Annotated in this window: 57 protein-coding genes (1 of these 57 cut by a window edge); 23 read left to right on the top strand and 34 right to left on the bottom strand. The window is 70.7% G+C overall.

Translation table 11 applies throughout. The features are described 5' to 3' along the window. The 9 genes in view from OTB20_RS30655 to OTB20_RS30615 are tightly spaced (at most 38 nt apart) and all read right to left on the bottom strand, a layout consistent with a single transcriptional unit that may run on beyond the window. On the bottom strand, positions 1-526 hold the 5' end (the start) of the coding sequence (locus OTB20_RS30655) for a complex I subunit 4 family protein (protein WP_267822530.1). Its footprint begins 1,043 nt before the window's first position; 526 of the gene's 1,569 nt are visible here — the first part of the coding sequence; it begins with the start codon at positions 524-526; its stop codon lies off the left edge, out of view. Between the two features lie 38 nt (positions 527-564). Then, positions 565-2,622: an NADH-quinone oxidoreductase subunit L gene (locus tag OTB20_RS30650; RefSeq protein WP_267822465.1), complete on the bottom strand. Its 2,058-nt coding sequence runs from the start codon at positions 2,620-2,622 to the stop codon at positions 565-567. Then, positions 2,619-2,969 (bottom strand): NADH-quinone oxidoreductase subunit NuoK, encoded by a 351-nt coding sequence (gene nuoK / locus OTB20_RS30645; RefSeq protein ID WP_267758592.1) that lies wholly within the window; start codon positions 2,967-2,969, stop codon positions 2,619-2,621. Before nuoK (OTB20_RS30645) ends, OTB20_RS30650 begins: the two co-directional genes overlap by 4 nt. Beyond that, the gene (locus OTB20_RS30640) at positions 2,969-3,586 is read right to left on the bottom strand and encodes an NADH-quinone oxidoreductase subunit J (protein WP_267822463.1); all 618 of its coding nucleotides are present in this window, start codon (positions 3,584-3,586) and stop codon (positions 2,969-2,971) included. Before OTB20_RS30640 ends, nuoK (OTB20_RS30645) begins: the two co-directional genes overlap by 1 nt. Further along, complete coding sequence (locus tag OTB20_RS30635) at positions 3,583-4,170, bottom strand: NuoI/complex I 23 kDa subunit family protein (protein ID WP_267822461.1); 588 nt, start codon at positions 4,168-4,170, stop codon at positions 3,583-3,585. Before OTB20_RS30635 ends, OTB20_RS30640 begins: the two co-directional genes overlap by 4 nt. After that, positions 4,171-5,139 carry a complex I subunit 1/NuoH family protein gene (locus OTB20_RS30630; protein WP_267822459.1) on the bottom strand — a complete coding sequence of 323 codons (969 nt, stop codon included), beginning with the start codon at positions 5,137-5,139 and terminating at the stop codon, positions 4,171-4,173. It abuts the gene before it with no gap. Beyond that, on the bottom strand, positions 5,136-6,809 hold the full coding sequence (locus OTB20_RS30625; protein ID WP_267822457.1) for an NADH-quinone oxidoreductase subunit C: 1,674 nt from the start codon (positions 6,807-6,809) through the stop codon (positions 5,136-5,138). Before OTB20_RS30625 ends, OTB20_RS30630 begins: the two co-directional genes overlap by 4 nt. Beyond that, positions 6,806-7,423 carry an NADH-quinone oxidoreductase subunit B gene (locus OTB20_RS30620; protein ID WP_267822454.1) on the bottom strand — a complete coding sequence of 206 codons (618 nt, stop codon included), beginning with the start codon at positions 7,421-7,423 and terminating at the stop codon, positions 6,806-6,808. The genes OTB20_RS30625 and OTB20_RS30620 overlap by 4 nt, the downstream gene beginning before the upstream one ends. Beyond that, the gene (locus OTB20_RS30615) at positions 7,414-7,821 is read right to left on the bottom strand and encodes an NADH-quinone oxidoreductase subunit A (protein ID WP_267758582.1); all 408 of its coding nucleotides are present in this window, start codon (positions 7,819-7,821) and stop codon (positions 7,414-7,416) included. Before OTB20_RS30615 ends, OTB20_RS30620 begins: the two co-directional genes overlap by 10 nt. 155 nt (positions 7,822-7,976) lie before the next feature. Between OTB20_RS30615 and OTB20_RS30610 the strand changes: the two genes are divergently transcribed. The 6 genes from OTB20_RS30610 to rarD all read left to right on the top strand — a co-directional run bounded on the left by OTB20_RS30610 (position 7,977) and on the right by rarD (position 16,270). Next, positions 7,977-9,173, top strand: a complete 1,197-nt coding sequence (locus OTB20_RS30610; protein WP_267822452.1) for a sensor histidine kinase — start codon at positions 7,977-7,979, stop codon at positions 9,171-9,173. Between the two features lie 355 nt (positions 9,174-9,528). Further along, positions 9,529-10,839 (top strand): sensor histidine kinase, encoded by a 1,311-nt coding sequence (locus OTB20_RS30605; RefSeq protein WP_267822450.1) that lies wholly within the window; start codon positions 9,529-9,531, stop codon positions 10,837-10,839. 404 nt (positions 10,840-11,243) lie between these two features. Further along, positions 11,244-11,903 carry a response regulator transcription factor gene (locus tag OTB20_RS30600; RefSeq protein WP_324289370.1) on the top strand — a complete coding sequence of 220 codons (660 nt, stop codon included), beginning with the start codon at positions 11,244-11,246 and terminating at the stop codon, positions 11,901-11,903. 143 nt (positions 11,904-12,046) lie between these two features. Beyond that, positions 12,047-14,056 carry a 2-oxoacid:acceptor oxidoreductase subunit alpha gene (locus OTB20_RS30595; RefSeq protein WP_267822446.1) on the top strand — a complete coding sequence of 670 codons (2,010 nt, stop codon included), beginning with the start codon at positions 12,047-12,049 and terminating at the stop codon, positions 14,054-14,056. Beyond that, complete coding sequence (locus tag OTB20_RS30590; RefSeq protein ID WP_267822444.1) at positions 14,049-15,122, top strand: 2-oxoacid:ferredoxin oxidoreductase subunit beta; 1,074 nt, start codon at positions 14,049-14,051, stop codon at positions 15,120-15,122. Before OTB20_RS30595 ends, OTB20_RS30590 begins: the two co-directional genes overlap by 8 nt. 176 nt (positions 15,123-15,298) lie before the next feature. Continuing rightward, positions 15,299-16,270 (top strand): EamA family transporter RarD, encoded by a 972-nt coding sequence (gene rarD / locus OTB20_RS30585; protein WP_267822442.1) that lies wholly within the window; start codon positions 15,299-15,301, stop codon positions 16,268-16,270. Between the two features lie 59 nt (positions 16,271-16,329). On the opposite strand, the gene OTB20_RS30580 is transcribed toward rarD, so the two are convergent. Continuing rightward, positions 16,330-16,596, bottom strand: a complete 267-nt coding sequence (locus tag OTB20_RS30580; protein ID WP_267822440.1) for a hypothetical protein — start codon at positions 16,594-16,596, stop codon at positions 16,330-16,332. A gap of 191 nt (positions 16,597-16,787) precedes the next feature. On the opposite strand from OTB20_RS30580, the gene OTB20_RS30575 reads away from it, so the two are divergent. Continuing rightward, complete coding sequence (locus OTB20_RS30575) at positions 16,788-18,104, top strand: M28 family metallopeptidase (RefSeq protein ID WP_267822439.1); 1,317 nt, start codon at positions 16,788-16,790, stop codon at positions 18,102-18,104. Positions 18,105-18,190: 86 nt separating this feature from the next. On the opposite strand, the gene OTB20_RS30570 is transcribed toward OTB20_RS30575, so the two are convergent. The 4 genes from OTB20_RS30570 to OTB20_RS30555 all read right to left on the bottom strand — a co-directional run bounded on the left by OTB20_RS30570 (position 18,191) and on the right by OTB20_RS30555 (position 21,432). After that, the gene (locus tag OTB20_RS30570; protein ID WP_267758572.1) at positions 18,191-18,607 is read right to left on the bottom strand and encodes a hypothetical protein; all 417 of its coding nucleotides are present in this window, start codon (positions 18,605-18,607) and stop codon (positions 18,191-18,193) included. Then, positions 18,604-18,807: a ribbon-helix-helix domain-containing protein gene (locus OTB20_RS30565; protein WP_239516343.1), complete on the bottom strand. Its 204-nt coding sequence runs from the start codon at positions 18,805-18,807 to the stop codon at positions 18,604-18,606. Before OTB20_RS30565 ends, OTB20_RS30570 begins: the two co-directional genes overlap by 4 nt. Positions 18,808-18,922: 115 nt before the next feature. Further along, positions 18,923-20,146 (bottom strand): LolA family protein, encoded by a 1,224-nt coding sequence (locus OTB20_RS30560; RefSeq protein WP_267822438.1) that lies wholly within the window; start codon positions 20,144-20,146, stop codon positions 18,923-18,925. A gap of 275 nt (positions 20,147-20,421) precedes the next feature. After that, positions 20,422-21,432 (bottom strand): polyprenyl synthetase family protein, encoded by a 1,011-nt coding sequence (locus tag OTB20_RS30555; protein WP_267822436.1) that lies wholly within the window; start codon positions 21,430-21,432, stop codon positions 20,422-20,424. Positions 21,433-21,633: 201 nt separating this feature from the next. On the opposite strand from OTB20_RS30555, the gene OTB20_RS30550 reads away from it, so the two are divergent. Next, complete coding sequence (locus OTB20_RS30550) at positions 21,634-23,151, top strand: peptide MFS transporter (RefSeq protein ID WP_267822434.1); 1,518 nt, start codon at positions 21,634-21,636, stop codon at positions 23,149-23,151. An 89-nt stretch (positions 23,152-23,240) separates the two neighbouring features. After that, complete coding sequence (locus OTB20_RS30545) at positions 23,241-25,247, top strand: CocE/NonD family hydrolase (RefSeq protein ID WP_267822432.1); 2,007 nt, start codon at positions 23,241-23,243, stop codon at positions 25,245-25,247. 49 nt (positions 25,248-25,296) lie between these two features. Here OTB20_RS30545 and OTB20_RS30540 read toward each other — a convergent pair whose 3' ends face one another. Both OTB20_RS30540 and OTB20_RS30535 read right to left on the bottom strand, forming a co-directional pair. Further along, entirely contained in the window at positions 25,297-25,491 is a 195-nt protein-coding gene (locus tag OTB20_RS30540) for a DUF397 domain-containing protein (RefSeq protein WP_267822430.1), read from the bottom strand. Next, positions 25,488-26,324, bottom strand: coding sequence for a helix-turn-helix domain-containing protein (locus OTB20_RS30535; RefSeq protein WP_267822428.1), 837 nt, complete (start codon positions 26,322-26,324; stop codon positions 25,488-25,490). The genes OTB20_RS30540 and OTB20_RS30535 overlap by 4 nt, the downstream gene beginning before the upstream one ends. Positions 26,325-26,439: 115 nt before the next feature. On the opposite strand from OTB20_RS30535, the gene OTB20_RS30530 reads away from it, so the two are divergent. From OTB20_RS30530 to OTB20_RS30515, 4 genes are all read left to right on the top strand, one after another. Continuing rightward, complete coding sequence (locus OTB20_RS30530) at positions 26,440-26,670, top strand: hypothetical protein (RefSeq protein WP_267822426.1); 231 nt, start codon at positions 26,440-26,442, stop codon at positions 26,668-26,670. Then, the gene (locus OTB20_RS30525) at positions 26,667-26,954 is read left to right on the top strand and encodes a hypothetical protein (RefSeq protein WP_267822424.1); all 288 of its coding nucleotides are present in this window, start codon (positions 26,667-26,669) and stop codon (positions 26,952-26,954) included. The genes OTB20_RS30530 and OTB20_RS30525 overlap by 4 nt, the downstream gene beginning before the upstream one ends. Continuing rightward, complete coding sequence (locus OTB20_RS30520; RefSeq protein WP_267822421.1) at positions 26,951-27,283, top strand: hypothetical protein; 333 nt, start codon at positions 26,951-26,953, stop codon at positions 27,281-27,283. Before OTB20_RS30525 ends, OTB20_RS30520 begins: the two co-directional genes overlap by 4 nt. 151 nt (positions 27,284-27,434) lie before the next feature. Further along, positions 27,435-27,797 (top strand): Imm51 family immunity protein, encoded by a 363-nt coding sequence (locus OTB20_RS30515; RefSeq protein WP_267822419.1) that lies wholly within the window; start codon positions 27,435-27,437, stop codon positions 27,795-27,797. Between the two features lie 503 nt (positions 27,798-28,300). On the opposite strand, the gene OTB20_RS30510 is transcribed toward OTB20_RS30515, so the two are convergent. Next, a complete protein-coding gene (locus OTB20_RS30510) occupies positions 28,301-29,107 on the bottom strand; it encodes an HAD family hydrolase (protein ID WP_267822417.1) in 807 nt (268 codons plus the stop codon). A 141-nt stretch (positions 29,108-29,248) separates the two neighbouring features. Here OTB20_RS30510 and fahA point away from each other — a divergent pair, with 141 nt between their 5' ends. From fahA to OTB20_RS30490, 4 genes are all read left to right on the top strand, one after another. Next, a complete protein-coding gene (gene fahA / locus OTB20_RS30505) occupies positions 29,249-30,472 on the top strand; it encodes a fumarylacetoacetase (RefSeq protein WP_267822415.1) in 1,224 nt (407 codons plus the stop codon). Positions 30,473-30,746: 274 nt separating this feature from the next. Continuing rightward, on the top strand, positions 30,747-31,253 hold the full coding sequence (locus OTB20_RS30500; protein ID WP_267822413.1) for a hypothetical protein: 507 nt from the start codon (positions 30,747-30,749) through the stop codon (positions 31,251-31,253). A gap of 109 nt (positions 31,254-31,362) precedes the next feature. Continuing rightward, a complete protein-coding gene (locus OTB20_RS30495) occupies positions 31,363-31,962 on the top strand; it encodes a hypothetical protein (protein WP_267822411.1) in 600 nt (199 codons plus the stop codon). Between the two features lie 94 nt (positions 31,963-32,056). Beyond that, positions 32,057-32,656, top strand: coding sequence for a Uma2 family endonuclease (locus tag OTB20_RS30490; RefSeq protein WP_267822409.1), 600 nt, complete (start codon positions 32,057-32,059; stop codon positions 32,654-32,656). A 70-nt stretch (positions 32,657-32,726) separates the two neighbouring features. On the opposite strand, the gene nuoN is transcribed toward OTB20_RS30490, so the two are convergent. From nuoN to OTB20_RS30420, 14 genes are read right to left on the bottom strand one after another with little or no spacing between them, the layout of a single operon-like run. Then, positions 32,727-34,346 (bottom strand): NADH-quinone oxidoreductase subunit NuoN, encoded by a 1,620-nt coding sequence (gene nuoN, locus OTB20_RS30485; protein WP_267822505.1) that lies wholly within the window; start codon positions 34,344-34,346, stop codon positions 32,727-32,729. Positions 34,347-34,381: 35 nt separating this feature from the next. After that, positions 34,382-36,001, bottom strand: a complete 1,620-nt coding sequence (locus OTB20_RS30480) for an NADH-quinone oxidoreductase subunit M (RefSeq protein ID WP_267822406.1) — start codon at positions 35,999-36,001, stop codon at positions 34,382-34,384. A gap of 1 nt (position 36,002) precedes the next feature. Further along, the gene (gene nuoL, locus OTB20_RS30475) at positions 36,003-37,898 is read right to left on the bottom strand and encodes an NADH-quinone oxidoreductase subunit L (RefSeq protein WP_267822404.1); all 1,896 of its coding nucleotides are present in this window, start codon (positions 37,896-37,898) and stop codon (positions 36,003-36,005) included. A gap of 9 nt (positions 37,899-37,907) precedes the next feature. After that, complete coding sequence (gene nuoK, locus OTB20_RS30470; RefSeq protein WP_112449176.1) at positions 37,908-38,207, bottom strand: NADH-quinone oxidoreductase subunit NuoK; 300 nt, start codon at positions 38,205-38,207, stop codon at positions 37,908-37,910. Continuing rightward, entirely contained in the window at positions 38,204-39,016 is an 813-nt protein-coding gene (locus OTB20_RS30465) for an NADH-quinone oxidoreductase subunit J (RefSeq protein ID WP_267822402.1), read from the bottom strand. Before OTB20_RS30465 ends, nuoK (OTB20_RS30470) begins: the two co-directional genes overlap by 4 nt. Then, a complete protein-coding gene (gene nuoI / locus OTB20_RS30460; protein ID WP_267822400.1) occupies positions 39,013-39,639 on the bottom strand; it encodes an NADH-quinone oxidoreductase subunit NuoI in 627 nt (208 codons plus the stop codon). Before nuoI ends, OTB20_RS30465 begins: the two co-directional genes overlap by 4 nt. 3 nt (positions 39,640-39,642) lie before the next feature. Then, on the bottom strand, positions 39,643-41,001 hold the full coding sequence (gene nuoH / locus OTB20_RS30455; RefSeq protein ID WP_267759883.1) for an NADH-quinone oxidoreductase subunit NuoH: 1,359 nt from the start codon (positions 40,999-41,001) through the stop codon (positions 39,643-39,645). After that, positions 40,998-43,505 carry an NADH-quinone oxidoreductase subunit G gene (locus OTB20_RS30450; protein ID WP_267822398.1) on the bottom strand — a complete coding sequence of 836 codons (2,508 nt, stop codon included), beginning with the start codon at positions 43,503-43,505 and terminating at the stop codon, positions 40,998-41,000. The genes nuoH and OTB20_RS30450 overlap by 4 nt, the downstream gene beginning before the upstream one ends. Next, positions 43,502-44,884: an NADH-quinone oxidoreductase subunit NuoF gene (nuoF, locus tag OTB20_RS30445; RefSeq protein ID WP_267822396.1), complete on the bottom strand. Its 1,383-nt coding sequence runs from the start codon at positions 44,882-44,884 to the stop codon at positions 43,502-43,504. The genes OTB20_RS30450 and nuoF overlap by 4 nt, the downstream gene beginning before the upstream one ends. Further along, positions 44,884-45,624 (bottom strand): NADH-quinone oxidoreductase subunit NuoE, encoded by a 741-nt coding sequence (gene nuoE, locus OTB20_RS30440; RefSeq protein WP_267822394.1) that lies wholly within the window; start codon positions 45,622-45,624, stop codon positions 44,884-44,886. The genes nuoF and nuoE overlap by 1 nt, the downstream gene beginning before the upstream one ends. Continuing rightward, complete coding sequence (locus OTB20_RS30435) at positions 45,621-46,961, bottom strand: NADH-quinone oxidoreductase subunit D (RefSeq protein WP_267822392.1); 1,341 nt, start codon at positions 46,959-46,961, stop codon at positions 45,621-45,623. The genes nuoE and OTB20_RS30435 overlap by 4 nt, the downstream gene beginning before the upstream one ends. After that, positions 46,961-47,701, bottom strand: a complete 741-nt coding sequence (locus OTB20_RS30430) for an NADH-quinone oxidoreductase subunit C (protein WP_420716517.1) — start codon at positions 47,699-47,701, stop codon at positions 46,961-46,963. The genes OTB20_RS30435 and OTB20_RS30430 overlap by 1 nt, the downstream gene beginning before the upstream one ends. Further along, a complete protein-coding gene (locus OTB20_RS30425; protein WP_123079911.1) occupies positions 47,698-48,252 on the bottom strand; it encodes a NuoB/complex I 20 kDa subunit family protein in 555 nt (184 codons plus the stop codon). The genes OTB20_RS30430 and OTB20_RS30425 overlap by 4 nt, the downstream gene beginning before the upstream one ends. 14 nt (positions 48,253-48,266) lie before the next feature. Next, positions 48,267-48,626, bottom strand: a complete 360-nt coding sequence (locus tag OTB20_RS30420; protein WP_030010013.1) for an NADH-quinone oxidoreductase subunit A — start codon at positions 48,624-48,626, stop codon at positions 48,267-48,269. An 884-nt stretch (positions 48,627-49,510) separates the two neighbouring features. On the opposite strand from OTB20_RS30420, the gene OTB20_RS30415 reads away from it, so the two are divergent. Beyond that, positions 49,511-50,380: a C40 family peptidase gene (locus OTB20_RS30415; RefSeq protein ID WP_267822390.1), complete on the top strand. Its 870-nt coding sequence runs from the start codon at positions 49,511-49,513 to the stop codon at positions 50,378-50,380. Positions 50,381-50,549: 169 nt separating this feature from the next. Here the strand turns inward: OTB20_RS30415 and OTB20_RS30410 are convergent, their stop codons facing one another. Continuing rightward, the gene (locus OTB20_RS30410) at positions 50,550-50,963 is read right to left on the bottom strand and encodes a hypothetical protein (RefSeq protein WP_267822388.1); all 414 of its coding nucleotides are present in this window, start codon (positions 50,961-50,963) and stop codon (positions 50,550-50,552) included. A gap of 419 nt (positions 50,964-51,382) precedes the next feature. Here OTB20_RS30410 and OTB20_RS30405 point away from each other — a divergent pair, with 419 nt between their 5' ends. After that, on the top strand, positions 51,383-51,709 hold the full coding sequence (locus tag OTB20_RS30405; protein WP_267822386.1) for a hypothetical protein: 327 nt from the start codon (positions 51,383-51,385) through the stop codon (positions 51,707-51,709). Between the two features lie 77 nt (positions 51,710-51,786). Here OTB20_RS30405 and OTB20_RS30400 read toward each other — a convergent pair whose 3' ends face one another. Beyond that, positions 51,787-52,788 (bottom strand): hypothetical protein, encoded by a 1,002-nt coding sequence (locus tag OTB20_RS30400; protein WP_267822384.1) that lies wholly within the window; start codon positions 52,786-52,788, stop codon positions 51,787-51,789. A gap of 181 nt (positions 52,789-52,969) precedes the next feature. Between OTB20_RS30400 and OTB20_RS30395 the strand changes: the two genes are divergently transcribed. From OTB20_RS30395 to OTB20_RS30385, 3 genes are all read left to right on the top strand, one after another. Further along, entirely contained in the window at positions 52,970-53,293 is a 324-nt protein-coding gene (locus OTB20_RS30395) for a hypothetical protein (RefSeq protein WP_267822382.1), read from the top strand. A gap of 209 nt (positions 53,294-53,502) precedes the next feature. Continuing rightward, a complete protein-coding gene (locus OTB20_RS30390) occupies positions 53,503-53,745 on the top strand; it encodes a hypothetical protein (protein ID WP_267822379.1) in 243 nt (80 codons plus the stop codon). Further along, positions 53,742-54,188, top strand: a complete 447-nt coding sequence (locus OTB20_RS30385) for a DNA-binding protein (RefSeq protein ID WP_267822377.1) — start codon at positions 53,742-53,744, stop codon at positions 54,186-54,188. Before OTB20_RS30390 ends, OTB20_RS30385 begins: the two co-directional genes overlap by 4 nt. Before the next feature lie 61 nt (positions 54,189-54,249). On the opposite strand, the gene OTB20_RS30380 is transcribed toward OTB20_RS30385, so the two are convergent. After that, entirely contained in the window at positions 54,250-55,533 is a 1,284-nt protein-coding gene (locus tag OTB20_RS30380; RefSeq protein ID WP_267759895.1) for a geranylgeranyl reductase family protein, read from the bottom strand. A 95-nt stretch (positions 55,534-55,628) separates the two neighbouring features. Between OTB20_RS30380 and OTB20_RS30375 the strand changes: the two genes are divergently transcribed. Next, positions 55,629-56,159 (top strand): GNAT family N-acetyltransferase, encoded by a 531-nt coding sequence (locus OTB20_RS30375; RefSeq protein WP_267822375.1) that lies wholly within the window; start codon positions 55,629-55,631, stop codon positions 56,157-56,159. Positions 56,160-56,275: the final 116 nt, after the last annotated feature.

Genomic DNA, 56,275 nt, shown 5'->3' with positions numbered 1-56,275 from the left:
GGATGAACTTCCAGGCGGCGGCCTGCCGCCGAGCACCGCCCCAGCGGGCGATGAGGAAGTACATCGGGATGAGGACCATCTCGAAGGCGAGGAAGAACAGCAGCAGGTCGAGGACGGCGAAGGTGGCGAGGGTGCCTGACTCCAGGACCAGGAGCAGGGCGACGAACGCCTTCGCGGAGGGGCCCGCGGGGAGCTTGAAGTAGCTGTAAAGCGCGCAGAGGAAGAACAGCAGCGCGGTCATCAGGAGCAGGGGGAGCGAGATGCCGTCGATGCCGAGGTGGATCCGGACGTTCAGGGCCTGGATCCAGCTGATGTCCGTCGTCGCCTGGAAGCGGGACGGCGCGTCGTGGTCGAAGCCCACGGTGAGGGCGATCGCCGCGGCGAGGATGACACCGGTCACGGTCACGCCGTGGCGCAGCACGGCCTGTTCGGGGCTCTTGCCCTTCAGCCCGGGCGGGGCCGGAAGGAGCGCGGCGACCGCGCCGAGCAGGGGTGCGGCCACGACGAACGCCAGAAGGAACTGCATCACGGACGGGCTGATATCAATCACGGCTGACTCACGGCTCACGATCCGGCGTTGACGTTGGCGAGGACGGCGGTGGCGATCGCAAGGACCACGGCGCCGGCGAGCAGGGCGCTCAGGTAGCTCTGCACGTTGCCGGTCTGGGCGCGGCGTACGAGGCCGCCGAGCAGCCGGGGGCCGAGGCCCGCGCCACGGACGTACGAGTCCACCACCTCGCGGTCGAGGAAGCGTACGAGGGCTGCGGCGGCCCGGACGGGGCGGACGAACAGGCGGTCGTAGACGGCGTCGAGGTGGAAGCCGACGGCGGCGTGCCGGTACAGCGGGCCGAGCAGCGCGCGGCCGGGGTCGGCGGCGGGGACCGGGGAGAGCACGAGGTCGGCGGGCCGGCCGTGGGTGACCTCGCCGACTTCGGGGGTCTCGGCGGCGGACTCGGCGGCGGCGACGGCCACGGACACGTCGGCGGAGGCCGGGCCCGGGTCGGGCACTGTGGCGGCGCCGGCTCCGGCCGGGGATGCCGGGGCGAGGGCGGCCTTGGCCTCGGCGCGCTGCCAGAGGGCGTAGGTGAGGACCGCGCCGACGGCGGCGGCGCCCGTGCCGAGGACCGAGGTCGTCAGCGACGGGGTGAGCTCCCGGCCGTCGAAGAAGTCGGAGAGGTAGATGCCCAGCAGGCCGAAGCCCACGGACGGGACGGCCAGCAGCCACAGCACGCCGGTCATGGCGACGGGCTCCTTGCCGTGGTCGGGGGCGGCAGCGCCCCGGCCGCGGAAGGCCATCAGCCACAGCCGGGTGGCGTAGGCGGCGGTGAGCAGGGCGGTCAGCACGCCGGCGACGAGGACCACCCAGCCGGCCGCGCTCGGGGCGAGCTCCGAGTGGCCGCCGGCGGTGTGCTCGGCGGCGACGAGGACGGCTTCCTTGGAGAAGAAGCCGGCGAACGGCGGGAAGGCGGCGAGCGCGAGCAGGGCGATCGTCATCGTCCAGAAGGCGTCGGGGATGCGCTTGGACAGCCCGCCCATACGGGACATGGCGGCCAGGGAGTTCGTCCCCGCGGCATGGATGATCACGCCGGCGCCGAGGAACAGGAGCGCCTTGAAGGCGCCGTGGGACAGGAGGTGGAAGACGGCGGCCGCGCGGTCGCCGACGGCCAGGGCCCCGGTCATGTAGCCGAGCTGGCCGATCGTGGAGTAGGCGAGCACCCGCTTGATGTCGTCCTGGGCCAGGGCGGCCAGGGCGGAGCCGATCATCGTGACGGCCGCCATGACGGCCATGACCACCAGCGCGGCCCGGGAAGCCGCGAAGACGGGGAGGAGGCGGGCGACGAAGTAGACGCCGGCGGCGACCATCGTCGCGGCGTGGATCAGTGCGGAGACCGGAGTGGGGCCCGCCATGGCGTCCGGAAGCCAGGTGTGCAGCGGGAACTGCGCGGACTTGCCCGCGACTCCGGCCAGCAGGAGCAGCGCGATGAGCGTCGGGTGGTCGAGCCCGCCCGCGGAGACGGTGCCCAGGATCTTCGTGATCCGGAAGGAGCCGGCGTCGGTGGCGAGCGCGAACAGGCCGATGAGGAAGGGGACGTCGCCGAGCTTGGTGACGAGGAAGGCCTTCAGGGAGGCGGAGCGGGCGGCCTCGGTCTCCCAGTAGTGGCCGACCAGGAAGTACGAGCAGATGCCCATGATCTCCCAGCCGACCAGCAGCACCATCAGGTCGCCGGAGTAGACGACGAGCAGCATGGCGGAGGTGAACAGGGAGACCAGGGCGGCGTAGGACGGGTAGCGCGGGTCCTCGCGCAGGTAAGCCGTCGAGTAGATCTGCACACAGGTGGCGACGACGCCGACGAGGACGGCCACCATGACGGCGAAGCCGTCCAGGTGGAGCGAGAGTTCGATGGGTACCGAGCCGGTCGGGGTGAGCTCGGTCGCCGTGTCGATCGCCTTGCCGCCCGCCTGGCGGAAGGCGACCAGGACCGCGAGGACGGCGGCGGCCAGCGTCGGCAGGATGGCGAGCGGCTTGACGAAGCCGGGGGCGGTGCGGCCGAGGAGCAGTCCCGCCAGCGCGCCCAGGAAGGGCAGGAGGGGGACCAGTACGGCGAGGGTCGGGGTGCTCACGCGGCGGCTCCGGTCGCAGGGTTCGCGCTGTCCGGCTCGTGGCCCTCGGCGGTGTCGCGCAGTCGGTCGACGTCCGCGGTGCCCCGGTTTCGGTACACCATCAGCACGATCGCGAGGCCGATGCCGATCTCGGCTGCGGCGATGGCGATGGTGAAGAGGGTGAGGGCCTGGCCGGCGTGCAGGCTGTCGCGCAGCCAGACGTCGAAGGCCACCAGGTTGAGGTTGACGGCGTTGAGCATCAGCTCGACGGACATCAGGACCAGGATGGCGTTGCGGCGGGCGAGCACTCCGTACAGGCCCGTGCAGAAGAGGAGGGCCGCCAGCACGGCGGGGTAGGCGAGGTGCATCAGCGCTGCCCCTTCTTGTCGGCGGCGGGCGCGTCGGCCGCCGGGGCGGCGGTGGCCTTCGCGGCGTGGGGGGCGTCGGGGGTGTCCTTGCGGGACAGCACGATGGCACCGATCAGGGCCGCGAGGAGGAGGACGGAGAGCGCCTCGAACGGCAGCACCCAGTGCCGGAAGAGGATCTCTCCGGAGACCTTGGTGGAGCCCTGGGCGGGGCCGTCGAGGTCGATCCAGGTGGTGCGGAAGGCGTCGACGACCACCCAGACGAGCGCGGCGGCGGCGACGAGGGCGACGCCGAGCGCGACCGGGTGGTTGCCCGAGTCGGCGTCCGGTGAGCGGCCGATCGGGGCCTTGGTGAGCATCAGCCCGAAGAGGAGGAGGACGACCACGGAGCCGAGGTAGATCAGCACCTGGACCCAGGCGATGAACTCGGCGGTCAGCAGCAGGTACTCGACGGCGACGCCGCCGAGCGCGACGACCAGCCACAGGGCGGCGTGCACGAGCTGCTTCGTGGTGACGGTGACGGCGGCCGCGCCGAGAGTGGCGAGGCCGACGAGGACGAAGGCGATCTCGACGCCGGTCGGGGAGAGGAAGCCGTTGCCTTGGGCGGCTGCGGTGATCACGCGTCTCCTTCCGGGGCCGGGGCCTGGGTGGCGGTGGTCGCCTCGGCTGCGGCGGCGGCTGCGGCGGCTTCGGCCTTCTCCACGGCCTTGCGGGCGGCCGCGACTTCCTTGGGCTCCTCGGCGCCGGGGTCCAGGGCGGGCGGGGCCGGGACGGTCCACATCCACTCGCGCAGCTTGTCGCGCTCGTGGGTCAGTTCGTGGATGTCGGTCTCGGCGTACTCGAACTCCGGCGACCAGAACAGCGCGTCGAAGGGGCACACCTCGATGCAGATGCCGCAGTACATGCAGAGGGAGAAGTCGATGGCGAAGCGGTCGAGGACGTTGCGGCTGCGCTCCCGGCCACCGGGGGCGGTGGCCGGGACCGTCTCCTTGTGGGAGTCGATGTAGATGCACCAGTCGGGGCACTCGCGTGCGCACAGCATGCAGACCGTGCAGTTCTCCTCGAACAGGCCGATGACCCCGCGCGAGCGCGGCGGGAGCTGCGGCTGCACCTCGGGGTACTGGGCGGTGTGCGAGCGCTTCGTCATCGTGCGCAGCGTGACGGCCAGGCCCTTGGCGAGGCCTGAGCCGGGGATGGGGGGCATTTACTGGATCGCCACCTTCACGATGCCGGTGAGCGCGATCTGGGCGAGCGCGAGCGGGATGAGTACGGTCCAGGCGAGCTTCTGCAGCTGGTCCTCGCGGAGGCGGGGGTAGCTCACACGGAGCCAGATGACCACGAAGGAGAGCGCGGCGATCTTGAGCAGGGTCCAGACCCAGCCGAAGTCCTCGCCGCCGAAGGGGCCGTGCCAGCCGCCGAGGAACAAGACGGTGGTGAGGGCGCACAGGACGACGATTCCGGCGTACTCGGCGAGCAGGAACAGTGCGAAGCGCAGGCCGGTGTACTCGGTGTACGCGCCGAAGATGATCTCGGAGTCGGCGACGGGCATGTCGAAGGGGGGCCGCTGGAGTTCGGCGAGGCCGGCGGTGAAGAAGACGAGCCCGCCGACGATCTGCCAGGGCAGCCACCACCACTCGAAGGCGCCGACGATGCCGGGGAGCGACACCGTTCCGGCGGCCATGGCGACCGAGGCCGCCGTGAGCAGCATGGGGAGCTCGTAGGCGAGCAGCTGGGCCGCGGTACGGAGGCCTCCGAGGAGGGAGAACTTGTTCGCGGAGGCCCAGCCGGCCATGAGCGAGCCGAGCACTCCGACGCCCATGACGGCCAGCGCGAAGAACAGGCCGGCGTCGATGACCTGGCCGACGGCGCCCTCGCCGGGGCCGATGGGGATGACGAGGAGGACCAGGAGGTACGGGAGGAGCGCGACGGCGGGGGCGATCTGGAAGACGCGGCGGTCGGCGTTGGCCGGGACGATGTCTTCCTTCTGTACGAACTTGACTCCGTCGGCGACGAGCTGGGCCCAGCCGTGGAAGCCGCCGGCGTACATGGGGCCGAGGCGGCCCTGCATGTGGGCCATCACCTTGTGCTCGGTCTGCCCGACGACGAGCGGGAGCACGAGGAAGACGGCGAAGACGACGATCAGCCGCAGGGCGACGTCGAGGACGTCGTTCACGCGGCGCCTCCGGTGGGGTCGTTGGGGGCGGGGTCCGGCTCGGACGCGGGGTCCGGCTCGGACCCGGACTCGGACTCGGACGCGGGCTTCCGCTCGGACGGGGGCTCCGGCGCGGGCTTCGCCGCCGACCCCCGCTCGGATGCGGGCTCCCGCTCGGACGGGGACTCCGACTCCGGCTCGGATACGGGCTTCCGCTCGGCTGCGGGCGCGGGCGCCCCCTCCGGCTCGGCGGAGTCCGCCGGCTGGGCCGGGGGTGTGTCGAAGGCGGGCTTCGGGTTGTGCCAGGGGGCGTCCGTGCTGCCGCGCACCGGCCGCGCGGGGGCCTGTGGCTCCGCCGCGGGCTCGCCCTCGGCTTCGGCCGGAGCCGAGGCCTGGCTCGCGGAGCCGTCCGCGACGGAGCGGGTACGGCGCGGCGTGCGAGCGGTGGCTCCGCCCGTGCCCGGCTCCGTATCCGGGGTTCCGGCTGCCTCGCCCAGGGCCTCCGCCCGGCTCGCGGAGCCTTCGGAGGCGGAGCGGGAGCGGCGTACCGGGCTGCCCGGGGCAGCTTCCGGCGACGCCGTAGTCGCCGGGGCCGCTGGAGTCGCCGGAGTCGCCGGGGCTTTCGCCTCAGTGGCGCTGGCTTCCGCCGTCGGCGGGGTCTTCGAGGTTTCCGCCTGAGCGGGGGTGGCTCGCGCCGGGGTCGGGGTCGTCGGGGCGTCCACCGGGGGCGGGGTCGCCTCTGTGGACGAGGCCTCCGCCTGGCTCGCGGAGCCCTCCGTGACCGAGCGGGAGCGGCGTACCGGACGGCCCGGGACGGCTTCCGCCGCCGTCGGGGGCTCCGAGGACGAGGCGTCCGCCTGGCTCGCTGAGCCCTCCGTCACCGAGCGGGAGCGGCGTACCGGACGGCCCGGGACGGCTTCCGCCGTCGTCGGGGGCTCCGAGGCAGCGTCGGTCGGGGTCGCCAGGGGCTCGGGCTCGGCGGTGGTGGTATCGGCCGTCGCCGGGCGGGGGCGGCGGGTCGGGACGCCCTCGCGCGGCGCGCGCGCCGGGCGTTCGCCGGGGGCGCCGGCCGCCGCACGCGGGGTGCGGGCGGGGCGGGCGGGGGCCGGGGGGAGCTGGCCCTTCATCGGGCCCCAGTCGTTGGGGTCCGGGACGCCCGGCGGGAGCATCTGGCGGCGCTTCGGGGCGTCCGGGTCGTGCCCCTCGCCCGGTTCCTTCGCGCCCGGCCAGGCCTTGGCGACGCGCGCCGCGAGGACGAAGTCCTTGCGCAGCGGGTGGCCCTCGAAGTTCTCGGGGAGGAGCAGCGGGACCAGGTTCGGGTGGCCCGTGAAGACGATGCCGAACATCTCGAAGGTCTCGCGCTCGTGCCATTCCGTGCCGGCGTAGACCGGGACGGCCGAGGGCAGGGAGGGCGCCGAGTGCGGGACGGTGGTCCGCAGCAGGAGGCGGCGTACGCGGTGGTTCTCGAGGGAGACGACGTGTGCGCAGACGCGGAAGCCGGTGCCCGGCTCGTCCACCGCGCTCAGCCAGTCGAAGTAGGTGCAGCCCAGCTTGTCGCGGGCGATCTCCAGCGCGGGGATCCAGCTCGCGGTGGGGACGTCGACCGTGAGGACGGAGTACGCGAAGGAGCCCACGGCTTCCTCACCGAAGACCGTTCCCGCCGCGTCGGGGAGGGAGTCGTAGAGGTTCACGCGTCCGTCCCGGGGGCGGGGGGAGGAGTGACCAGGCCGCTGGTGAGCTGCGCGGGGGACGGCGGGGCCGTGTTCGCGTAGCGCTCCGCGAGCGATTCGCGGGCGATCTTCTCCTGGAGCTTGAGGATGCCCTGGAGCAGCGCCTCGGGGCGGGGCGGGCAGCCCGGGACGTAGACGTCGACCGGGATGATCTGGTCGACGCCCTTCGTCACCGAGTACGAGTCCCAGTACGGGCCGCCGCAGTTGGAGCACGCGCCGAAGGAGATGACGTACTTCGGCTCGGGCATCTGCTCGTACAGCCGCTTGACGGCCGGGGCCATCTTGTCGGTCACCGTGCCCGAGACGATCATGAGGTCCGCCTGGCGCGGGCCGGGTGCGAAGGGGATGACTCCGAGCCGGATGAAGTCGTGCCGGGCCATCGACGCCGCGATGAACTCGATCGCGCAGCAGGCGAGGCCGAAGTTGAAGACCCACAGGCTGTAGCGGCGGCCCCAGTTGAGGATCACCTTCATGGGCTCGGGCGCGAGGCGGGAGAGGACACCCAGCCTCTTGGGCTCCGGGAGCAGCTGCGGCTCCGACGGCACGGCCGGAGTCCCAGCCGGGGTCACAGCCATTCGAGGACGCCCTTCTTGTACGCATAGAGCAGGCCGACGGCCAGGAAGCCGAGGAAGATGAACATCTCCACCAGCGTCGTGGCGCCGTAACCGGCGGCGGCGAACACCGTCGCCCACGGGAACAGGAAGATCGAGTCGACGGCGAAGATGACGTAGAGGAAGGCGTAGACGTAGTAGCGGACCTGGGTGTGCGCCCAGCCCTCGCCCACCGGGTCCACGCCGCACTCGTAGGTCAGCAGCTTTTCGCGGGTCGGGACGACGGGGCGCAGCAGCCGGCCGGCGCCGAACGCCACCGCCACGAAGAGCACACCGAGCGCGGCCAGGAGGCCGACGACCGAATACGTCCGGAAGTAGTCCGCGGCGAGCACGGTTACGGTCGATACCGTCGGTTCGGGCACGTCCGTTCCTCGTTCCTCGGCGACTGTCGACGATCAGGTTGATCTGGTACGGACGGGAGTCTAGGGCCTGGCCACGACGGGGTGGGGTTATCCCCCGTTTACCTCGGCCCGGCTACCCCATGGCACGGGGGTCCCGCGGTTGACAGGGTGGGCGCATGACCGCGAGCAAGCACACCCCCGACGACGGCGCTCCCCCTCCCGTACGCGCTCCCTTCGATGCCGTGACGTGGAAGGAAATCGCCTATCTGTTGAGCAATTTCCCCGCCGCCCTCATCGGGTTCGTCTTCACCGTCGTGATGGTGTCGACCGCGGGCGGCCTGTCGGTGACCGCGGTCGGGCTTCCGCTGCTCGCATGTGGCCTGTTCGTATCTCGCCAGTTGGGACGGCTGGAACGGGCGCGGGCACGCGACCTCTTGGGCGTACGGGTCGACGAGCCGACGCCGATGCCCGGGCCGGGGCGGTCCGGCGGGTTCTTCCCCTGGCTGTGGGCGAGCCTCAAGGACCCGGTGGCGTGGCGGACCGTGCTGTTCGAACTGATCCGGCTGCCCTGGGCGGTGCTCACCTTCACCGTGGCGCTGACCGGGCTGTTCGTCCTGTGGCCGGTCCTGCCGTGGGTGGTTCGCGGGCTCGCGAACGTGGACCGGGCGATGGTACGGGGCCTGCTGTCGCCCTCGGACGAACTGGAGCGGCGCATCGCGGAGCTCGAGTCCGACCGGGGCGTCGTGGTCGACACGGCGGCGGCGGACCTGCGGCGCATCGAACGGGACCTGCACGACGGGGCGCAGGCCCGGCTGGTGGCGCTGGCGATGGGGCTGGGCCTGGCGAAGGAGAAGCTGCTGGAGGACCCCGAGGGGGCGGCGGCGATGGTGGACGAGGCGCACGGTGAGGTGAAGATCGCCCTCCAGGAACTCCGGGACCTGGCGCGCGGGATCCACCCGGCGGTCCTGACGGACCGGGGGCTGGACGCGGCGCTGTCCTCGGTGGCCTCGCGGTGCCTGGTGCCCGTGAAGGTGGCGGTGGACCTGCCCGCGCGGCCGGCGGAGGCGATCGAGGGGATCGCGTACTTCGTGGTCTCGGAGCTGCTGCAGAACGTGAGCAAGCACGCCGGTCCGCAGGCGCGGGGCGCCGAGGTCGAGGTGTGGCGGACGGGCGGGACCACCGACGGGCGGCTGCTGATCCGGGTGTCGGACGACGGGCGCGGGGGCGCGTCCGCGGGGGCCGGGTCGGGGCTGGCGGGGCTGGGCGAGCGGCTCGGCGCGGTGGACGGGGTGCTGGTGGTGGAGTCCCCGGAGGGTGCGGGGACCGTCGTGACGGCGGAGCTGCCCTGGCGGGAGCGGGGGGTCGGGCGCTAGCTCGTCTGTAGTCGTCATTGGCGCCGGGCCCGGCTACGGGGCCCGGCGCCTGCGTGTTGTGGGGCGTGCCCGGCTCCGTCTGCCGCGGTGGGCCGTCCCCGGTGGTCTCGGTGCCCGCTCGTGGGTGAGTGCGGCGCCGCTGCCGGGGACCAGCCCCCGGACCCCCGCGCCTCAATCTCCCCCGGCTACCGCGGGGAGGGGCCCCCGGGCCGGGCTGAAATTGCCCTGCGGGCAACCCAGGCCAAGCCCCTGGGGGGTTAACCCCCCAGGGGAGAGACCGACGCACCGGATGGTTGTGAGGGGGTGCTCGGCGGGAGGGTTGGGGGACACAGTGGATGAAGGGCGGGTCGGCGACATGGACAGCGGCGCACAGAGCGGCAGCGGTATCGGCAGGGTCCTGCGGGCTCCCGTCGAGGGGCGGACGTGGCGGGAGTTCGGGTACCTGATGCTCGGGCTGCCGCTCAGCACTCTGTACTTCTCCCTCGCCATCACCGGCGTGAGCCTCGGCGCGGGACTGCTCGTCACCTTCCTCGGAGTCCCGGTGCTGGCGGGGGTGCTGGCCATGTGCCGCGGATTCGGGCGCGTGGAGCGGGCCCGGATGCGCGGAATGCTCGGCCACGCCATCGCCGAGCCCGCGCCGATCCGGGCGGAGAAGGGCGGGGCCATCGCCCGCATGGGGGCGCTGCTCAAGAGCGGGAGCGCCTGGCGGCACGTGCTGTACTCCGTGATCCACTTCCCGTGGGCGGTGTTCGCCTTCTGCGTGGCCCTGGTGTTCTGGGCCTACGGGTGGGCCATGCTGCTCTACCCGCTCTGGTTCTGGGTCTTCCCGGCGTTCACCGATCAGCCGGGGCTGCAGCTCTTCCAGAACGACGACTACTCCTTCTACCTCGACTCCCCCGTGAGGATCGCGGCGACCTTCGTGACGGGGCTGGCCCTCACGCTGGCCACCCCCTGGGTGATCCGCGCCCTGACCACGGTGGACCGGGTGCTCGTCTCCGGGCTGCTCGGGCCGTCGCGGCTCGCGCACCGGGTCAGTGAGCTGGAGTCCGACCGGGGTGTCATGGTCGACACCGCCGCGGCCGATCTGCGGCGCATCGAGCGCGATCTGCACGACGGGGCGCAGGCCCGGCTGGTGGCGCTGGCCATGGATCTGGGGCTGGCGAAGGAGAAGCTGACGCAGGACCCGCAGGCCGCCGCCCGCATGGTGGACGAGGCCCACGGTGAGGTGAAGACCGCCCTCCAGGAGCTGCGGGACCTGGCGCGGGGGATCCACCCGGCGATCCTGACCGACCGGGGGCTGGACGCGGCCCTGTCCTCGGTGGCCTCGCGGTGTGCGGTACCGGTACGGGTGTCCGTGGAGCTGCCCGCGCGGCCGGCGGCGGCGATCGAGGGGATCGCGTACTTCGTGGTCTCGGAGCTGCTGCAGAACGTGAGCAAGCACGCGGGGGCCCGTACGGCCGGGGCCGACGTGTGGAAGTCCGGCGACCGGCTGCTGATCCAGGTCACCGACGACGGCGTGGGCGGAGCCGGCGCCCTGGCCGGGTCGGGACTGGCGGGGCTGACCGAACGCCTCGACGCCGTGGACGGGGTGCTCGTCGTGGACTCGCCCGCCGGTGGCGGCACGAGCGTCACCGCCGAACTCCCCTGGCGCCCGGCCGGGGCCTGAGCCCCACCGGCCCCGACCCCGCCACCCCTCTCACCCGACCCCGGCCCCACTCCCCCTCTCACCCGACCCCGACCCGACCCCGACCCGTCCCCGACGACCGCACGGATGCCCCCGAGTGGGTGTCCGTGCCGTCGCATGCCGTGCACCCCGGCCGCTCCGTCGAACCCGGGGGGCGCAGCAGGCACCCCCCGGGGGTGTCGTTCGCCCCGTCGGGGTGGGGGCCAAATCCCTGACTTCGGCTGGTGGGGGGCGTGGGAGGGGCCGCCCGGGCCGAAAACAGCCGGTCCGGGGATACGCGTCGCTCGCACTCCGCCTATATCCGGCCTCAAGACTGGGATGCTTGGCTCAGTCAGGGAACACGGGGCATGAGCGGACGCGGGAGCAGCGGAGTCGTGGAAGACAGGGTGCGGGTGGTCATCGCCGAGGATTCAGTGCTGCTGCGTGAGGGCCTGACCCGGTTGCTGACCGACCGGGGGCATGACGTCGTCGCGGGCGTAGGGGACGCGGAAGCCCTGATCAAGACGGTGGCGGAGCTGGCGGCGGAGAACGCGCTGCCGGACGTGGTGGTGGCCGATGTGCGGATGCCGCCGACGCATACCGACGAGGGCGTACGGGCCGCGGTGCGGCTGAGGCGCGAGCACCCCGGCATAGGCGTGCTCGTGCTGTCCCAGTACGTGGAGGAGCAGTACGCCACCGAGCTGCTGGCCGGCTCCAGTACCGGAGTGGGGTACCTGCTCAAGGACCGGGTGGCCGACGTGCGGGAGTTCCTCGACGCCGTCGTCCGGGTGGCCCGGGGCGGTACCGCGCTGGACCCGGAGGTCGTGGCGCAGCTGCTCGGCCGCAGCCGCAAGCAGGACGTGCTGGCGGGGCTGACCCCGCGCGAGCGCGAGGTGCTCGGGCTGATGGCCGAGGGGCGCACCAATTCCGCCGTGGCCAAGCAACTGGTGGTGAGCGACGGCGCGGTGGAGAAGCACGTCAGCAACATCTTCATGAAGCTGGGCCTGTCGCCCAGTGACGGGGATCACCGGCGAGTGCTGGCCGTTCTCACTTACCTAAGATCTTGATCAACTGACACTCTGTCAGGTAAGGCCGGATTCGGACAGACCGCCGAAGGGGCGGTCCAGAAAATGAGCACCCCGAGTAGGAATCCCTGCGGACGTAGGGTTGACCTCGGGCAGTGCTCACGCCTCGAAGGAGGTCCAGTTCAGTGACCAGCCAGGTCAGTAGCCCAGCCGAACAGTCCGACGGGGCCGAAGGCGCGGTCGTCGGCGAACAGCGGACGTCGCCGGGCCCGAACGACGACACCCCGAACGACGACACCCCGAGCCACGGCGGTCACGGCGCGGACGCCGGTGAAGCGCGCGCCAAGGAAGTACGCCGACTCGATCGGGTGATCATCCGCTTCGCGGGTGACTCCGGTGACGGCATGCAGCTCACCGGTGACCGTTTCACCTCGGAGACCGCCTCCTTCGGCAACGACCTCTCGACCCTGCCGAACTTCCCCGCCGAGATCAGGGCGCCCGCAGGCACCCTCCCCGGCGTTTCCTCCTTCCAGCTGCATTTCGCCGACCACGACATCCTGACGCCGGGCGACGCCCCGAACGTCCTGGTGGCGATGAACCCGGCGGCGCTGAAGGCCAACATCGGGGACGTGCCGCGCGGCGCGGAGATCATCGTCAACACCGACGAGTTCACCAAGCGCCCGATGGCGAAGGTCGGCTACGAGACCTCCCCGCTGGAGGACGGCTCGCTGGACGCCTACAGCGTCCATCCGGTGCCGCTGACCACCCTCACCGTCGAGTCGCTGAAGGAGTTCGGGCTCTCCCGCAAGGAGGCCGAGCGCAGCAAGAACATGTTCGCGCTCGGGCTGCTGTCCTGGATGTACCACCGGCCGACCGAGGGCACCGAGACCTTCCTGCGGCAGAAGTTCGCGAAGAAGCCCCAGATCGCCGAAGCGAACGTCGCCGCCTTCCGGGCCGGCTGGAACTTCGGCGAGACCACCGAGGACTTCGCCGTCTCCTACGAGGTGGCCCCGGCCACCCGCGCCTTCCCGGCCGGCACCTACCGCAACATCTCCGGGAACCTCGCCCTGTCCTACGGGCTGATCGCGGCGGGGCAGCAGGCCGATCTGCCGGTCTACCTGGGCTCGTACCCGATCACCCCGGCCTCGGACATCCTGCACGAGCTGAGCAAGCACAAGAACTTCGGCGTACGCACCTTCCAGGCCGAGGACGAGATCGCCGGCATCGGCGCGGCCCTGGGCGCGGCCTTCGGCGGCGCGCTCGGCGTGACCACCACCTCCGGCCCGGGCGTGGCCCTGAAGTCCGAGACGATCGGCCTGGCGGTCTCCCTGGAGCTGCCGCTGCTGATCGTGGACATCCAGCGCGGCGGCCCGTCCACGGGCCTGCCGACCAAGACGGAGCAGGCCGACCTGCTCCAGGCGATGTACGGGCGCAACGGCGAGGCCCCGGTGCCGATCGTGGCCCCGCGCACCCCGGCGGACTGCTTCGACGCGGCGCTGGACGCGGCCCGGATCGCGCTGACCTACCGGACTCCGGTGTTCCTGCTCTCCGACGGCTACCTCGCCAACGGCTCCGAGCCCTGGCGGATCCCGGACGTGGCGGACCTGCCGGACCTGAAGGTGCAGTTCGCCTCCGGCCCCAACCACGAGCTCGCGGACGGCACCGAGGTCTTCTGGCCGTACAAGCGCGATCCGCAGACCCTGGCCCGCCCGTGGGCGGTCCCGGGCACGCCGGGCCTGGAGCACCGGATCGGCGGCATCGAGAAGCAGGACGGCACGGGCAACATCTCGTACGACCCGGCGAACCACGAGTTCATGGTCCGCACCCGCCAAGCCAAGATCGACGGCATCCTGGTCCCGGACGTGGAGGTCGACGACCCGGACGGCGCGCGGACCCTGGTGATCGGCTGGGGTTCGACGTACGGGCCGATCACCGCCGCCGTACGCCGGCTGCGGGTCGCCGGGCTCCCCATCGCGCAGGCCCACCTGCGCCACCTCAACCCCTTCCCCAGGAATCTGGGCGAGGTCCTTGAGCGTTACGACAAGGTAGTGGTGCCGGAGATGAACCTCGGGCAGCTCGCGACCCTCCTGAGGGCGAAGTACCTGGTCGACGCGGCGTCGTACAACCAGGTGAACGGCATGCCGTTCAAGGCCGAGCAGCTCGCCAACCATCTCAAGGAGGCCATCAATGACTGAGGTGACCGACAGCGACAGCCGGACCCTGCTCTCCCTGGTGCCCAAGGCGGCCGCCAAGCAGTCGATGAAGGACTTCAAGTCGGACCAGGAGGTCCGCTGGTGCCCCGGCTGCGGTGACTACGCGGTGCTCGCGGCCGTCCAGGGCTTCATGCCCGAGCTGGGGCTGGCGAAGGAGAACATCGTCTTCGTCTCGGGCATCGGCTGCTCCTCGCGCTTCCCGTACTACATGGACACCTACGGGATGCACTCGATCCACGGCCGCGCCCCGGCCATCGCCACCGGCCTCGCCAGCTCCCGCCGCGATCTGTCGGTATGGGTGGTCACCGGTGACGGCGATGCGCTGTCCATCGGCGGAAACCACCTGATCCACGCCCTGCGGCGGAACGTCAACCTCAAGATCCTGTTGTTCAACAACCGGATCTACGGGCTGACCAAGGGGCAGTACTCCCCCACCTCCGAGGTCGGCAAGATCACCAAGTCGACCCCGATGGGCTCGCTCGACGCGCCCTTCAACCCGGTCTCGCTGGCGATCGGCGCGGAAGCCTCCTTCGTGGCCCGCACCGTCGACTCCGACCGCAAGCACCTCACCCAGGTGCTGCGCGCGGCGGCCGACCACGAGGGCACGGCGCTGGTGGAGATCTATCAGAACTGCAACATCTTCAACGACGGCGCCTTCGAGGTGCTCAAGGACCACGAGCAGGCCCAGGAGGCCGTGATCCGCCTCGAGCAGGGCCGGCCGATCCGCTTCGGCGTGGACAACGCCAAGGGCGTCGTGCGCAACGGGCTCACCGGGGACCTGGAGGTCGTGACCGTGACCCCCGAGAACGAGTCCCGGATCCTGGTCCACGACGCCTCCTCGGCCTCCCCGACCAACGCGTTCGCGCTGTCCCGGCTGGCCGACCCCGACACGCTGCACCAGACGCCCATCGGGGTGTTCCGCAACGTGCGCCGGCCCGTCTACGACACGCTCATGGCCGACCAGCTGGAGACGGCCGTGGACCGCAGCGGCAAGGGCGACCTGGGCGCGCTGCTGAGCGGGAACGACACCTGGACCGTCGTCGGCTGAGCCGTCCGCTCCACCCCTTCGAAGCCCGGACCCGCAGGCCAGGTCCGGGCTTCGGCGCGTTCCGGCCGGTGGGCGGCCGCCGCCGAATGTAATGACCATCTCGTGGAACGCTAATGACTTTCGGTTCGTACGGCGCTACCGTCGTCAGGTTGGCTTGAAGTAGCTCTGGAGGTCCCGTGAAGGCAGAGAACGACCAGCGCACGGGGTTGCTCTACGGATTCGCCTCGTACGGGATGTGGGGGATCGTGCCCCTCTTCTGGCCGCTCCTCCAGCCCGCCGGCGCCATCGAGATCCTCGCCCACCGCATGGTGTGGTCCCTGGCCGTGGTCGCCGTGGCACTGCTGGCCCTGCGGCGCTGGGCATGGATGGCGGAGCTGCTGCGCCAGCCGCGCAAGCTCGCCCTCACGACGGTGGCCGCGGCCCTGGTCACCGTGAACTGGGGCGTGTACATCTGGTCCGTCAACAACGGCGCGGTCGTCGAGGCGAGCCTCGGCTACTTCATCAACCCCCTGGTCACCATCGCGCTCGGCGTACTGGTCCTCGGCGAGCGCCTGCGCCGCATCCAGTGGGCGGCGGTCGCGATCGCCGTCGCCGCCGTGCTGGTCCTGGCCGTCGGATACGGGCGGCCGCCATGGATCTCGCTGATCCTGGCCTTCTCCTTCGCCCTGTACGGGCTGATCAAGAAGCAGCTCGGCATGGGCGGCCTGGAGTCACTGACCGCCGAGACCGTGATCATGTTCCTGCCGGCCCTCGGCTACCTGCTGTGGCTCGGCTCCCGGGGCGAGTCCACCTTCACCACCCAGGGCACGGGCCACGCCGCCCTGCTGGCCTCGGCCGGACTGGTCACCGCGATCCCGCTGATCTGCTTCGGCGCGGCCGCGATCCGGGTCCCGCTGTCCACCCTCGGACTGCTCCAGTACATGGCCCCGATCTTCCAGTTCGGCCTCGGCGTCCTGTACTTCCACGAGGCCATGCCGCCCGCGCGCTGGGCCGGCTTCTCCCTGGTCTGGGTCGCCCTCTCGATCCTCACCTGGGACGCCCTGCGCACCGCGCACCGCACCCGCACCCTGCGCCTCGAAGCCCTGTCCGCGCCCCTGCCCGCGCCCCTGCCGGCCGTCCTCCCGACGCCGGCGCGCGAGACCGCGTAACCCCGGCCCTCAGAGCGCCCGGCGACCGGCCGGCGGCGGATCCGTCGTTCCCGGCCTCGTCACCCACGGCTTCGCCATCGGCTCGTCCCCCCTCGGCTCGTCACCGGGTGCGCCCCGGCCGCCGCCAGGACCGCGAGGGTGGCGGTGTGGCGGTGCCGGGTCGCGGGGTGGGCCTCCCGGCTCCACTCCCGGACCAGCCGGATGTCCAGCCAGTGCGCCTCCACGACCGCCGCCGGCCCGCGCCCGCGCGCCTCGGCCATGCCGGGCCGGTCGGGCTCCGCAGGACGCGGGGGCACGCTCGCCCGGGTCACTTCCTTCGCGTCCATCCCTCCAGTGTGCCCGCGCCCCACGGCGCGGGCCGGGCCCGTCCGTTTTCCGAACAGGGCTGACCGGATTGAGGTCTTGACGGAATGTCATGCTCTCGCTGAACATCAGCTCGCACTGACGCACGATGCTCACCAGTTCTTCCCCGCACGTTTCCGCACACATCCCCAGTACGGAATCCCGGAGCCCCCACATGAGCCTGTCCGTCTCCCGGCGTCTGGCCGCCGTGACCGCCATCGCGGTCGCCGGTCTGTTCGCCGCCACCGCTCCCGCCGCGCTCGCCTCGCCGGCCTCGGTCGCCGCGGCTCCCACGCCGCCCGACATCCCGGTCGCCAACGTCAAGGCGCACCTGACGCAGCTGCAGTCCATAGCCACGGCCAACGGCGGCAACCGTGCCCACGGCAAGCCCGGTTACAAGGCCTCGATCGACTACGTGAAGGCCAAGCTCGACGCGGCCGGTTTCACGACCAGCCTGCAGACCTTCACCTCCAGCGGCGCCACCGGCTACAACCTGATCGCCGACTGGCCCGGCGGCGACCCCAACTCGGTCCTGATGTCCGGCTCGCACCTGGACTCGGTGAACGCCGGCCCCGGCATCAACGACAACGGATCCGGTTCGGCCGCCATCCTGGAGACCGCGCTGGCCGTCTCCCGCGCGCAGCTCCAGCCCACGAAGCACCTGCGCTTCGGCTGGTGGGGCGCGGAAGAGCTGGGCATGATCGGCTCGAAGTACTACGTGAACAACCTGCCGGCCGCCGAGAAGTCGAAGATCTCCGGCTACCTGAACTTCGACATGATCGGCTCGCCGAACCCGGGCTACTTCGTCTACGACGACGACCCGACCATCGAGCAGACCTTCAAGAACTACTACGCGGGCATCGGCATCGCCACCGAGATCGAGACCGAGGGCGACGGCCGCTCCGACCACGCGCCGTTCAAGAGTGCGGGCATCCCGGTGGGCGGCCTGTTCTCGGGCGCCGACTACACCAAGACGGCGGCCCAGGCCCAGAAGTGGGGCGGCACCTCCGGTCAGGCCTTCGACCGCTGCTACCACTCCTCCTGCGACACCGCGGCGAACATCAACGACACCGCCCTGGACCGCAGCTCGGACGCCATCGCCTACGCGATCTGGAACCTGGGTGCGGCCACCCCGGTCCCGCCGGGCCAGTCGTTCGAGAACACGGCGGACGTGAACATCCCGGACTCCCCCGCGGCCGCGGTGAACTCGCCGATCACGGTCTCGGGCGTCACGGGCAACGCCCCGGCCACCACCAAGGTCGACGTGAACATCGTCCACACCTACCGCGGTGATCTGGTGGTCGACCTGGTCGCCCCCGACGGCACCGTCTACAACCTGCACAACCGCGCCGGCGGCAGCGCCGACAACCTCGTGCAGTCCTACACCGTCAACGCCTCCTCCGAGGTGGCCAACGGGGTCTGGAACCTCCGGGTGAAGGACGCGGCGGCGCAGGACGTCGGCTACGTCAACAGCTGGAAGATCACCTTCTAGCAGGTCTCCCGGACCGTCCCCGCTCAGTGCGCACACCCCCGCCGTCGGCCCGCACTCCTCGTGCGCGGCCGGCGGCGGACCGCGTTCTACGTGTCCTGCGCGCCGCTCCGCAGCGAGGCCGGCAGCGGCTCCTCCATCCGGGCCCGGAGCTCCTGCGCGACCGCCGCGACATCGGCGTGCCCCAGCTTCGCGGCCTCCACCAGATCACCGAGTTCCTCCGGCGACGGCAGTTGCTTGGCCCCGGCGACCCGCAGGTACGAGCGGGTGGCGGCGGCGGCGTAGAACTCGTTCATCGGGGATTCCAGCGCCGGGCACACCGCGAGCGTGTGCAGAAACGCCGCGGCCCGCCACGCGGTGTCCGGGGCGGGCTGCTCGGGGACCAGGACGAGGTCGTTCTGGTGCCGGGCCACGGCGGCGGCCACTCCGGAGGGATCCCATACGGCGGGATCGGACGGGAGATGGTGGGCCAGAGCGGTCCATGCCCACTCCATGGTGATCTTCAATGCCCGAACCGCTCCTGGAAGTAGCCCCAGTGGTCGGCGAACTCCTCGATTCCGGAAAGGAAGTTCTTCCGGTCCTCGTCGAGCTCGCGTTCCGTGACTTCGGTGATCAGAGCGGTGACCGTCGTGCCCAGGGCCGCCGCACGCGCCTTCAGGCGTTCGTGGAACTCTTCTTCCAGGCGGATGGTGACGTGTCTCGACATGGTTTTCACGGTACAGCGGGGTCGCTGTACAAAGGGCCGGAACGACATGAGGGTGGGCAGGGACACAGTCCCTGCCCACCCTCACGCACCTGCCCCGGCCGGTTGCCGGCGTCGGTTACTGGTTGGCGTCGGCCGCCTTCACCAGCTCGGCCTTGGTGACCGCGCCGACGTAGACCTTGCCGTCGTCCGTGATGAGCGCGTTGACCACGCGGGTCTTCAGGACGCGGCCTTCGCCGAACTTCCCGGAGACCTTCTCCCCGAGCGCGTCGAGGAACTGCTGGGCGCCCTTGGGCGCGTTCTTGTCCTTCGCCGCGCTGTCGAGGCCCTTCAGGGTGTCCGCCGAGCCGGTCTCGATCCGGGCGATCGAGGTCCAGCCCTCGCCGAGGACCTTCATGTCGTTCTTGCCGCCCTCGGCGCCGCCGGTCAGGCCGCCGAGGCCCGGGATGGACTCCAGCGCGCCCAGGCCCTTGTCCTCGGCGTCGCCCTTGCCGTGATCGCCGGCCGCGCCCTCGGTCACCTTGGCGCCCTTGGGCGGGGTGAAGGCGAAGGTGTCGGCGGCGGGCTTGGCGAAGTCCACCTTGGTGAAGCCGGCGTCCACGATCGGCTTGCCGCCGTCGGTGGAGAGCAGCTGCACGCGCAGCGGCACGCCGTTCTTCGCATCCACCGCGATCTTCACCGAGGCGACCGTCGAACCGTTCCCCTTCGGCTTCAGGACCAGCTGGTAGGCGTCGCGCCCGGCCACCTGGGCCGTGTCGCCGACGCTGACGTCGGTGGTCGGCCCGGCGGCCTCCAGGACCTCCTGGGCGATCTCCTGCGGGGAGGCCGCGAGCCGGTCGCCGGTCTTGCGATCGGAGCTCTTGTCCCCCTTGCCCGCGTCCGCGGGGGCCTTCTCGTGGAAGGCCTCCTTCGACTTGGAGTCGTATCCCCAGACGTCGTCGCCGTTGTGGACGAGGCTGTACTCGTCCTTGCCGTCGACGAATGTGAGCTTCTGGCGGTCCGGGCCGTCGGCGGCCACCCGGAAGGTGTGGGTGCCGCTCGCCAGCTGGGCGACCTTGTCCTGCGGGTCGGCGGAGCCTCCGGTGACACCCCCGCCGCCGAGGAGGCCGGCCGGCAGGCTCGGCAGGCCGAGGTCCGTGCTGAGCTTGGCGCTGCCGGACAGCTGCTGCACGTCCGAGGCGGCGATCTTCTCGATGAGCTGCTGCGCCGTCACCTTGGGAAGGTCCGGACCGCCGGCGTTCGCGAAGGCCGGAACCATCGCGATCGTGCCGGCGATTACACCGAACACCGCGACCGGTACGGCGTACCGAGCGGCCTTGCGGGTCTTTGCGTTCGTTGCCATGTCTGTCTGCCCTACCTCTGTGTGTACGGCGGCGACCTACCCGTCTTGCGTGTACACGTCCACCCCGCGCCGCCACTCTCACCCGATCTGGTGGGGATGTGCCTCTATCTGACCAAAGGGGAGGGGGTCGGGGCGTCAGCCCCCGGAGCCAACTGTGAGTACGCCCCAGGGATGACATGACGAGGGCCCGGCCTCCCCCACCCGTAGGGGTTGCCGGGCCCTCGCCCCTGTCTTTGGTCCCAGTCGCAGGTGCCTGCCCGCGGTCCTGCCCGCGGTCAGCCCGCGCGGTGGACCACGGCGTCGCACAGCTCCACCAGGGCCGACTTCGCGGAGCAGTCGGGCAGCGGGGCCAGCGTGGCCCGTGCCTCCTCCGCATACCGCACGGTGTCCCTGCGTGCCTGCTCCAGGGCCGGGTGGACGCGCAGCCGCGCGAGCGCGTCGGCGTGCCGTACGTCGTCCGTCAGATCGCCGTCCAGGAGCCGTACGAGGGCCAGGTCCTCCGGGTCGCCGCCCTGGGCCGCCATCTCGCGCAGCCGCAGGACGGGCAGCGTGGGGATGCCCTCGCGCAGGTCGGTGCCGGGGGTCTTGCCGGACTCGTGCGAGTCGGAGGCGATGTCGAGGACGTCGTCGGCGAGCTGGAAGGCGGTGCCGAGCCGCTCGCCGTACTGGGTCAGGATGTCGACGACCGACTCGTCGGCGCCGGACATCATCGCGCCGAAGCGGCCGGAGACCGCGATCAGCGAGCCGGTCTTGCCGGCGATGACGTCGAGGTAGTGCTCGACCGGGTCGCGGCCGTCGCGCGGGCCGGCCGTTTCCAGGATCTGGCCCGTCACCAGCCGCTCGAACGCCTCGGCCTGCACTCGTACGGCCTGGGGGCCCAGGTCGGCCAGGATGTGCGAGGCGCGGGCGAACAGGAAGTCACCCGTCAGGACGGCCACGGAGTTGCCCCAGCGGGCGTTGGAGCTCTCCACGCCGCGGCGTACGTCCGCCTCGTCCATGACGTCGTCGTGGTAGAGCGTCGCCAGGTGGGTGAGTTCCACGACCACGGCGGAGGGGACGATCCCGGGCGCGTAGGGATCGCCGAATCGGGAGGCGAGCATCACCAGCAGCGGGCGGAACCGCTTGCCGCCGGCGCGTACCAGGTGCTGTGCGGCCTCGGTGATGAAGGGGACTTCGCTCTTGGTGGCTTCCAGCAGACCCGCCTCGACGGCGGCCAGTGCGGCCTGGACATCGGTCTCAAGAGCCTTGTCCCGCACGCTCAGTCCGAACGGCCCGACGACGGTCACGAGGGGTACTCCTGTCTGCTGACGATCACCTTGACGATCACATGGATTGTCGATGTGTCGCTGCCATCACTCAAGCCAGCGTATCCGGTCTGTTTTCGATCACCCAGGGCGCCCGCCCGGCCACGGGCCGCGTACCGGCCGGGCGGCGCCCGATCCATCCCGGTATGTTCTGGAGGACCCGAAACAACCGGAGAAGGCGTTTTGTACAGAACTTCTACCGATATAGACGAGCCTTCGGATCCGGAGGCGGACCAGCCGCCGCCCGGCGACGACCACGCCTTCCTGGGACACCCCAGGGGACTTGCCACGCTCTCCGGGCTGGAGGTCTGGGAGCGCTTCTCGTTCCTGGGCATGCAGGCCATCCTCGTCCTCTACTTCGCGGACGCGGTGGCCAACGGCGGCCTGGGGATGGACCCGGCCACCGCGGCCTCCGTCTCGGCGGCCTACGGGACCATGGTCTACCTCGTCTCCGTCGCGGGCGGGTGGCTCGCCGACCGGATCCTCGGTTCGTACCGCGCCGTGCTCTGGGGCGGCATCCTGATCGCCTGCGGCCACTACGCCATGGCCGTGCCGACCGCCGCCATGACCTGGGTGGGCCTCGGCCTGATCAGCGCCGGTACCGGCCTGCTGAAGCCGAACGTGGCCAGCATGGTCGGCAAGTTGTACAAGACGGACGACCAGCGCCGCGACGCCGGCTTCGCCCTCTACTACATGGGCATCAACATCGGCGCCTTCGCCGGCCCGCTGATCACCGCCTGGCTCGGCGAGCACGAGGGCTGGCACTGGGGGTTCTCGGCCGCCGCCGTCGGCATGACCGCGGGGCTGATCCAGTACGTGCTCGGCCGCCGCCACCTGGCCGGGCGCAAGCACTCCGCCGAGTTCGCGCTGGCGCCCGACGCGATGCGCTCGGCTGTGATGAAGATCATCGGCGGGATCGCGCTCTTCGCCGCGCTCGCCACCCTTCTGGCGGTACTGGGCTGGTTGACGATGGGCCGGTTCGTCGACCTGCTCACCCTGATCTCGGTGATCGCACCGGTCGTGTACTTCGCGATCATGTTCCGCAGCCCCCGGGTGACGGCCTCGGAGCGGGGGCGCCTGCGCCCGTACGTGGTGCTCTTCCTGGCCTCGGTGGCCTTCAACTTCATCCTCTTCCAGGCGTACTCGACGATGATGCTGCTCGCCTCGACGAACGCCCGGACCGAGATCCTCGGCTTCACCTTCCCCGCCGGCTGGTACGCCTCCGCGCTCGGCGCGTTCGAGGTGCTCCTGGCCCCGGTCGTGGCCGGGCTGTGGGTCCGGATGGGCCGCCGGCAGCCGCACGCCTCCAACAAGATCGCCATCGGTGTGATCCTGGGCGGGCTGTCCTTCCTCCTGATGGTCGTCCCGACCTCGGGGCACACGGGTGACGCGTACAAGATGGCCGCCTGGTGGATCATCGGCTCGTACCTGCTGCTCGGGCTCGGCGACGTCCTGCTGGAGACCTCCGGCATGTCGGCCACCACGAAGCTCGCGCCGAAGGCGTTCGCCAGCCAGACCATGGCGCTGTGGTTTCTCTCCCTGGCCCTGGCCAACGGCATCCAGGCGCAGGTGGTCAAGATCTACGGCCACGTCTCCAACCCCGCCTACTTCGGCGTCAACGGCGCCATCGCCGTCGCGGTGGGACTGGCCGTGATCGCGCTCGCGCCGTGGCTCAAGCGCACGATGCACCCCGTCCACTGACTCCTGCCGTCCGCTGACGCCCGCTGTCCGTTGTCCACCGACGCCCGCTGTCCACTGACCGTCCCGAGGCGATTGGCGAGAGAGCTTCGATGATCATCCGTACCGATTTCCCCTACGGAACCACCCACGAGGACGTCCGGATCCCCATGCGGGACAGCACCGAGCTGTACGCCCGCATCTGGCGGCCGGTGACGGACGAGCCCGTCCCGGCCCTGCTGGAGTACCTCCCGTACCGGCTCACCGACTGGACCGCCCCGCGCGACTGGCAGCGCCACCCCTGGTACGCCGGCCACGGCTACGCCTCCGTACGGGTCGACGTGCGCGGCCACGGCTGCAGCGGCGGCGACCCGGGCGACGAGTACGACGCCCAGGAACTCGCCGACGGGGTCGCGGTGGTGGAGTGGCTGGCCGCCCAGCCCTGGTGCTCGGGGTCCGTGGGGATGTTCGGGATCTCCTGGGGCGGCTTCAACAGCCTGCAGATCGCGGCCCTCGCCCCTGAGCCGCTCAAGGCGGTCGTCACCGTCTGCTCCACGGACGACCGCTTCGACAACGACGTCCACTACATGGGCGGCTCGCTGCTCGCCGTCGACATGCACGCGTGGGCGGCGACCATGCTCGCCTTCGCCTCCCGCCCCCCGGACCCGCTCTACGCGGGCGAGGGCTGGCGGGACCAGTGGCTCTCCCGCCTCGGCGCGGTCGAACCCCTCATCCACACCTGGCTCTCCCACCAGACCCGCGACGCGTACTGGCGCCACGGCAGCGTGTGCGAGGACTACGGGGCGATCGGCGCGGCCGTCCTCGCCGTCGGCGGCTGGCACGACCCGTACCGCGACACCGTGCTGCGGCTGGTCTCGGCGCTCCCCGCCGACCGGGTGCGGGGCCTGATCGGCCCGTGGTCCCACCAGTACCCCGACCGCGGGCTGCCGCCGGGGCCCGCCATCGGCTTCCTCCAGGAGACCCTGCGCTGGTGGGACCACTGGCTCAAGGGCAAGGACACCGGCGTGATGGAGGAACCGCTGCTGCGGTCGTGGATCTCCGAATCGCACCCGCCCGCGACCACCTACGAGACCCTGCCGGGCCGGTGGGCCGGCGACCCGTCCTGGCCCTCGCCGAGGGTGGACCCGGTGACGTACGCCTTCCAGGGCGCGCCGGTGGTCGTGGCCTCACCGCAGCACACGGGCCTGGACGCGGGCCGCTTCTTCCCCTTCGGCAACGACGCCGACCTGCCGCCGGACCAGCGCGAGGAGGACGCGAAGTCGGCCTGCTTCGAATTCCCGGTGGGCGACGGCTCCGGGCCGGTGGAGATCCTCGGCCGGCCGGTGGTCCGGCTGCGCCTGCGGATGGACGTCCCGTACGGGCAGGTCGTGGCGCGGCTGTGCGACGTGGCCCCCGACGGGTCCTCGACGCTGGTCACGCGGGGCGTGCTGAACCTGTCCGCACGCATGGGCCGGGACAAGGCCGTGCCGTGGCCCGTGGGCTCGTACGAGGACGTGGTCTTCGAGCTGAACGGCATCGGCCACTCCTTCCCGCCGGGACACCGCATCCGCCTCGCCCTCTCGTCCGCCTACTGGCCGTGGATCTGGCCGCGGGCCGGCTCGGAGCGGGGCTGGATCCTGGACCCGGCGGGCAGCGCGGTGGAACTCCCCGTCCGCGACCCCTCGTCCGACGGCGAACCGATCCTCTTCGAGGCCCCGGAGCAGTCGGAGCCGCTGCGCGTCGTCCACCCGGCCACGCTGGACGCGCCGAGGCCGGAACGGCTGGTCGTACGGGACGTGGCGCGCGGCACCTGGCGACTGGAGGTCGACCCCCGGTACGGCGGGACGCGGGTGTATCCGGACGGGCTGGAGTTCAGCGAGGACGCGCTGGAGGTGTACGAGATCCAGGAGGCGGACCCGCTGTCGGCCCGCACCCATTCGACGTGGACGGTACGGCTGCACCGGCCGGAGCTGGGCTGGGACGTCTCGGTGGTGACCCGCTCCGAGATCAGCTGCGACGAGGGCGGCTTCCTGACCTCGAACGAGGTGGTCTGCCGCGAGGGCGACGAAGTCCTCTTCCACCGCACGTGGGAACGCAGGCTGCCGCGGGCGGCGGTCTGACGACCCCGTGCCGGGCCCCGGGCACGGCGCCCGGGGCCTTGGCGGGCGGTCAGACGGCCTTGACGCCGTCCACGAACGCCGCGAACGCGGCTGCGGCGAAGCCGATCACCGGGCTGTCGGCCCGCTTGGAGTCCCGGACGGGCACGACACCGCGTGCGGCGGCGAGGTTGGTGGCGACCTCGACGCACTGACCGCCGTTGTCGCTGTACGAGGAGGTGAACCAGCGGGGAGATTCGGTCGTCACGAGGTGCCCTTTCGTAGCTGATCGATCATGGCCACGGATGCCGCCTGGGTGCATGCCTCGGCCTGGAGCTGATGGTAGGCCGTCAGCATGGGCACCACGGCGTTGTTCTCCCGCTCCAGATGGCCCCGTTGGGCGGATTCCGCGTAGGAGAGGATCGCGCGGTCCGGCAGCGTCAGCACGGTGACGGGCAGGTTGAACGGCCGCCGCTCCCCCATGTCGAACGGGGCCACCTGGACCACAGTGTTCGGCAGCTCGGCGAATTCGAGCAGCCGCGTGAACTGTTGCCTCATGACGTCGGGCCCGCCCAGCGGGCGGCGGATGCAGCTCTCGTCGAGCACCGCGAGGATCAGCGGCGGAGGCGTGCGCAGCAGCACCGCCTGCCGGTCCGCGACGATCGCGATGCGCTCGGCCGCCTGATCCGGGGTGATGGCACCCCGTTTGACCGCGCTCTCGGCGAGGACCGTCGCGTACTCCGGCGTCTGGAGCAGACCGGGTATGACGCCCACCTCGTACAGCCGGATCTCCACGGCCCGGCTCTCGTACCCGAGGAACTCCGGGAAGCCCTCCAGGAGGACACCGTGCCGGATCTCGCGCCACTGCCGTTCGAACGTGTCCTCGGTTCCCGCGATGCCGAAGACGGCGTCGGCACTGCGCGAAAAGCGCAGAGTCGAAATCTTGCGTCCGGTTTCCACCGCCGAGACGTGCGTACTGGAGAAGCCCATCCGCTCGCCTAGACCTGCCTGCGTCCAGCCACGCTCCTCCCGCGAGCTGCGCAGACGCGACCCGAACGCCGCTTCGGGACCTGCCCCGGGGTTCAACTCCTTGCGATTCAACGCCTCGTGACCAACTTTCCGTTCAGTACTGGCAAGTTGAACTGTCCCCACGGCCGCGCCACGCTGAACCCGCCGAGTAGTGAAACCACTACGGAGAGGAACGACCATGTGTGGAATGCCCATTCCCCCGCCCCCAGTCCCCGGAACCCTCGTGGTGGATACCGGGCGCGATGACCAGGTCGGGGAGTTCCGGGGCCTCGCCGGACCGTACTGGGCCCTGCGGCCCGTACGCGGTGGGCCGGAGTGGGAGGCGGAGCCTCGTGACGTGCGGCCCGCCGACCCCATGGAGCGGCTCCGTGCGGAGATCGCCCGGCGCAATGCCCGCAGCGCGGAGGGGCTGCTGTGAGGGACGGCCCGCACGCGGAGCTGCGGCGCATCGAGTCGGACCCGGACTACCGGGAGCGGTACCGCGCTCTGCTGGACGCGGCGCTGGTACGGCGGGCCGCCGAGCGGGAGGCTTTCGCCCGGGCCGCCGCGGACGCGGCCCTACGGTTGCGGGGCCTGTTGGAGGCCTGTACGGCGGACGAGGCTACGGACGGCGGCCGGCGGGGCGCCGTGGCCGTGACCCTCGGGGCGGCCGCCTGGACCTGCTGCCTGGCCTTCGTCGCGGCCCGGGGCGGGGTCACGTGAGCGGTGGCGCCCCCGCGTGCGGCGCCACCGGCTCACTGTCCGCCTCACACTTGGACGCGCTGGCGCGGCTGCCGGCGGGAGCGCTCCGGGAGGTGCTCGGGGCCGGGCCGGAGCTGCGGTGCACGCTCGGACGGCACGCCGGGCCCCATGGCGACGTACTGCGCGAGGGCCCGCCGGGGGCGGCCCTGTGGGCCCGCTGGGGCGGGATCGGCGCGGACGCGGTCCTCGTACTCCAGGACTGCCCGGCGGACGGCGGCGGCGAGGGGTGCGGCCAGTACCTGTCCCACCCCGGCGGCCACACCTGGCAGGTCAGGGACCCCGCTCCCTGAGGGCATTTTTCCGCCTGGCGGTCCGCCGCACCGGCGCCCTGAGCGTGCCCACTGCTCCGAACGCTTCGACCGCAGGCACGGAACAGAGGTGGCTTGCGTTCCACCCCGGGGAGCAGGCCGGACTGTCAGCGGGTCATGCCACGATGCCCGCATGACTGAAGCAATCGATCACACGGACCTCACCCCGCTGAGACTGTTCGACACAACGCCCGGCAACTTCAGCCTGGTCCTCGGCGACCACCACTTTGCCGAGGCGGCCGATCTCTTCGAAGCCGTCGGCCAGGAGGTCAGCGGCTACAGCTGGGACGCGGTCGCGCACACTGCGGTGCGCATCCACGCGCCGGAACTCGCCGACCGGATCGGCGGCTTCGATCCCGAGGCCGGGATGATGTGCGTCTACGGCAAGGACGAGGCGGCTCTGCGGGAGCTCGGGCTGATTCTCAGCAGCGCCTTCCACGACCGCGCGAAGCTGGCCGCGCTGATCGAGGCCACCGACCCCGGAGACTGGGACTGAACCCGGATCCATCGTCTTGATTTCGACTTGATCGTTTCGGGGTTGCGCAGGCCGTGTCGGGGCCGGGCTGCGGATGCGGGCGTGGGTTGGCCGCTGGTCCGCCCAGCTCTTCCGCTTGTCCACCTCGGCTTTTGACGTTTCGTTGATCGTCATTGGGGTCGCTCGGGCGGGGGCGTGATGCAATGCCATCTGGCCGCGCGGGCTGGAGCCGGCCCGGGTCGGGGACGGGGGCGGGGTGGGGTGTCGGCCGGGACGTGAAGCGTGATTTGTGGCGCACGAACGCCCCGCGCCTGTCGAAGCAGAGCGCAGGGCGCCTAAATCATGCAGTCCAGGCCGACACCCCACCCCGCCCCCGGCACCGGCCCACCCGCAGCCAACACCACCCCACGACCCGCCACATACAGGCAGACGCCGACCAAAACCCAGCCCCGCCGGCGTTTGAGGCGCAGGGGCCCGGGGACGGGTCCCCGGCAACGGCGCCGCACCGGACCACCGCCCGGACGTCAGCCGAAGAGGCGTTCCAGGACGACCGCGATGCCGTCCTCCTCGTTCGAGAGGGTGACCTCGTCCGCCACGGCGACCAGTTCGCGGTGGGCGTTGGCCATCGCCACGCCGTGTGCCGCCCAGGCGAACATCGGGATGTCGTTCGGCATGTCGCCGAAGGCGATCGTGGACGACCCGGTGATGTCCAAAAGCTCCGCCGCCACCGCCAGACCGCTCGCCTTGTCGATGCCCGGTGGCTGGAGTTCGACCGTGTGCTCCCCCGCCATGGTGACGTTGACCAGGTCCCCGACCACGCCCCGGGCGACCTCCGTCAGCTCGTCGTCCGACAGTCGGGGGTGCTGGAGGAGCACCTTGTTGATCGGGGAGGACCAGAGGTCGGACCGGCGGGACACCTGGACGGTCGGCAGGTGCGGGTGCCACATCCGGTAGCCCGGACCTATCAGCATCTCCGCGTCGACGCCCTCCTGGTTGACCGCCGCGTAGACCTCTCCGATCTCCGCCTCGATCTTCCCGAGGGCGACTTCGGCCAGCTCCCGGTCCATGGCCACGGAGTGCAGCAGCAGCCCGGCCGCCGCGTCGTAGACCTGCGCTCCCTGCCCGCACACGGCGAGCCCCGTGTATCCGAGGCCGTCCAGGACGTGGCGGACCTGTGGAACGGGGCGGCCTGTCACGATGATGTGCCGGGCGCCGGCCGCGCGGGCGGCCCGGAGCGCCGTGTGGGAGCGGGCCGAGACGGTGTCTCCGGCACGCAGCAGAGTCCCGTCCAGGTCGGTGGCCACGAGTGCATAGGGGAGGGCGGAAGTCACGCGTTCAAGGATACGGACCCGCTGGGACAAGTCCTACAAATAGTGCCCGAAACCGGCCTCCCACACGCCCCACCAGCCCCGTAACGTGTCAACCAGCCCCCGGGACACCCCCGGGCAGCGTCGAAAGCGAGGCAGCACCCCATGCCCCAGCAGAGCCCCCTCGATGTCCCCGAGGGCGACCCGTTCGGACCGCACAACCTCCCCTACGGCGTGTTCTCCACCGCCGGTGAGGCGCGGCGCCGCATCGGTGTCCGGATCGGCGGGTACGTGCTCGACGCCGGAGCGGCCGCGGCCGCGCTGGGCTCCCCGTACGCCGGACTGCTCGGGCAGCCGTCGCTCAATCCGCTGCTCGCGGCGGGCCGCACCGCCTGGCACGACGTACGCCGCGCGCTGACCGCCTGGGTCACCGACCCGGGCCACCGGCCCACCCTGGAACCGCACCTGCTGCCGCTGGAGGAGGTCGCGCTCCACCTCCCGTACGAGGTCGCCGACTACGTCGACTTCTACGCCAGCGAGCACCACGCCACGAACGTGGGCAAGATCTTCCGGCCGGACGGGGACGCGCTGACCCCCAACTGGAAGCACCTGCCGATCGGTTACCACGGCCGGTCCGGGACCATCGTGGTGTCCGGTACCGATGTCGTCCGGCCCTCCGGCCAGCGCAAGGCGCCCACCGACCCGGCGCCCGTCTTCGGCCCGTCCGTCAAGCTCGACATTGAGGCCGAGGTCGGCTTCGTCGTGGGCGCCCCCTCCGAGATGGGCTCCCCGGTGGCCCTCGCCGACTTCGAGGAGCACGTCTTCGGACTGTTCCTGCTCAACGACTGGTCGGCGCGCGACATCCAGGCGTGGGAGTACGTGCCGCTGGGCCCCTTCCTCGGCAAGTCCTTCGCCACCTCCGTCTCCGCCTGGGTCACCCCGCTGGAGGCCCTCGACGCGGCCCGGGTCGCTCCGCCCGCCCGCGAGTTCCCGCTCCTGCCCTACCTCGACGACTCCGCCGCCGACCGCCCCGGCGGCTTCGACCTGCGCATCACCGTCTCCATCAACGGGCAGGAGGTGGCCACGCCGCCGTTCGCGTCGATGTACTGGACCGCCGCCCAGCAGCTCGCGCACATGACCGTCAACGGCGCCTCGCTGCGCACCGGCGACGTGTACGGCTCGGGCACCGTCAGCGGCCCGGCCACCGACCAGCGCGGCTCGCTCCTGGAACTCACCTGGAACGGCCGCGACTCCATCGAGCTCGCCGACGGCAAGCGCACGTTCCTGGAGGACGGGGACACCGTCACCCTCACCGCGTGGGCGCCCGGCGCGGGAGACACCCGCGTGGGCCTCGGCGAGGTCACCGGCCGCATCGTGGGCACCCGCTAGTCCACACCTCGGGACGGACACCGACGGCGGGGTGGCGGATCTTTCCGCCGCCCCGCCGTCCCGCCGTCCACGCAGGTCACAGCGGTAGGCGAACACTCGCGGGTGGCGCCGCCCACCATCCCGGCCGACCCGGACTCCGGATCCGGGCCCCGTTCGAGGCGCGGAGTCCGGGGGCTGGTCCCCGGCAGCGGTGCCGCGCCGGCGAACGGGGCGGGGGACACTCGGAAGGGTCACCCGTCTGGCATGGGGCGGCCGCGGGGCCCACCCTGCGGGGATGACGCCCATCGCCGCCGGGCCGGCCCTGGCCCTGGTCACCGCACTCCTCGCGCCGCAGGCCTCCGCGCCGGCCGATTCCTTCGCCCTCGCCACCGCGTACCGCGCGACCGCCCCGTACCGGTACCCCCGCCCCGCCACCACCGCCGGCTACCTCCCCGACGCGTACTGCGTCCCCGGCAAGCCCGGGGTGGGCGGCCTCGGTTACCCCCACTTCAATCACGCCCACGACGATTCCCGGGACCCCGCGAAGCCCACCGCCCTGATCTACGAGGACGACGCCCGGGGCAGCCGCAGGCTCGTCGCCCTCGAATGGACCTCCACCGGACCGATCCGCCCGGCGAACCTCTTCGGGGCCGGGTTCAGCGGCCCCATCGCGGGGAAGTTCCCAGGTCAGCCCGTGCACTACACCCTCCGCGCCTGGCTCTGGAAGAAGAACCCGGGCGGCCGCTTCGCCCTCTACAACCCGGACGTCCGCTGCCGCCCCGGAACCACCCGTCCGGCCTGAACATCGCTCGCCGGACCCCCCGTTCGGTGGCCCGCCGCATGCGGCCCCGCCACGGCCCCGGGATGGTGGACCAAAGCCCGAGCACCGCCCCCGAACGGCAGGAGCACCGATGTCCCTCCGTCCCCGCAAGGCCTTCCTCACCTGTGCTGCCGCCCTGTCCCTCGGCCTGGCCGCCGTCGCCCCGGCCCACGGGGTCGACGGGCCCGCGCCCGATCCGCGCAACCGGCAGGCCATGCGGGACATGGCCACGGCGATCCGGGTGACGGCGAAGTACGTGGACGAGCGAGAGGCCATCAAGGACGGGTACGTCCCGCACGGACAGGAGTGCATGACGAACCCGTTCGGGGTCGGCACCATGGGCTACCACTACGTCAAGGAAGCCAACTGGGGTTCGACGGACCCGAGCAAGCCGGCCGCGCTGCTCTACAGCTCCACGAAGGACCGGGACGGCCGCCGCAAGCTCCAGACCGTGGAGTGGATGTCCGCCGACCGCGACCAGGACTTCAAGACCACCGACGACCGGCCGAGCATGTTCGGGCTGCCGTTCGACGGGCCGATGCCGGGCCACTGGACGGGCATGCCCAAGCACTACGACCTCCACCTGTGGGCGTACGAGGAGAACCCGGCCGGCCGCTTCCACAACTGGAACCCCGCCCTGACCTGCCCGAAGACCCCCGGCGCCTCCCCCGCTCCGGCCCACCCGCACTGACCCCCGGGTCAACGCGGCGCTCCCGTTCACACGTACGAACGGTCCTGGAACGATCCCCGGCGATACGCTGGACGGATTCGCGAGACTCCGGCTCATGGGAGCACTGATGAACCCGGAATACAGCTGGCCGATCCCGCCGCCGGGCGGCTGGACTGCCGACGACCTGGACACGCTTCCGCATCTGCCTCCGCACACGGAGCTGATCGACGGGAGCCTCGTTTTCGTGAGTCCGCAGACCCTCTTCCACTCTCGGGCAGTCGATTTCTTCAACTCGCAGCTTCGGTCACTGGCCCTTCCGGGTCTGGAGGTCATCCGCGAGTTCACCATCGACATCGACCGGCGCAACCGCCCCGAACCTGATGTGATCGTGATCAACGAGGACGTCATCGAGGACGCCAACCAGACCCGCCTGCCTGCCGGGTCGGTCCTGCTGGCCATCGAGGTCGTCTCCCCCGAGTCGATCGACCGGGACCGCGAGGCCAAGCCGGTGAAATACGCCCGGGCCGGAATCCCCCACTACTGGCGCGTCGAGAACAAGGACGGCCGAGCCGTTGTCTACGTGTTCGAGCGCGAGCCGGCCACCGGCTCCTACACGAGCACCGGCATCTTCCACGACCGCCTGAAGGTCTCCGTACCCTTCCCCATCGACCTGGACCTCACCCAGATCATGTCGAAGCGGCAGCGCCCCGAGTAGTCCCGCACACGGCAAGGGCCCGGCCCCCCGAAGGGGAGCCAGGCCCAGGTGCGTACGGGCAGCGGGTCCGTCAGCGCACGAACGTGCTCGCACTCCCCGCCAGGTCCAGGAAGTACTGCGGGGCCACGCCCAGTACCACCGTGACCGCGACGCCCACCGCGATGGTCGTCATCGTCAGCGGGGACGGGACGGCGACCGTGGGGCCGTCCGCCTTCGGCTCGCTGAAGAACATCAGGACGATCACCCGGATGTAGAAGAACGCGGCGATCGCGGACGAGATGACACCGACCACGACCAGCACTCCCGCGCCGCCCTCCGCCGCCGCCTGGAACACGGCGAACTTGCCGGAGAAGCCGGAGGTCAGCGGGATGCCCGCGAAGGCGAGCAGGAAGACCGCGAAGACCGCCGCCGTCAGCGGCGAACGGCGTCCCAGACCGGCCCACTTGGACAGGTGCGTCGCCTCGCCGCCCGCGTCGCGCACCAGCGTGACCACCGCGAAGGCGCCGATCGTCACGAAGGAGTACGCGGCCAGGTAGAAGAGGACGGACTTGACGCCCTCTTCCGAGGTGGCGATGACACCGGCCAGGATGAAGCCGGCGTGCGCGATCGAGGAGTAGGCGAGGAGCCGCTTGACGTCGGTCTGGGTCACGGCGATGACCGCGCCGGCGAGCATCGTGATGATGGCGACGCCCCACATGACCGGCCGCCAGTCCCACCGCAGGCCGGGGAGGACCACGTACAGCAGCCTCAGCAGGGCTCCGAAGGCGGCCACCTTCGTCGCCGCGGCCATGAAGCCGGTGACGGGGGTGGGGGCGCCCTGGTAGACGTCCGGGGTCCACATGTGGAAGGGGACCGCGCCGACCTTGAAGAGCAGGCCCATCAGGATCAGCGCGCCGCCGATCAGGAGCAGCGCGTCGTTGCCCATGGTGTCGGCGAGCGCCGGGTCGATGTTCGCCACGGTGCCGTCGATGACCTCGGCGATCGCCGCGTAGGAGACCGAGCCCGCGTACCCGTAGACGAGCGCGATGCCGAAGAGGAGGAAGGCGGAGGAGAAGGCGCCGAGCAGGAAGTACTTGACGGCCGCCTCCTGCGACATCAGCCGCTGGCGGCGGGCGACGGCGCAGAGCAGGTACAGCGGGAGGGAGAAGACCTCCAGGGCCACGAACAGCGTCAGCAGGTCGTTGGCCGCGGGGAAGATCAGCATCCCGGAGACCGCGAACAGTGCGAGCGGGAAGACCTCGGTGGTGGTGAAGCCCGCCTTGACGGCTTCCTTCTCGCTCTCGCTGCCCGGTACGGACGCCGCCTGCGCGGCGAAGGAGTCCACCCGGTTGCCGTGGGCGGCCGGGTCCAGGCGCCGCTCGGCGAAGGTGAAGATCGCCACGACCGAAGCCAGCAGGATGGTGCCCTGCAGGAAGAGCGCCGGGCCGTCGACGGCCACGGCGCCCATGGCCGCGATGTGCGCCTTGGAGCTGCCGTACCCGCCGGCGGCGAGTGCGACGACCGCCGCGAAGGCCGCGGCCAGCGCGGCGACGGCGAGGAACACCTGCGTGTAGTAACGGGCCTTGCGCGGTACGAAGGCCTCGACGAGGACTCCGACGACCGCCGCGCCCAGCACGATGAGCGTGGGCGAGAGCTGGGCGTATTCGATGTGCGGGGCCGGGATCTTGTCGATCGGCGCCGCGGCCGCCAGTGTCGGCAGCAGGCTCTGGGCAGCAGTCACGGTGCTCACTTCGCCGCCTCCCCATTCTTGGCCTCGACAGCCACCTCTGGCTTCGGGTCCGTCTGCTTCACGTCCGACATGGTGTGCTTCACCGCCGGGTTGACGATGTCGGTGAGGACCTTGGGATAGACGCCCAGTCCGATCAGCAGCGCGATCAGCGGGGCGACCACCAGGACCTCCCGCAGGCGCAGGTCCGGCATGGTGCGGACCTCCTCCTTGACCGGGCCGGTCATGGTGCGCTGGTAGAGGACCAGCGTGTAGAGCGCCGCCAGCACGATGCCGACAGTGGCGATGATGCCGACGACCGGGTACCGGGCGAACGTGCCGACCAGGACCAGGAACTCGCTGACGAACGGGGCGAGACCCGGCAGCGAGAGGGTGGCGAGGCCGCCGATCAGGAAGGTGCCGGCCAGGACCGGGGCCACCTTCTGCACGCCGCCGTAGTCGGCGATGAGCCGGGAGCCGCGCCGCGAGATCAGGAAGCCGGCGACCAGCATGAGCGCCGCCGTCGAGAGCCCGTGGTTGACCATGTAAAGCGTCGCGCCCGACTGGCCCTGGGAGGTCATCGCGAAGATGCCGAGGACGATGAAGCCGAAGTGCGAGATCGAGGCGTAGGCGACCAGCCGCTTGATGTCCCGCTGTCCGACCGCGACCAGCGCGCCGTAGACGATGCTGATCAGGGCCAGGACCAGGATCACCGGCGTGGCCCACTTGCTCGCCTCGGGGAAGAGCCCGAGGCAGAAGCGGAGCATCGCGAAGGTGCCGACCTTGTCGACGACGGCGGTGATCAGGACGGCGACCGGGGCCGTGGCCTCGCCCATCGCGTTCGGCAGCCAGGTGTGCAGCGGCCACAGCGGGGCCTTCACCGCGAAGGCGAAGAAGAAGCCGAGGAACAGCATCCGCTCGGTGTTGGTCGCCATGTCGAGCGTGCCCGCTGCGCGGGCGGCGGCGATCTCCTGGAGCGAGAAGTTCCCGGCGACCACGTACAGCCCGATGACGGCGGCCAGCATGATCAGGCCGCCGACCAGGTTGTAGAGGAGGAACTTGACCGCCGCGTACGAGCGCTGCGCGGCCGCGTTCTCGTCGGACCCGCCCGCCGCGGCAGCGGCTGATCGAGAGGAAGTCGCCCGGTCCCCGAAGCCGCCGATGAGGAAGTACATCGGGATGAGCATGGCTTCGAAGAAGATGTAGAAGAGGAAGACGTCGGTGGCCTCGAAGGAGATCACCACCATCGCCTCGACCAGCAGGATCAGGGCGAAGAAGCCCTGGGTCGGGCGCCAGCGCTGGCTCTTGGTCTCCAACGGGTCGGCGTCGTGCCAGCCGGCCAGAATGATGAACGGCATCAGAACCGCGGTGAGCGCGATGAGCGCCACCCCGATGCCGTCGACGCCCAGCTCGTAGCGGACCCCGAAGTCGGGGATCCAGGCGTGGGATTCGGTGAGCTGGTAGCGGTCGCCACCGGGCTCGAAGCGGACCGCGACGAGCACGGCCAGGGCCAGGGTCGCCAGCGAGAAGAACAGGGCGAGCCATTTGGCGGCGGTCCGGCGGGCGGCCGGGACAGCCGCCGTCAGGATCGCGCCGACCGCGGGGACCGCGGCCGTCACCGTCAGAAGCGGGAAACTCATCTCACACCGCCCTCATCAGCAGGGTCGCGGCGACCAGGATCGCCGTGCCCCCGAACATCGAGACCGCGTAGCTGCGGGCGTAGCCGTTCTGCAGCTTGCGCAGCCGGCCCGACAGGCCGCCGACTCCGGCGGCCGTTCCGTTGACCACGCCGTCGACCAGGCTGTGGTCGACGTAGACGAGGGAGCGGGTCAGGTGCTCCCCGCCGCGGACCAGGACCACGTGGTTGAAGTCGTCCTGGTACAGGTCCTTGCGGGCTGCCCGGGTGAGGAGCGAGCCGCGCGGGGCCGTGACCGGTACGGGCTTCCTGCCGTACTGCAGGTACGCGAGGCCCACACCGACGAGCAGGACCACGACCGTGGCGGAGGTGATCACACCGGCGCTCAGCGGGGAGTGGCCGTGCTCGAAGCTGGTGACCGGCTCCAGCCACTTCACGAAGGTCTCGTTGAAGCTGAAGAGGAAACCGGCGAAGACGGATCCGAAGGCGAGCACGATCATCGGGATGGTCATGCTCTTCGGGGACTCGTGCGGGTGCGGCTCGTTGCCTTCCGCGTCGGGCTGCCAGCGCTTCTCGCCGAAGAAGGTCATCAGCATCACGCGGGTCATGTAGTACGCGGTGATGCCGGCGCCCAGCAGGGTGACCGCACCCAGGATCCAGCCCTCGGTGCCGCCCTTCGCGAAGGCCGCCTCGATGATCTTGTCCTTGGAGAAGAAGCCCGACAGGCCCGGGAAGCCGATGATGGCGAGGTAGCCGAGGCCGAAGGTCACGAAGGTGACCGGCATGTACTTGCGCAGGCCGCCGTACTTGCGCATGTCCACCTCGTCGTCCATCCCGTGCATGACGGAACCGGCGCCGAGGAAGAGACCCGCCTTGAAGAACCCGTGCGTGACCAGGTGCATGATCGCGAAGACGTATCCGATGGGGCCGAGGCCGGCCGCCAGGATCATGTAGCCGATCTGCGACATCGTCGAGCCGGCCAGGGCCTTCTTGATGTCGTCCTTGGCGCAACCGACGATCGCACCGAAGAGGAGCGTGACGGCGCCGACCACGACGACCGCGGTCTGCGCGTCCGGGGCCCCGTTGAAGATGGCGCCCGAGCGGACGATCAGGTACACGCCGGCGGTGACCATGGTCGCCGCGTGGATGAGGGCCGAGACCGGGGTCGGGCCCTCCATCGCGTCGCCGAGCCAGGACTGCAGCGGCACCTGGGCCGACTTGCCGCACGCGGCGAGCAGCAGCATCAGGGCGATCGCCGTCAGCTTGCCCTCGCCGGCCTCGGAGACCGAGCCGAGCACCGGGCCGAAGGCGAAGGTGCCGAAGGTGGTGAACATCAGCATGATGGCGATCGAAAGACCCATGTCGCCGACCCGGTTGACCAGGAAGGCCTTCTTCGCGGCGGTGGCCGCGCTGGGCTTGTGCTGCCAGAAGCCGATGAGGAGGTACGAGGCGAGGCCCACGCCCTCCCAGCCGACGTACAGCAGGAGATAGTTGTCGGCGATGACCAGGAGGAGCATCGCGGCGACGAAGAGGTTGAGGTAGCCGAAGAAGCGGCGGCGGCGCTCGTCGTGCTCCATGTACCCGATGGAGTACACGTGGATGAGCGTGCCCACCCCGGAGATCAGCAGGACGAAGGTCATCGACAGCTGGTCGAGCTGGAAGCCGACGTCGGCCTGGAAGCCCTCGACCGGAATCCAGCTGAACAGCCGCTGGTGGAGGGCCCTCTGGTCGGCCGCTTGCGCAAGCATGTAGGCGAAGAGCAGTAGGCCGATGCCGAAGGAGGCGGCGGCGAGCAGGGTGCCGATCCAGTGGCCGGCCTTGTCCAGGCGGCGGCCGCCGCAGAGCAGCACCACCGCTCCGAGCAGGGGCGCTGCTACCAGCAGCGCGATCATGTTCTCCACAGCGACCCCCTACAGCTTCATCAGGCTGGCGTCGTCGACCGAGGCCGAGTGGCGGGTACGGAACAGCGACACGATGATCGCGAGGCCCACCACGACCTCGGCGGCGGCGACGACCATCGTGAAGAACGCGATGATCTGGCCGTCGAGGTTGCCGTGCATCCGGGAGAAGGTCACGAAGGCGAGGTTGCAGGCGTTGAGCATCAGCTCGACGCACATGAACAGCACGATCGCGTTCTTCCGGATCAGGACTCCGGCCGCACCGATGGTGAAGAGCAGCGCGGACAGGTACAGGTAGTTGACCGGGTTCACTTCGAGGCCTCCTCGCGGCCGAGCCGCTCGGACGACCGCTGCTCCAGGGCCTTCAGGTCGTCCAGCGCCTGGCCGGAGACGTCCCTGATCTGGCCGCGGGCGCGCAGCGTCTGGTTGACGGTGAGCTCGGAGGGGGTGCCGTCCGGCAGCAGGCCCGCGACGTCCACGGCGTTGTGCCGGGCGTAGACGCCGGGTGCGGGCAGCGGCGGGAGCTGTACGCCCTCGCGTACGCGGCGCTCGGCGAGCTCGCGCTGGGTGGCGGCCCGTTCGGTGCGCTCGCGGTGGGTGAGCACCATCGCGCCGACGGCCGCCGTGATCAGCAGGGCGCCGGTGATCTCGAAGGCGAACACGTACTTCGTGAAGATCAGCGTCGCCAGGCCTTCGACGTGCCCGCCGGAGTTGATCCGGCCGAGTCCGTTGAAGTGGGTGAGCCGGGCGTTGCCGATGCCGGCGATCAGCAGGATGCCGAAGCCGAGTCCGCACAGGACGGCCAGCCAGCGCTGCCCCTTGATGGTCTCGGTCAGCGAGTCCGCGGCGGTGACGCCGACGAGCATGACCACGAAGAGGAACAGCATCATGATCGCGCCGGTGTAGACGACGACCTGGACGACGCCGAGGAAGTACGCCCCGTTGGCGAGGTAGAAGACCGCCAGGATGATCATCGTCCCGGCCAGGCTCAGCGCGCTGTGCACGGCCTTCTTCATCAGGATCGTGGCCAGTGCGCCGATCACGGCGACGGTGCCGAGGATCCAGAACTGGGCCGCCTCACCGGTGGAGGTGAGCGTGGCGGCCGCTGCGACGGCGCTCATGCCCCCACCCCCTCGGAGTCCGCGGCGGAGGGTGCGGCCTCGGCGGTCTCGCCCTTCGACACGGCCACCTGCCGGACGGTGCCGGGAGCCGCCCCGGTCACCAGCCCCCGGTAGTAGTCCGTGTCGTCGGCGCCCGGGAAGATCGAGTGCGGGGCCTCGACCATGCCCTCGGTCAGCCCCGAGAGCAGCTGCTCCTTGGTGTAGATGAGCGCTTCGCGGCTGGAGTCGGCCAGTTCGAACTCGTTCGTCATGGTCAGTGCCCTCGTCGGGCACGCCTCGACGCACAGCCCGCACAGGATGCAGCGGGCGTAGTTGATCTGGTAGACCCGGCCGTACCGCTCACCCGGGGAGTAGCGCTCCTCCTCGGTGTTGTCCGCGCCCTCGACGTAGATCGCGTCGGCGGGACAGGCCCAGGCGCACAGCTCACACCCGATGCACTTCTCCAGACCGTCCGGGTGCCGGTTGAGCTGGTGTCGCCCGTGGAAGCGGGGAGCGGTCGTCTTCGGCGTCTCCGGGTACTGCTCGGTGAGGCGCTTCTTGAACATGGCCTTGAAGGTCACGCCGAAGCCGGCCACCGGGTTCTGCCACTTCTCGCCCTGCTCGGCGTCAGACTTGTCAGACATATCTCAACCCTCCTCTCGGTCACTGTCAGTATTCGCCGCGCCACTGACAATGAGCTCCCGCTCGCTGCGGGGCCTCCTGCGCGGTACGGGTGCCAGGTGCTGGCCGGGCTTGGGCGGGACGGGGAACCCGCCCGCCAGGGGGTCGAACGGTTCATCGGCGGCGGCCTGTTCGGCGTCCGCGAGGGCCGTCTTCTCCTTCTTGTCCCGGAACAGGTCCGCGACGAAGGACAGCAGCAGGAGTGCGATGACCCCGCCGCCGACGTAGAGCACGATCTCCTGGAAGTCGTAGTTCTCGTTGCGCAGCGCCCGGACGGTGGCGACCAGCATCAGCCACACCACGGAGACCGGGATCAGCACCTTCCAGCCGAGCTTCATCAGCTGGTCGTAGCGCACGCGTGGGAGCGTGCCGCGCAGCCAGATGAAGAAGAACAGCAGCAGCTGGACCTTGAGGACGAACCAGAGCATCGGCCACCAGCCGTGGTTCGCGCCCTCCCAGTACGTGGAGATCGGCGCCGGGGCCCGCCAGCCGCCCAGGAAGAGGGTGACCGAGACCGCGGAGACGGTGACCATGTTGACGTACTCCGCCAGCATGAACAGCGCGAACTTGATGGAGGAGTACTCGGTGTTGAAGCCGCCGACCAGGTCGCCCTCGGACTCCGGCATGTCGAAGGGGGCGCGGTTCGTCTCGCCGACCATCGTGATGACGTAGATGATGAAGGAGACCGGCAGCAGGATGATGTACCAGCGGTCTGCCTGGGCTTCGACGATCGCCGAGGTCGACATCGACCCGGAGTAGAGGAAGACCGAGGCGAAGGCCGCGCCCATCGCGATCTCGTACGAGATCATCTGCGCGCAGGACCGCAGGCCGCCGAGCAGCGGGTACGTGGAGCCGGAGGACCAGCCGGCGAGCACGATGCCGTAGATGCCGACCGAGGCCACCGCGAGGACGTAGAGCATCGCGATGGGCAGGTCGGTCAGCTGCATCGTGGTGCGCTGGCCGAAGATGGAGACCTCGTTGCCCGCGGGCCCGAAGGGGATCACCGCGATGGCCATGAAGGCCGGGATCGCCGCGATGATCGGGGCCAGGACGTAGACGACCTTGTCGGCCCGCTTGACGATCAGGTCTTCCTTCAGCATGAGCTTCACGCCGTCGGCGAGCGACTGGAGCATGCCCCAGGGGCCGTGCCGGTTGGGGCCGATGCGCAGCTGCATCCAGGCGACGACCTTGCGCTCCCACACGATGGAGAAGAGCACGGTCACCATCAGGAAGGCGAAGCAGAACACCGCCTTGACGACGACGAGCCACCAGACGTCCCTGCCGAACAGGGAGAGGTCTTCGGCGGCGATCTGAACGGTGTTCACGCGCCCACCTCCGCAGGGGAGTCGCTGGTGTCGGCGGGGGCGGCCGGACCGATGCGGACCAGGGCCCCCGGGCGGGCTCCGGTGTCGGCGAGGACCCCGGAGCCGGTGGAGTTCATCGGGAGCCAGACCACCCGGTCGGGCATCTCGGTGACGCGCAGCGGCAGTTCCACGGAGCCGGCGGGGCCGGTCACCGCGAGGACGTCGCCGCATCTGACGCCGGTCTCGGCGGCCGTGGCGGCCGAGAGGCGGGCGGCGGCCTCGTGCCGGGTACCGGCCAGGGCCTCGTCGCCGTCCTGGAGGAGACCCTGGTCGAGGAGGAGCCGGTGGCCCGCGAGGACCGCCTCTCCCGCACCCGGCCGGGGCAGCACCTCGGTGTCCGTGGACTGTTCGGCGGCGCGCTCCCCGGCCCACTGGCCGAGCCCGTCGAACTCCCGGCGTACGGCGTGTACGTCGGGCAGGGCGATCGGCCGGCCGGCCGCATCGGCCAGCATGTGCAGGACGCGGGAGTCGGCGGGGGCGAGGCGGCGGGTCATCTGCTCGGGCTTGAGCGCGGCCTCGAACGGCCGGACCCTGCCCTCCCAGTTGACGAACGCGCCCGGCTTCTCCGCGACGGCCGCGACCGGGAAGACCACGTCCGCGTGGTCGGTGACCTCGCCGGGCCGCAGTTCCAGCGAGACCACGAAGGCCTCCTGGAGCGCGAGACGGGCGCGGGCCGGGTCCGGCAGGTCGGCGAGCTCGACGCCGGCGATCAGCAGGGCGGAGAGTTCCCGGGAGGCCGCGGCCTCGATGATCTGGCCGGTGTCGCGGCCGTAGCGGTGCGGGAGCTCGTCCAGGCCCCAGGCGGTGGCGACCTCGTCGCGGGCCCGCGGGTCGGTGGCCGGGCGGGCGCCCGGCAGCAGGGACGGCAGCGCGCCCGCCTCGACGGCGGCCCGCTCCCCGGCCCGGCGCGGGATCCACACCAGCGTGGCGCCGGTCGCGCCGGCGGCCCGGACGGCCGCGGTCAGCGCGCCGGGCACGGCCGCGAGGCGCTCTCCGACGACGATGACCGCGCCGGGCAGGCGCAGTGCTTCGGCGGCCTCGGAGCCGCCGGCTTCCAGGCCCGTACGGGAGGCCAGCGCGGCCAGCCACTCGGGCTCGGTGCCGGGGGCGGCGGCCAGCAGGGTGCCGCCCGCCTTCGCCAGGCCGCGGGTGGCGAACGGGGCGAGGGCGAAGGTCCGCTGCTTGTGCTTGCGGTGGGCCTTGCGCAGCCGCAGGAAGACCCCGGGGGCCTCTTCCTCGGCCTCGATGCCGACGAGGAGCACGGCCGGGGCCGCCTCCAGCGAGGTGTTGGTGACGCCCCGCCCGTCGAGGTCCTTGCCGGTGCCGGCGACGGAGGCGGCCAGGAAATCGGCCTCCTCGGCGCTGTGCACCCGGGCCCGGAAGTCGATGTCGTTGGTGTCGAGCACGACCCGGGCGAACTTGGCGTACGCGTAGGCGTCCTCGACGGTGAGGCGGCCGCCGGTCAGCACCCCGGCCCGGCCGCGCGCGCCGGCCAGTCCGTTCGCGGCGGCTTCCAGGGCCTCGGGCCAGCTCGCCGGGGCCAGGATCCCGTCGGCGCCGCGCACCAGCGGGGTGGTGAGCCGGTCGGGGCGCTGCGCGTAGCGGAACCCGAAGCGGCCCTTGTCGCAGATCCACTCCTCGTTGACCTCGGGGTCCTCCGCGGCCATCCGGCGCAGCACCTTGCCGCGGCGGTGGTCGGTGCGGGTGGCGCAGCCGCCCGCGCAGTGCTCGCACACGCTCGGGGAGGAGACGAGGTCGAAGGGGCGGGAGCGGAAGCGGTAGGCGGCCGAGGTGAGGGCGCCGACCGGGCAGATCTGGATGGTGTTGCCGGAGAAGTACGACTCGAAGGGGTCGCCCTCGCCGATGCCCACCTGCTGGAGGGCGCCGCGTTCGAGCAGCTCGATCATCGGGTCGCCGGCGATCTCGTTGGAGAAGCGGGTGCAGCGGGCGCACAGTACGCACCGTTCGCGGTCCAGCAGCACCTGCGTGGAGATCGGCACCGGCTTCTCGTAGGTGCGCTTCTTGCCCTCGAACCGGGATTCGGCGTTGCCGTGGGACATCGCCTGGTTCTGCAGCGGGCATTCGCCGCCCTTGTCGCAGACCGGGCAGTCCAGCGGGTGGTTGATGAGCAGCAGCTCCATCACCCCGCGCTGGGCCTTGTCGGCGACCTCGGAGGTCAGCTGGGTCTTGACGACCATGCCGTCGGTGCAGGTGATGGTGCAGGAGGCCATCGGCTTGCGCTGGCCCTCGACCTCAACGATGCACTGGCGGCAGGCGCCGGCCGGGGAGAGGAGGGGGTGGTCGCAGAACCGGGGGATCTCGATGCCCAGTTGTTCGGCGGCCCGGATGACCAGGGTTCCCTTGGGTACCGACAGTTCGATGCCGTCGATGGTCAGGGAGATCTGGTCCGCCGGCACGGCCACCGCCTCTCCGCCGCCGGAGGCTGACGTAGTGGTCACGGTCATGCGGTCACCTCGGAGTTCAGAGCCGGTCCATCAGCCCAGAGGGTCGACTTCTTGGGGTCGAAGGGGCAGCCCTTGCCCGTGATGTGCTGCTCGTACTCCGCGCGGAAGTACTTGAGCGAGGAGAAGATGGGGCTGGCGGCGCCGTCACCGAGGGCGCAGAACGACTTGCCGTTGATGTTGTCGGCGATGTCGTTCAGCTTGTCGAGGTCGGACATGAGCCCCTTGCCCGCTTCGATGTCGCGGAGCAACTGGACCAGCCAGTACGTGCCTTCGCGGCAGGGAGTGCACTTGCCGCAGGACTCGTGGGCGTAGAACTCGGTCCAGCGGGTCACCGCCCGCACCACGCAGGTCGTCTCGTCGAAGCACTGCAGGGCCTTGGTGCCGAGCATCGACCCGGCGGCGGCGACGCCCTCGTAGTCCAGGGGGACGTCGAGGTGCTCGTCGGTGAACATGGGGGTGGAGGACCCGCCCGGGGTCCAGAACTTCAGCCGGTGCCCGGGCCGCATGCCACCGCTCATGTCGAGGAGCTGGCGCAGGGTGATGCCGAGCGGGGCCTCGTACTGGCCGGGGCCGACGACGTGGCCCGAGAGCGAGTACAGCGTGAAGCCGGGGGACTTCTCGGTCCCCATCGACTTGAACCAGTCCTTGCCCTTGTTCAGGATCGCGGGAACCGAGGCGATGGACTCCACGTTGTTCACGACAGTGGGGCAGGCGTAGAGCCCCTCGACCGCGGGGAAGGGGGGACGCAGCCGGGGCTGGCCGCGCCGGCCTTCGAGGGAGTCCAGGAGGGCCGTTTCCTCGCCGCAGATGTACGCGCCCGCTCCCGCGTGCACGGTGATGTCGAGCTTCAGCCCGCTCCCGAGGCCACTCTTTTGACGATGTTCGGCCTCCCCGAGGTAGCCGGCCTCGTACGCCTCGCGCACCGCCTCGTGCAGGCGCCGCAGCACCGGCACGGTCTCGCCGCGCAGGTAGATGAAGGCGTGCTCCGAGCGGATCGCGTAGCAGGCGATGATCATTCCCTCGATGAGGGAGTGCGGGTTGGCGAAGAGCAGCGGGATGTCCTTGCAGGTTCCCGGCTCCGACTCGTCCGCGTTCACCACGAGGTAGTGCGGCTTGCCGTCGCCCTGCGGGATGAACTGCCACTTCATTCCGGTGGGGAAGCCCGCGCCGCCGCGTCCGCGCAGGCCCGAGTCCTTCACGTAGGCGATGAGGTCGTCGGGGGTCATGGCGAGTGCCTTGCGCAGGCCCTCGTAGCCCTCGTGCCGCCGGTAGGTCTCCAGCGTCCACGACTCCGGCTCGTCCCAGAACGCCGACAGTACGGGCGCCAGCAGCTTCTCCGGGCTGGTTCCGTTCTCGTGCATCTCGGCGGTCACCGTCATCACTCCCCCTCCTCGGTCGCGGTCTCGGCACGCTGGCGCACGACCTTGCCGAGCCGCGGGGACTCACCGCGCGCGATGCGCAGGCCGATCAGGGACGCGGGGCCCGCGCCGCCGCTCGCCTCGACGGCGCCCGGGCGCTCGTCGGGGAAGCCCGCCAGGATCCGCGCGGTCTCCTTGTACGTACACAGCGGCGCGCCACGGGTCGGCTCCACCGCACGGCCGGCCAGCAGGTCGTCCACCATGGCCTTGGCGGACTCCGGCGTCTGGTTGTCGAAGAACTCCCAGTTGACCATCACCACGGGGGCGTAGTCGCAGGCCGCGTTGCACTCGATGTGCTCGAGGGTGACCTTGCCGTCCGGGGTGGTCTCGTTGTTGCCGACCCCGAGGTGCTCCTTGAGCTCCTCGAAGATGGTGTCGCCGCCCATGACCGCGCACAGGGTGTTCGTGCACACGCCGACCTGGTAGTCCCCGGAGGGCTTGCGCCGGTACATCGTGTAGAAGGTCGCCACGGCCGTGACCTCGGCGGTGGTCAGGCCCAGCACCTCGGCGCAGAACCGGATGCCGGTGCGCGAGACGTAGCCCTCCTGCGCCTGCGTGAGGTGCAGCAGCGGCAGCAGCGCGGAGCGGCTGTCGGGGTAGCGGGCGATGACCTCGGCGGCGTCCGCCGCAAGCCGCTCGCGCACCTCCACCGGGTAGTCCGGGGCGGGCAGCTGGGGCATGCCCAGTGAGATGTCGGTCATCGGTCGACGCCTCCCATCACGGGGTCGATGGAGGCGACGGCCACGATGACGTCGGCGATCTGGCCGCCCTCGCACATCGCCGCCATGGCCTGCAGGTTGGTGAAGGACGGGTCGCGGAAGTGGACCCGGTAGGGGCGGGTTCCGCCGTCGGAGACGACGTGCACGCCGAGCTCGCCCTTCGGCGACTCCACGGCCGCGTAGGCCTGGCCGGCCGGTACCCGGAAGCCCTCGGTCACCAGCTTGAAGTGGTGGATGAGGGACTCCATGGAGGTGCCCATGATCTGCTTGATGTGGTCGAGCGAGTTCCCGAGGCCGTCGGGGCCCATCGCGAGCTGCGCCGGCCAGGCGATCTTCTTGTCGGCGACCATGACCGGGCCCGGCTCCAGCCGGTCCAGGCACTGCTCGACGATCCGCAGGGACTGGCGCATCTCCTCCAGGCGGATCAGGAACCGCCCGTAGGAGTCGCAGGACTCGGTGGTCGGCACGTCGAACTCGTAGTTCTCGTAGCCGCAGTACGGGTCCGTCTTGCGCAGGTCGTGCGGGAGGCCGGCGGAGCGCAGGACCGGGCCGGTGGCGCCGAGCGCCATGCAGCCGGTGAGGTCGAGGTAGCCGACGTCCTGCATGCGGGCCTTGAAGATGGGGTTGCCGGTGGCGAGCTTGTCGTACTCCGGCAGGTTCTTCTTCATGGTCTTCACGAACTCGCGGAGCTGGTCCACGGCGCCCGGGGGCAGGTCCTGCGCGAGGCCGCCGGGGCGGATGAACGCGTGGTTCATGCGCAGTCCGGTGATCAGCTCGAACACGTCGAGGATCAGCTCGCGGTCGCGGAACCCGTAGATCATGATCGTGGTCGCGCCCAGCTCCATGCCGCCGGTGGCGATGCACACCAGGTGGGAGGAGATCCGGTTGAGCTCCATCAGAAGGACGCGGATGGCGGTGGCGCGGTCCGGGATCTGATCGGTGATGCCGAGCAGCTTCTCGACGCCCAGGCAGTACGCCGTCTCGTTGAAGAACGGCGTCAGGTAGTCCATGCGCGTGACGAAGGTGGTGCCCTGCGTCCAGTTCCGGTACTCGAGGTTCTTCTCGATGCCGGTGTGGAGGTAGCCGATGCCGCAGCGGGCCTCGGTGACCGTCTCGCCGTCGATCTCCAGGATCAGCCGGAGCACGCCGTGGGTGGACGGGTGCTGGGGGCCCATGTTGACGACGATCCGCTCGTCGTCGGCGCGGGCCGCCGACTGGACGATCTCGTCCCAGTCGCCGCCGGTGACGGTGTAGACGGTGCCTTCGGTCGTCTCGCGGGCCGGGGAGTGGCCGGCGGAGGCGTGATTCGAAGTGGACATCAGCTGTACGACCTCCGCTGGTCGGGGGCCGGGATCTGGGCGCCCTTGTACTCGATGGCGATGCCGCCGAGCGGGTAGTCCTTGCGCTGCGGGAAGCCCTGCCAGTCGTCCGGCATCATGATCCGGGTGAGGGCCGGGTGCCCGTCGAAGACCAGGCCGAAGAAGTCGTACGTCTCGCGCTCGTGCCAGTCGTTCGTCGGGTAGACGGAGACCAGCGAGGGGACGTGCGGGTCGGCGTCCGGCGCGGTCACCTCGAGCCGCACGATCCGGCCGTGGGTCAGCGAGCGCAGGTGGTAAACGGCGTGCAGCTCACGGCCCTTGTCGTCCGGGAAGTGCACCCCGCTGACTCCGGTGCAGAGCTCGAAGCGCAGGGCCGGGTCGTCGCGCAGGGTCCGCGCGACGAGCGGCAGGTGCTCGCGGGCGATGTGCAGGGTCAGCTCGGCCCGGTCGACGACGACCTTCTCGATCGCGTTCTCGGGGACGAGGTCCTGCTCCTCCAGCGCCCCTTCGAGCTCGTCGACGACCTCGTCGAAGTACGAGCCGTACGGGCGCGCGCTCGCGCCGGGCAGGGCCACGGTGCGCACGAGGCCGCCGTAGCCGCTGGTGTCGCCGGCGCCCGCGGCGCCGAACATGCCCTTGCGGACACCGATCACCTCGGGGCCGGCCGCGCCGCGGGGCGCGGGCACGTTGTCGCCGTCGCCGGCATGGGGGCCGTTCTGCACGGCCGGGTCCTCGCTCACCGCAGGAGCCCCTTCATCTCAATGGTGGGGAGCGCCTTGAGGGCCGCCTCCTCCGCCTCTCGGGCCGCCTCTTCCCGGTTCACGCCGAGCTTGGATCCCTGGATCTTCTGGTGGAGCTTGAGGATCGCGTCCAGCAGCATCTCGGGGCGGGGCGGGCAGCCGGGCAGGTAGATGTCCACGGGGACGATGTGGTCGACGCCCTGGACGATCGCGTAGTTGTTGAACATTCCGCCCGAAGACGCACAAACACCCATAGAGATGACCCACTTGGGAGCGGGCATCTGGTCGTACACCTGCCGCAGCACCGGCGCCATCTTCTGGCTGACCCGGCCGGCCACGATCATCAGGTCGGCCTGGCGCGGGGATCCGCGGAAGACCTCCATGCCGAAACGGGCCAGGTCGTACCGGCCCGCTCCGGTGGTCATCATCTCGATCGCGCAGCAGGCCAGGCCGAAGGTCGCCGGGAAGACGGACGACTTGCGCACCCATCCCGCGGCCTGTTCGACGGTGGTCAGCAGAAAGCCGCTCGGCAGCTTCTCTTCCAGTCCCATGGAAATTCAGCCCCTCAGTCCCATTCCAGGCCGCCGCGGCGCCATACGTAGGCGTAGGCGACGAAGACGGTGAGCACGAAGAGGAGCATCTCGACGAGCCCGAAGATCCCCAGCGAGTCGAAGGTGACCGCCCAGGGGTAGAGGAAGACAACCTCGATGTCGAAGACGATGAAGAGCATCGCCGTCAGGTAGTACTTGATGGGGAAGCGGCCGCCACCTGCCGGCATGGGAGTGGGCTCGATGCCGCACTCGTACGCTTCAAGTTTTGCCCGGTTGTACCGTTTTGGACCGATCAGCGTGGCCATGACCACGGAGAAGATCGCAAACCCTGCGCCGAGGGCGCCGAGCACGAGGATGGGCGCGTACGCATTCACGCTCCTCGCTCCTTCCAGTCGTCCTTGACCGTTGGACCGCTGCCGGCGCCACGCGTCCCGCCTCGCATGTGAGGCAGTTCACAAGCCGGACTGCTGCGCATCCTATGCCCGCCCATCTGTGATCTGCGACACGGGTTGCAACAACGAGTTTGTGATCTCTACCACCTGACGAACGATCATGAAGCCCGATGAGTGGTGATCTTCATACGCGAAGCATGCACATGATCACCAAAGGTGACATCCGCACCTGTCGTCGCAGGTGGAAGGCCTGCCGCACTATCAAATCGTGGCCCCTGCACGCAAATTGGCAGGGTGGTGCGCGTGATGATAAAGGGATCGCCGTCCCCCGGTCGGGGGACTCCGCGCGTACGGGAGTGGACGCGTGCGCCCGTTCACTAAGTCGGGGCGGTGGCCCGCGCGGACGGCGGCTCGGAGGCGACCCGAAGGCGGCGCGGGGGGTGAGCGGGGGGTGACCCGAGGGCGGCCCGGCGACGGTGCGGAGGCGACCCGGCGGCCGCCCCGCGGCCGCCTCGCGCCGACCTCGGCCCAGCCCTGACCCCGCCCCGGCCCGTCGACATCTTCACGGTCCGGTCACAGGAGGGCCACAGCGTCCGCATGGCGTGACACTTCTGTGACCTGCGCCACTCCGGATTCGCGGCGCCGAAAGGGGGCTTGGCCATCTGTGCGGGCGGATGGTAGGCCGGAGATCAATTCGGACTTATTACAGATAACCCATGATCACAGCCCTACGGACGCGTGCCCGATTCGCCCGTTACGGCGTCAAAAAGAGGTCCGACGCGCCCGGTTCGCCCGGTTCGCGCGCAACTGTGGCGCAGACCACGTTTCTTGAAGACAACCGCGACGCCCTGATAGCGGTTGTACCCATGTCCCTCACCGCTCACATACCCAGCCACCGGAAGCCCCGCCGCAGCGCCTCGAAGCTCGCGGTCCGCGCCGGAGTTGCCGGTGGCGTCCTCAGCACCCTGGCCATGGCCGGCACGGCGAGCGCCACCCCCTCCGCCGAGCCCCTGCACGAGACCACGCTCGAAATGCCGGTCCTCGACCTGGACCTGAGCGCCGAGGTGTCCTCGTCCGTCACCAAGGCCGCGGAGAACACCCGCGCCGCCGCCGTCGACGGCGAGCTCAACGCCCTGGAGGCGACCGCCCGCACGGGCGCCGCCGCCGAGGCGAAGCAGGCCAAGGCCGACGCCCAGGAGAAGGCCGACGCCGAGGCGAAGGCGAAGGCCAAGGAAGAGGCGGACCGCAAGGCCGAGGAAGAGCGCGCCAGCCGCAGCTCGGCCCGCACCGGGCTGCAGAGCAACTCCTCGTCCTCCTCGAAGGGCTCTTCCTCGCAGGGCTCCTCCTCGCAGGGCTCGGGCACCGTCACGGCCCCGGCGACCGGCTCCGCCGCCGCCATCGTCAACTTCGCCCGCGCGCAGGTCGGCAAGGCGTACGTCATGGGCGGCACCGGCCCGTCCTCGTTCGACTGCTCCGGCCTCGTCCAGGCCGCGTACCGCCAGGCCGGCATCACCCTGCCGCGCATGTCCCAGGCGCAGTCCTCGTACGGCACGTCGGTCTCCCTGAGCTCCCTCCAGGCGGGCGACATCCTGTACTGGGGCTCCAAGGGCAGCGCGTACCACGTCGCCGTGTACGTCGGCGGCGGCAAGTTCGTCGGCGCGCAGAACTCCGGCACCGGCATCGTCGAGCGCTCCCTGAGCTACGACAAGCCGACGGGCGCCGTCCGCGTCCTCTGACATTCCCCGCAGTCCCGGGCCGCTCCCGGTGACGCGCGAAAGGCCGGTACTCCCCCGCTCGGGGGTGGAGTACCGGCCTTTGTGTCGCTCCGGGGCTCCTGGAGCCCCTCAGGGGCGCCTGAGGGGCTTCCGGGCGCCCGGGGGAAAGCCCTGGGAGTGGCCCGGGGCCTCAGTCGAGGAACGTGGCCGAGGTGATCTTGTTCTTGAAGTTGATGCTGGCGTTGCCCACGTAGCCCGGGGGAAGCGAGCCGATGAGACCGGCGAGGTTCGCTTCGGTGCCCACCTTCCACGTGTACGTGTCCCGGTTCCGGTAGGACGCGGTGTCGTCGTTCGTCACCCGGTTCCGCCCTGCGCAGCCCTCCGGCCCGACGAAGAGGTCGTTGAAGAAGTTCCAGTCCGACGACATCAGGTCGAAGACACAGCCGCCGTTGTTGGAGTTGTAGTAAAGGCCGAACTCGCTGGTTTCCAGATAGCCGTTCCTCTCCGTGTTGGCGGCCGCCGACCCGGCCGACACCAGGAGAACGGCGCCCACCGATACAGCGGTGGCGCAGCCGGTGGTGAGTCTGCGAAGGGCCTTGTTCATTACGCGTTTCTCCATCTTCAGGGAATTGATTCCGGCCGGAATTAAACCTTTCCGGGCCACTCCCGGACAAGGGACTTCTCGGCTGACCAGGCCACAACCACCATGGCGCGTAGCGGACTTGTCGGGCTTGCCGGCACCTGATCAGCATCTCCGGGCACCCTTCCACCCATCCCCCGACACTCCTGCGTGCCTCCCCCATACGGACGTTCCCGTCCATTCCGCCGGCCGCAAGGGAAAACAACCTCGTGCGTGTACGCGAAATATCCTCGTTACTCCTCTTGTGCATCGCACTGGCCGGATGCGCAGACGGAAAAACCCCGGGGAAGAACACCGGAGCGGGGAACCCCGGGCCGGGGCCCCGGCCCACGGCCACGGCCACGCCCTCGCTCGCGACGGCGGACATCCCGTTCTACACGTGCATGCAGCAGCACGGGATGACCATCTCCTACGGGGAGAACGGAGCACCGCACGTGGTGGAGAAGGAGAGCCCGCGGTACGCCGAGGCGCAGAAGGCCTGCCTGCCGCTGCTCCCCGCGCCCTCCCCCGTACGCGCGGGCCCGCAGGAGCTCGCCGCCGCGCGCAAGGCCTCCGAGTGCATGCGGGAACGGGGCATCTCCTGGTATCCGGACCCGAATCCGGTCACCGGTGAGGTGGACCAGAAGGAAGGCGGCACCTCCGAGCAGTGGCAGGCGCTCAAGAGGGACCACCGCGACGCGTACCGGGCGTGCATGCCCCGGCCCTCCTGAACGGTGCGCGCCCTCCTGCAGCGGTCCGCGCCCTCCGGAACGGTGCGCGCCCGGCTGCGGGCAGGGCCGCGCACGGCTCAGAAGAGCCCGGCCGCCAGCTTGAAGCGGGCCTCGCGCTGCTTCTTGTACAACGCGAGGGTCTCGGCCTGCTCCTCCACCAGCCGCTCCTGGTAGGCCTTCTCCACCGCCACCCAGACGCCCAGGAGGTTCACCTCGCCCTTGCAGGCGACGTCGGCCTTGGCCGCGGTGACGGCTTTGGGGCCGCCCGGATCGGCCTCCAGGCCGAGCTTCTGGACCACCTCGTAGGGATCGTTCAGGTCGGTGTACCCGGACTTCCCCATGCACGCCGACCAGTTCTTCAGTACCTGGGTCACCCGCGAATCACCCTTGGAGCGTTCGTGCGCCTCCGACGCCAGCCCGAAGGGGAACAACAGGTCCACGCTGTCCTTCGTCGGCGCGTACAGCTTGCGGTACGCCTCCCTTACGCAGCCGCCGGCCGGCACCTTCTGCCCGCCGACGTCGATGCCGCTGTCCACCCGCGCGGCCTCCTCCTCGGTCTGCGCGTCCGGCGGCTGCTCGGCGCCCTGCCCGGCGCCCGCCCGTTCGCCGTGCATGACCACGGCGGCGCTCTCGCTCAGCTCGGGGGCCGGGGGCTTGACCGGCCGCCCCTTGCCCGCGGTCGTGTCGTACCCGTGGGCCGCCGCGAACACCGGATCGGATGCTCCGAAGAGCGTCCGGTGCCGGCCCTCGGGACCCCCGGCAGCCGCAGAGCCGTTCGTCCGGACCTCCTCGTACGGGAATCCGTACCGGGCCATGCACTTTGCGAGCAGACGCTGTTGGACCTGTCCCATGCGGGCCGTCTCGGCGTCGGTGTCCGTGTACGCGTCCAGGGGCAGCGAGAGCGAGGCGGCGGCCGGGGCGACGGCGACCTCGCCGATGTCCGGCTCCCCGTGCCCGCCTCCGCCGGCCGGATCCGAGCAGCCGGCCAGGACGAGCGCCAGCAGGGCGGCGGCCGGGAGGGCGGTGCGGCGGGCGGTGCGGCCGAGCGGCCGGGGGCGTATCGCGGAAGACCTGTTCACTCTCGGAAATTCAACAGCCAGGCCGGTGCCGGGGACAAGGCCTTCTCATCTGGTGGTCGGCCAAACTTCCTGCCCGGAAAGTAACTTGTCCGTCTGACGGGCAACACACCGCGAACCGGCCGGAGCCCTGCGAGGATGGCCCGGGCGAGTACGCCCGAGTCACCCCAGGAGGTGGTGCTCCGTGATCACCAGGCCATCCGGCGAAGGCCCCGCCGCTGATGCCGGTACCGGTTCGACCACCGACCCCACCGACCCCACCGCCATCCCGGCCGCCGCCGGGCTCGGCCTCCTGTCCCTCGGCGGCTGGCTGCTGACCACCACCCGCCCCTGGCAGAAGCCCGGCTCCCCGCTCACGCTCACCCTCGACTGGACGGCCTCGGGGACGCTGATGCTCTGCGGCCTGGTCCTGCTGGCCCGCTGCATCCGAACGGTCCACCGCACCGCCGAAGCCCCGTACGCCGCCCCGGCCACCGGCCTCCACGACCAGCCGGACCCCACCGTGTGAGGGTCCGAGCGGGGCGCGCCGGGAGCCCGGCCGGGTGCCGGGTGCCCGGTCCGGGTCAGGCCTTGGGGGCCACCTTGATTATCCCGAGCCAGAGCCGTCTGCTCGCTACTCCGACGACGGGGACTGGAGACCTTCCCCCGCACCCCTCGGATTCCACCGAGGTGGCCATTGGACGAGAATTTTCCTACCGGCGGTGTTACGTTTTAGGTATGAGCAGCCACGTAGCCCACCAGGCCGCCGAGCGGGCCGGTAAGAGATCCGTGTCGCTGGCGCAATCGTTGATCAAGGAAGTTGAGGAGCGCACCGGCAAGAACGGCTTCTCCTCCGTTGTGGCCGAAGCCTTGGAGGAGTGGCTCGCCGCTCAGAAGCTCCGTGAGGTCGTGACCGCCGACCGCAAGGAATTCGGCCCCGTCTCCGTCGAAGCACGGAGGCAGGCGGAACAGGAGTGGTGAGCAAGCGCCTCAAGATCAAGGCCAAGAGCGAGGGCACGCTCGTCCTCGATGCTCAAGGGCTTTCCCTACACGTCGACGGTGACGAGGGGATGCGGGCGCGCATCGAATTCGCTCAGCAGAGCGGTCGGCGCGTGGCGCTGTCCGCTCTGACACCCTTGGAAGTACGCCGACCCGGGGAAGCCGCCGAGCGGCTCCAGTTCCTGCTGTCGCGGTTCGACGTGAAGCCGGTCAGTGACGTCGTGATGGACGCCGCGGCAAAGCTGCTGGACGCCTCAGGCCTCGACGGACACGAGTGCCTGGTGGATGCGCTCGTGGTGGCCACGGCCGCCCTTTGCACACCCCCGGTACTGCTGGTGACCTCCGACAAGTCGCACATCCCGGCCCTGTGCGAGGCCGCCGAACAACTCCCCGGGGCACCGACGGTGAAGGTCGTCAACGTCTGAGTGTTCAGGCGGCACCCGCCGGGCCGCTCGGCTCCCTGCCGCGCGACCCGGCCTTGCATGGTCAGGCCTTGGGGGCCACCTTCGAGAGGCCGTTGATGATGCGGTCCATCGAGTCGCCGCCCGTGGGATCCGTCAGGTTGGCCAGCATCTTCAGGGTGAACTTCATCAGCACCGGGTGGCTCAGGCCGCGCTGGGCGGCGATCTTCATGATCTTCGGGTTGCCGATGAGCTTCACGAAGGCGCGGCCCAGGGTGTAGTAGCCGCCGTAGGTCTCCTTGAGGACCTTCGGGTAGCTGTGCAGGGTCAGTTCGCGCAGGGCGGGGGTGGCGCGGGAGTGGGCCTGGACGATGACGTCGGCGGCGATCTGTCCCGACTCCATCGCATAGGCGATGCCCTCGCCGTTGAACGGGTTGACGAGCCCGCCCGCGTCGCCGACGAGCAGCAGGCCCTTGGTGTAGTGCGGCTGCCGGTTGAAGGCCATCGGCAGGGCCGCACCGCGGATGGGCTGCGTCATGTTCTCGGGGGTGTAGCCCCAGTCCTCCGGCATGGAGGCGCACCAGGCCTTGAGAACCTCGCGCCAGTCCAGCTCCTTGAAGGCGGAGGAGGAGTTGAGGATGCCGAGGCCGACGTTGGAGGTGCCGTCGCCCATGCCGAAGATCCAGCCGTAGCCGGGCAGCAGCCGGTCCTCGGCGCCGCGCCGGTCCCAGAGCTCCAGCCAGGACTCCAGGTAGTCGTCGTCGTGGCGCGGCGAGGTGAAGTACGTACGCACGGCCACGCCCATCGGGCGGTCCTCACGGCGGTGCAGGCCCATCGCCAGGGAGAGCCGCGAGGAGTTGCCGTCGGCCGCGACCACCAGCGGGGCCTTGAAGGTGACCTCGGTCTTCTCCTCGCCCAGCTTCGCCCGCACACCGGTGATGTGGCCGGTGCGGGGGTCGCGGACGGGCTCGCCGACGTTGCAGCGCTCGTAGAGGCGGGCACCGGCCTTCTGCGCCTGGCGGGCCAGCGTCTCGTCGAAGTCGTCGCGCTTGCGGACCAGGCCGTAGTCGGGGAAGGAGGCGAGCTCGGGCCAGTCCAGCTGGAGCCGCTGACCGCCACCGATGATCCGCAGCCCCTTGTTGCGGAGCCAGCCGGCCTCCTCGGAAATGTCGATGCCCATCGACACCAGCTGCTTCGTGGCGCGCGGCGTCAGGCCGTCGCCGCAGACCTTCTCGCGCGGGAAGGCCGTCTTCTCCAGGAGCAGGACGTCAAGTCCGGCCTTGGCCAGGTAATAAGCGGTGGTCGAGCCGGCGGGCCCGGCCCCGACGACGATCACGTCGGCGGAGTGCTCGGAGAGGGGCTCGGTCACGGCGGGTCTCCCGAAGGCTCGATAAAGGGTGCCCAACGGCACAAGACATGTGCAGTCTATGCAGCGAGAGAGATCGCGATCCGAAGGGCTGCCCTGTGACCACCTCGCCGACCCGGCCGCTCCCCGTCGTCCAGCTCCGTGTGCCCACGGACGAGGACGCGCACGCCTGGCACCGGGTCTTCCGCGACCCCGATGTCATGGAGTTCCTCGGCGGACCCGCCGAGCTCTCCTTCTACGAGGAAATCACCGCACGACAGCGGATGCACGACGCCCGGCTCGGCTTCTGCCTGTGGACACTGCTGGACGGGGACGGCGAGGTAATCGGCTTCACCGGGGCGCAGCCGTGGCCGGCGGAGAAGGCGTGGGGGCCGGTCGGTGAGATCGAGATCGGCTGGCGGCTCGGGCGGTCCGCCTGGGGGCGGGGCTATGCGTATGCCGCTGCGCTGGCGACGTTGGAGCGGGTGCGGGGGGCTGGGGTGGAGGGGGTTGTGGCGATGATCGACGATGCGAATGTCCGCTCGGTCTCGGTGGCGGAGCGGCTGGGCATGACCCTTGCGGAGCGATTCCCGCTCCCGGGTGGCACCCGGCATGCCCGCCGCTACGCCCTGTCCCTGCGCGACGCCTAATGGGAGCTGCGGAACCGGGGAATGCTTGGTTCCGTAGCCGCCAGCAGGTGAGCACTTTCGACGCCGGAAGCATCGACTTCTGAGGTCAGACCGTGCCCCTGCTGGTCGGCCGGGAG

The sequence above is a fragment of the Streptomyces sp. H27-H1 genome (assembly GCF_026627445.1).
Classification (GTDB): domain Bacteria; phylum Actinomycetota; class Actinomycetes; order Streptomycetales; family Streptomycetaceae; genus Streptomyces.
The sequence above is the reverse complement of the archived record's forward strand: the minus strand, read 5'-3'. Positions and strand labels throughout refer to the sequence as shown.

Bases quoted from the DNA above. Each gene is read 5' to 3' on its own strand.
- nuoK (WP_267758592.1), bottom strand. From the start codon at position 2,969: ATGCACCTCGCCTACCCCGCCGTGCTGGCGGCCCTCCTCTTCTGCACG.
- OTB20_RS30635 (WP_267822461.1), bottom strand. From the start codon at position 4,170: ATGCCCCCCATCCCCGGCTCAGGCCTCGCCAAGGGCCTGGCCGTCACG.
- OTB20_RS30620 (WP_267822454.1), bottom strand. From the start codon at position 7,423: ATGGCTGTGACCCCGGCTGGGACTCCGGCCGTGCCGTCGGAGCCGCAG.
- OTB20_RS30610 (WP_267822452.1), top strand. From the start codon at position 7,977: ATGACCGCGAGCAAGCACACCCCCGACGACGGCGCTCCCCCTCCCGTA.
- OTB20_RS30605 (WP_267822450.1), top strand. From the start codon at position 9,529: ATGGACAGCGGCGCACAGAGCGGCAGCGGTATCGGCAGGGTCCTGCGG.
- OTB20_RS30590 (WP_267822444.1), top strand. From the start codon at position 14,049: ATGACTGAGGTGACCGACAGCGACAGCCGGACCCTGCTCTCCCTGGTG.
- OTB20_RS30580 (WP_267822440.1), bottom strand. From the start codon at position 16,596: ATGGACGCGAAGGAAGTGACCCGGGCGAGCGTGCCCCCGCGTCCTGCG.
- OTB20_RS30575 (WP_267822439.1), top strand. From the start codon at position 16,788: ATGAGCCTGTCCGTCTCCCGGCGTCTGGCCGCCGTGACCGCCATCGCG.
- OTB20_RS30565 (WP_239516343.1), bottom strand. From the start codon at position 18,807: ATGTCGAGACACGTCACCATCCGCCTGGAAGAAGAGTTCCACGAACGC.
- OTB20_RS30560 (WP_267822438.1), bottom strand. From the start codon at position 20,146: ATGGCAACGAACGCAAAGACCCGCAAGGCCGCTCGGTACGCCGTACCG.
- OTB20_RS30545 (WP_267822432.1), top strand. From the start codon at position 23,241: ATGATCATCCGTACCGATTTCCCCTACGGAACCACCCACGAGGACGTC.
- OTB20_RS30530 (WP_267822426.1), top strand. From the start codon at position 26,440: ATGCCCATTCCCCCGCCCCCAGTCCCCGGAACCCTCGTGGTGGATACC.
- OTB20_RS30515 (WP_267822419.1), top strand. From the start codon at position 27,435: ATGACTGAAGCAATCGATCACACGGACCTCACCCCGCTGAGACTGTTC.
- fahA (WP_267822415.1), top strand. From the start codon at position 29,249: ATGCCCCAGCAGAGCCCCCTCGATGTCCCCGAGGGCGACCCGTTCGGA.
- OTB20_RS30500 (WP_267822413.1), top strand. From the start codon at position 30,747: ATGACGCCCATCGCCGCCGGGCCGGCCCTGGCCCTGGTCACCGCACTC.
- OTB20_RS30495 (WP_267822411.1), top strand. From the start codon at position 31,363: ATGTCCCTCCGTCCCCGCAAGGCCTTCCTCACCTGTGCTGCCGCCCTG.
- OTB20_RS30490 (WP_267822409.1), top strand. From the start codon at position 32,057: ATGGGAGCACTGATGAACCCGGAATACAGCTGGCCGATCCCGCCGCCG.
- OTB20_RS30480 (WP_267822406.1), bottom strand. From the start codon at position 36,001: ATGAGTTTCCCGCTTCTGACGGTGACGGCCGCGGTCCCCGCGGTCGGC.
- OTB20_RS30465 (WP_267822402.1), bottom strand. From the start codon at position 39,016: ATGAGCGCCGTCGCAGCGGCCGCCACGCTCACCTCCACCGGTGAGGCG.
- nuoI (WP_267822400.1), bottom strand. From the start codon at position 39,639: ATGTCTGACAAGTCTGACGCCGAGCAGGGCGAGAAGTGGCAGAACCCG.
- OTB20_RS30450 (WP_267822398.1), bottom strand. From the start codon at position 43,505: ATGACCGTGACCACTACGTCAGCCTCCGGCGGCGGAGAGGCGGTGGCC.
- nuoF (WP_267822396.1), bottom strand. From the start codon at position 44,884: ATGACGGTGACCGCCGAGATGCACGAGAACGGAACCAGCCCGGAGAAG.
- nuoE (WP_267822394.1), bottom strand. From the start codon at position 45,624: ATGACCGACATCTCACTGGGCATGCCCCAGCTGCCCGCCCCGGACTAC.
- OTB20_RS30435 (WP_267822392.1), bottom strand. From the start codon at position 46,961: ATGTCCACTTCGAATCACGCCTCCGCCGGCCACTCCCCGGCCCGCGAG.
- OTB20_RS30425 (WP_123079911.1), bottom strand. From the start codon at position 48,252: ATGGGACTGGAAGAGAAGCTGCCGAGCGGCTTTCTGCTGACCACCGTC.
- OTB20_RS30415 (WP_267822390.1), top strand. From the start codon at position 49,511: ATGTCCCTCACCGCTCACATACCCAGCCACCGGAAGCCCCGCCGCAGC.
- OTB20_RS30410 (WP_267822388.1), bottom strand. From the start codon at position 50,963: ATGAACAAGGCCCTTCGCAGACTCACCACCGGCTGCGCCACCGCTGTA.
- OTB20_RS30405 (WP_267822386.1), top strand. From the start codon at position 51,383: ATGCAGCAGCACGGGATGACCATCTCCTACGGGGAGAACGGAGCACCG.
- OTB20_RS30390 (WP_267822379.1), top strand. From the start codon at position 53,503: ATGAGCAGCCACGTAGCCCACCAGGCCGCCGAGCGGGCCGGTAAGAGA.